Origin of the sequence: Methylococcus capsulatus str. Texas = ATCC 19069 (genome assembly GCF_000424685.1) — a bacterium.
Lineage (GTDB): Bacteria > Pseudomonadota > Gammaproteobacteria > Methylococcales > Methylococcaceae > Methylococcus > Methylococcus capsulatus.
The window spans coordinates 1-57,671 of sequence record NZ_AUKJ01000006.1; the positions used below are offsets into that span (position 1 = coordinate 1).

General features: G+C 64.0%; 44 protein-coding genes, 2 tRNA genes and 1 pseudogene (1 of these 47 running past the window's edge). 14 read left to right on the forward strand and 33 right to left on the reverse strand.

Annotated elements, in window-relative coordinates; genetic code table 11:
* Positions 1–90: 90 nt before the first annotated feature.
* From H156_RS17415 to H156_RS0101215, 3 genes and pseudogenes are all read left to right on the forward strand, one after another.
* Positions 91–1,162, forward strand: a pseudogene (locus tag H156_RS17415) (ISAs1 family transposase); the annotation flags it as partial.
* Positions 1,152–5,942: a protein NO VEIN domain-containing protein gene (locus tag H156_RS0101210; protein ID WP_017364129.1), complete on the forward strand. Its 4,791-nt coding sequence runs from the start codon at positions 1,152–1,154 to the stop codon at positions 5,940–5,942. The pseudogene H156_RS17415 and the gene H156_RS0101210, both read left to right, overlap by 11 nt.
* Entirely contained in the window at positions 5,923–7,647 is a 1,725-nt protein-coding gene (locus H156_RS0101215; RefSeq protein WP_026045775.1) for a DEAD/DEAH box helicase, read from the forward strand. Before H156_RS0101210 ends, H156_RS0101215 begins: the two co-directional genes overlap by 20 nt.
* 78 nt (positions 7,648–7,725) lie before the next feature.
* Here the strand turns inward: H156_RS0101215 and H156_RS16900 are convergent, their stop codons facing one another.
* Entirely contained in the window at positions 7,726–8,052 is a 327-nt protein-coding gene (locus tag H156_RS16900) for an IS30 family transposase (RefSeq protein WP_155897557.1), read from the reverse strand.
* Positions 8,053–8,058: 6 nt separating this feature from the next.
* The gene (locus tag H156_RS0101225; RefSeq protein ID WP_026597557.1) at positions 8,059–8,313 is read right to left on the reverse strand and encodes a transposase; all 255 of its coding nucleotides are present in this window, start codon (positions 8,311–8,313) and stop codon (positions 8,059–8,061) included.
* A gap of 179 nt (positions 8,314–8,492) precedes the next feature.
* On the opposite strand from H156_RS0101225, the gene H156_RS0101230 reads away from it, so the two are divergent.
* Genes H156_RS0101230 through H156_RS0101240 form a run of 3 tightly spaced genes read left to right on the forward strand, consistent with a single transcriptional unit; the run spans position 8,493 to position 11,159 of the window.
* On the forward strand, positions 8,493–9,098 hold the full coding sequence (locus H156_RS0101230) for a TetR/AcrR family transcriptional regulator (RefSeq protein WP_017364872.1): 606 nt from the start codon (positions 8,493–8,495) through the stop codon (positions 9,096–9,098).
* Complete coding sequence (locus H156_RS0101235; protein WP_017364873.1) at positions 9,095–9,577, forward strand: hypothetical protein; 483 nt, start codon at positions 9,095–9,097, stop codon at positions 9,575–9,577. The genes H156_RS0101230 and H156_RS0101235 overlap by 4 nt, the downstream gene beginning before the upstream one ends.
* Positions 9,578–9,605: 28 nt before the next feature.
* Entirely contained in the window at positions 9,606–11,159 is a 1,554-nt protein-coding gene (locus H156_RS0101240) for an FAD-dependent oxidoreductase (protein WP_017364874.1), read from the forward strand.
* 235 nt (positions 11,160–11,394) lie between these two features.
* Here H156_RS0101240 and H156_RS0101245 read toward each other — a convergent pair.
* The 6 genes from H156_RS0101245 to H156_RS0101270 form a co-directional block, all read right to left on the reverse strand.
* Positions 11,395–11,482 (reverse strand) — tRNA-Ser (locus tag H156_RS0101245).
* A gap of 82 nt (positions 11,483–11,564) precedes the next feature.
* Positions 11,565–12,368, reverse strand: coding sequence for a DNA polymerase III subunit epsilon (gene dnaQ, locus H156_RS0101250; protein WP_010960058.1), 804 nt, complete (start codon positions 12,366–12,368; stop codon positions 11,565–11,567).
* 10 nt (positions 12,369–12,378) lie between these two features.
* Positions 12,379–12,846, reverse strand: coding sequence for a ribonuclease HI (gene rnhA / locus H156_RS0101255; RefSeq protein WP_010960057.1), 468 nt, complete (start codon positions 12,844–12,846; stop codon positions 12,379–12,381).
* Complete coding sequence (locus H156_RS0101260; protein ID WP_017364875.1) at positions 12,843–14,267, reverse strand: APC family permease; 1,425 nt, start codon at positions 14,265–14,267, stop codon at positions 12,843–12,845. Before H156_RS0101260 ends, rnhA begins: the two co-directional genes overlap by 4 nt.
* A 57-nt stretch (positions 14,268–14,324) precedes the next feature.
* Entirely contained in the window at positions 14,325–15,131 is an 807-nt protein-coding gene (locus tag H156_RS0101265; protein ID WP_026045881.1) for a DUF2272 domain-containing protein, read from the reverse strand.
* Positions 15,132–15,211: 80 nt separating this feature from the next.
* Positions 15,212–16,999 (reverse strand): hypothetical protein, encoded by a 1,788-nt coding sequence (locus H156_RS0101270; protein WP_017364877.1) that lies wholly within the window; start codon positions 16,997–16,999, stop codon positions 15,212–15,214.
* Between the two features lie 257 nt (positions 17,000–17,256).
* Here H156_RS0101270 and H156_RS0101275 point away from each other — a divergent pair, with 257 nt between their 5' ends.
* Both H156_RS0101275 and H156_RS0101280 read left to right on the forward strand, forming a co-directional pair.
* Positions 17,257–17,652: a bacteriohemerythrin gene (locus H156_RS0101275; protein WP_010960053.1), complete on the forward strand. Its 396-nt coding sequence runs from the start codon at positions 17,257–17,259 to the stop codon at positions 17,650–17,652.
* Between the two features lie 170 nt (positions 17,653–17,822).
* Positions 17,823–18,584, forward strand: coding sequence for a bestrophin-like domain (locus H156_RS0101280; protein WP_017364878.1), 762 nt, complete (start codon positions 17,823–17,825; stop codon positions 18,582–18,584).
* 6 nt (positions 18,585–18,590) lie between these two features.
* Here the strand turns inward: H156_RS0101280 and H156_RS0101285 are convergent, their stop codons facing one another.
* From H156_RS0101285 to groES, 8 genes are all read right to left on the reverse strand, one after another.
* A complete protein-coding gene (locus H156_RS0101285) occupies positions 18,591–18,869 on the reverse strand; it encodes an acylphosphatase (protein WP_017364879.1) in 279 nt (92 codons plus the stop codon).
* Between the two features lie 22 nt (positions 18,870–18,891).
* On the reverse strand, positions 18,892–21,108 hold the full coding sequence (gene rlmKL, locus H156_RS0101290; RefSeq protein ID WP_017364880.1) for a bifunctional 23S rRNA (guanine(2069)-N(7))-methyltransferase RlmK/23S rRNA (guanine(2445)-N(2))-methyltransferase RlmL: 2,217 nt from the start codon (positions 21,106–21,108) through the stop codon (positions 18,892–18,894).
* Between the two features lie 15 nt (positions 21,109–21,123).
* Entirely contained in the window at positions 21,124–22,392 is a 1,269-nt protein-coding gene (locus tag H156_RS0101295; protein WP_017364881.1) for a YhjD/YihY/BrkB family envelope integrity protein, read from the reverse strand.
* A 19-nt stretch (positions 22,393–22,411) separates the two neighbouring features.
* Entirely contained in the window at positions 22,412–22,996 is a 585-nt protein-coding gene (locus H156_RS0101300; protein ID WP_017364882.1) for a transglycosylase SLT domain-containing protein, read from the reverse strand.
* Between the two features lie 33 nt (positions 22,997–23,029).
* Complete coding sequence (locus tag H156_RS0101305; RefSeq protein WP_017364883.1) at positions 23,030–24,559, reverse strand: DUF3131 domain-containing protein; 1,530 nt, start codon at positions 24,557–24,559, stop codon at positions 23,030–23,032.
* Positions 24,556–26,334, reverse strand: a complete 1,779-nt coding sequence (locus tag H156_RS0101310) for a glycosyltransferase (protein WP_238536832.1) — start codon at positions 26,332–26,334, stop codon at positions 24,556–24,558. Before H156_RS0101310 ends, H156_RS0101305 begins: the two co-directional genes overlap by 4 nt.
* Before the next feature lie 205 nt (positions 26,335–26,539).
* A complete protein-coding gene (groL, locus tag H156_RS0101315; protein ID WP_010960045.1) occupies positions 26,540–28,177 on the reverse strand; it encodes a chaperonin GroEL in 1,638 nt (545 codons plus the stop codon).
* 62 nt (positions 28,178–28,239) lie between these two features.
* Positions 28,240–28,530: a co-chaperone GroES gene (gene groES / locus H156_RS0101320; protein WP_010960044.1), complete on the reverse strand. Its 291-nt coding sequence runs from the start codon at positions 28,528–28,530 to the stop codon at positions 28,240–28,242.
* A 215-nt stretch (positions 28,531–28,745) separates the two neighbouring features.
* Here groES and H156_RS0101325 point away from each other — a divergent pair, with 215 nt between their 5' ends.
* Positions 28,746–31,202 carry a heavy metal translocating P-type ATPase gene (locus tag H156_RS0101325; protein ID WP_017364886.1) on the forward strand — a complete coding sequence of 819 codons (2,457 nt, stop codon included), beginning with the start codon at positions 28,746–28,748 and terminating at the stop codon, positions 31,200–31,202.
* 13 nt (positions 31,203–31,215) lie between these two features.
* Entirely contained in the window at positions 31,216–31,692 is a 477-nt protein-coding gene (locus tag H156_RS0101330) for a pyrimidine dimer DNA glycosylase/endonuclease V (protein ID WP_017364887.1), read from the forward strand.
* On the opposite strand, the gene H156_RS0101335 is transcribed toward H156_RS0101330, so the two are convergent.
* The 15 genes from H156_RS0101335 to recC all read right to left on the reverse strand — a co-directional run bounded on the left by H156_RS0101335 (position 31,658) and on the right by recC (position 52,414).
* Entirely contained in the window at positions 31,658–32,806 is a 1,149-nt protein-coding gene (locus tag H156_RS0101335) for an MFS transporter (protein ID WP_017364888.1), read from the reverse strand. The two genes, H156_RS0101330 and H156_RS0101335, sit on opposite strands and share 35 nt — an antisense overlap.
* Before the next feature lie 16 nt (positions 32,807–32,822).
* Complete coding sequence (gene aroC, locus H156_RS0101340; protein ID WP_010960040.1) at positions 32,823–33,923, reverse strand: chorismate synthase; 1,101 nt, start codon at positions 33,921–33,923, stop codon at positions 32,823–32,825.
* 15 nt (positions 33,924–33,938) lie between these two features.
* Positions 33,939–34,904 (reverse strand): 50S ribosomal protein L3 N(5)-glutamine methyltransferase, encoded by a 966-nt coding sequence (gene prmB / locus H156_RS0101345; protein ID WP_017364889.1) that lies wholly within the window; start codon positions 34,902–34,904, stop codon positions 33,939–33,941.
* Positions 34,901–35,947, reverse strand: a complete 1,047-nt coding sequence (gene argC, locus H156_RS0101350) for an N-acetyl-gamma-glutamyl-phosphate reductase (RefSeq protein WP_017364890.1) — start codon at positions 35,945–35,947, stop codon at positions 34,901–34,903. Before argC ends, prmB begins: the two co-directional genes overlap by 4 nt.
* Before the next feature lie 203 nt (positions 35,948–36,150).
* Positions 36,151–36,483 (reverse strand): integration host factor subunit alpha, encoded by a 333-nt coding sequence (locus H156_RS0101355; protein WP_010960037.1) that lies wholly within the window; start codon positions 36,481–36,483, stop codon positions 36,151–36,153.
* A gap of 4 nt (positions 36,484–36,487) precedes the next feature.
* Positions 36,488–38,863, reverse strand: a complete 2,376-nt coding sequence (gene pheT / locus H156_RS0101360) for a phenylalanine--tRNA ligase subunit beta (RefSeq protein WP_017364891.1) — start codon at positions 38,861–38,863, stop codon at positions 36,488–36,490.
* A gap of 27 nt (positions 38,864–38,890) precedes the next feature.
* The gene (gene pheS / locus H156_RS0101365) at positions 38,891–39,916 is read right to left on the reverse strand and encodes a phenylalanine--tRNA ligase subunit alpha (protein WP_010960035.1); all 1,026 of its coding nucleotides are present in this window, start codon (positions 39,914–39,916) and stop codon (positions 38,891–38,893) included.
* 77 nt (positions 39,917–39,993) lie between these two features.
* Positions 39,994–40,341 carry a 50S ribosomal protein L20 gene (gene rplT, locus H156_RS0101370; protein WP_010960034.1) on the reverse strand — a complete coding sequence of 116 codons (348 nt, stop codon included), beginning with the start codon at positions 40,339–40,341 and terminating at the stop codon, positions 39,994–39,996.
* 38 nt (positions 40,342–40,379) lie between these two features.
* On the reverse strand, positions 40,380–40,577 hold the full coding sequence (rpmI, locus tag H156_RS0101375) for a 50S ribosomal protein L35 (protein ID WP_010960033.1): 198 nt from the start codon (positions 40,575–40,577) through the stop codon (positions 40,380–40,382).
* Positions 40,578–40,598: 21 nt separating this feature from the next.
* The gene (gene infC / locus H156_RS0101380; protein ID WP_081423394.1) at positions 40,599–41,129 is read right to left on the reverse strand and encodes a translation initiation factor IF-3; all 531 of its coding nucleotides are present in this window, start codon (positions 41,127–41,129) and stop codon (positions 40,599–40,601) included.
* Between the two features lie 20 nt (positions 41,130–41,149).
* Positions 41,150–43,066: a threonine--tRNA ligase gene (gene thrS / locus H156_RS0101385; protein WP_017364893.1), complete on the reverse strand. Its 1,917-nt coding sequence runs from the start codon at positions 43,064–43,066 to the stop codon at positions 41,150–41,152.
* A gap of 73 nt (positions 43,067–43,139) precedes the next feature.
* A tRNA-Val gene (locus H156_RS0101390) sits at positions 43,140–43,216 on the reverse strand.
* Positions 43,217–43,590: 374 nt separating this feature from the next.
* Positions 43,591–45,402, reverse strand: coding sequence for an exodeoxyribonuclease V subunit alpha (gene recD / locus H156_RS0101395; protein ID WP_017364894.1), 1,812 nt, complete (start codon positions 45,400–45,402; stop codon positions 43,591–43,593).
* On the reverse strand, positions 45,399–49,001 hold the full coding sequence (gene recB, locus H156_RS0101400; protein ID WP_017364895.1) for an exodeoxyribonuclease V subunit beta: 3,603 nt from the start codon (positions 48,999–49,001) through the stop codon (positions 45,399–45,401). The genes recD and recB overlap by 4 nt, the downstream gene beginning before the upstream one ends.
* Complete coding sequence (gene recC / locus H156_RS0101405; protein WP_036245854.1) at positions 48,998–52,414, reverse strand: exodeoxyribonuclease V subunit gamma; 3,417 nt, start codon at positions 52,412–52,414, stop codon at positions 48,998–49,000. The genes recB and recC overlap by 4 nt, the downstream gene beginning before the upstream one ends.
* Before the next feature lie 609 nt (positions 52,415–53,023).
* Here recC and queA point away from each other — a divergent pair.
* The 4 genes from queA (at position 53,024) to H156_RS0101425 (ending at position 55,731) form a co-directional block, all read left to right on the forward strand.
* On the forward strand, positions 53,024–54,067 hold the full coding sequence (queA, locus tag H156_RS0101410; RefSeq protein ID WP_017364897.1) for a tRNA preQ1(34) S-adenosylmethionine ribosyltransferase-isomerase QueA: 1,044 nt from the start codon (positions 53,024–53,026) through the stop codon (positions 54,065–54,067).
* On the forward strand, positions 54,064–54,507 hold the full coding sequence (locus tag H156_RS15630) for an HIT domain-containing protein (protein WP_017364898.1): 444 nt from the start codon (positions 54,064–54,066) through the stop codon (positions 54,505–54,507). Before queA ends, H156_RS15630 begins: the two co-directional genes overlap by 4 nt.
* Positions 54,405–54,788 (forward strand): YkgJ family cysteine cluster protein, encoded by a 384-nt coding sequence (locus H156_RS17715; protein WP_338009785.1) that lies wholly within the window; start codon positions 54,405–54,407, stop codon positions 54,786–54,788. The genes H156_RS15630 and H156_RS17715 overlap by 103 nt, the downstream gene beginning before the upstream one ends.
* 61 nt (positions 54,789–54,849) lie before the next feature.
* Positions 54,850–55,731: a L,D-transpeptidase gene (locus H156_RS0101425; protein ID WP_017364899.1), complete on the forward strand. Its 882-nt coding sequence runs from the start codon at positions 54,850–54,852 to the stop codon at positions 55,729–55,731.
* Between the two features lie 51 nt (positions 55,732–55,782).
* On the opposite strand, the gene secF is transcribed toward H156_RS0101425, so the two are convergent.
* Positions 55,783–56,712 (reverse strand): protein translocase subunit SecF, encoded by a 930-nt coding sequence (gene secF, locus H156_RS0101430; protein ID WP_010960023.1) that lies wholly within the window; start codon positions 56,710–56,712, stop codon positions 55,783–55,785.
* 11 nt (positions 56,713–56,723) lie between these two features.
* Positions 56,724–57,671: the 3' portion of a protein translocase subunit SecD gene (gene secD, locus H156_RS0101435; RefSeq protein ID WP_017364900.1), read on the reverse strand. The gene runs 903 nt beyond the window's last position; only the last 948 of its 1,851 coding nucleotides appear in the window; its start codon lies beyond the right edge, outside the window; the stop codon is at positions 56,724–56,726.

The following is a 57,671-nucleotide window of genomic DNA, read 5'->3' on the forward strand; positions in this document are numbered from 1 at the left end:
CAGGGCTGTTCAATGCTGAAAAATTGATGTAAGAAGTCAAGATTTTCAAAGAGGTTCCCGTTGTCCGCCCTGAAACAGGGCCTGCTGGCCATTCCGGATCATCGCCGTGCCCAGGGGCGGCTGTTCGACCTGCCCCATATGCTGCTGTTCAGCATCTTGGCGATCATGAGCGGCGCGACGTCCTACCGGCGCATTCATCAGTTCCTGCACACCCATCAGGCGGCTTTGAACGCGGCCTTCGGTTGCCGGTGGCGCCGCACGCCGGCTTACAGTTCGATCCGCTATGCCTTGCAGGGCTTGGACGTGCAAGCCCTGGCGCCGCATTTTCGCGCCCATGCCGCGCGCTTGGCCGAAGGGGCGGCGGTGATCGCGCTCGACGGCAAGACCTTGCGCGGCAGCCTGGACCGTTTCGAGGACCGCAAGGCCGCCCAGGTGCTCAGCGCCTTCGCCACCGAAGAGCGGATCGTGCTGGGCCAGACCCTGATCGAGGAGGCGGACAAGGACCATGAAATCCAGGCGGCCCAGCGCCTCATCGAAACCTTGGGGCTGAGCGGGCGGCTCTATACGCTCAATGCCCTCCACCTTCAAAAAAACGGTTGAAACCGTGCTCGCCACCGGCAATCACCTCCTGGTGCAGCTCAAAGGCAATCATCCCAAGCTGCTGGCCGCGGTGCGGACGCTATGCCAGAGCCAACCTCACGCCGAACAGCACTACACCGTCGACCTGGGCCGGCGCAACCGCATCGAACAGCGCACCGTGCGCCTGTGGCCGCTCCCGCCGGGCAGCGGCACCGACCCCTGGCATGACCACTCCCAGACCGTGATCGAGGGGCAGCGCCAGATCGAAGTTTTCAATCCCTACCACCGCCGCTTCGAGCCCCGCCAGGAATCCCCTGCTTATTACTTGGCGACCTGCACCGCCTCGGCGGCCACTTTAGCTCAGGTCATCCGCGGCCATTGGGCCATCGAAAACCGCCTTCATCATGTGCTCGATGTCTCCCTCGGCGAGGACTCCAGCCGCATCCGCCGAAATCCCGGCGTCTTTGCCCTGCTGCGCCACTTCGCCTTGAACCTCTTGCGACATAATGGACAAGCCAACATCCGCTCCGCCCTTTACGACAACGCCATCTGCCTCCACCGGCTCTTGGCCTATGACGGTATTTAGCGTTGAACAACCCTGGGGCTCGTACACTGCCAACCTCCTCGGCAACATCCGAAGCCACTTGGCCGGGCTGCAGGGCTACGACGTGATGGCGCTGGAGCTCATCCAGAATGCGGATGACGCGAAAGCAGAGGAGGTCGTATTCGACATCACGGACGACGGCTTGCTTGTGCGCAACAGCGGCCAGTTCACCTATTGCGGAGATCTGAACAAGCCGTGCGCCTTTCTCTCCAAGGGCAACTACAAGTGCGATTACCACCGCATCACGGATGTCGGCAGCGGCGGAAAATTGTCGCGCGGCGAGAATATCGGCCGCTTTGGCATCGGCTTCGTATCCACCTATCAGGTGACGGACCATCCCGAGATCCGTTCTTCCGGCATCAAGCTGACGCTTTACCCCGAGCGGGGGCAATGGTTCATCGAGGCATTCGAAGAGCCAGATGGGACGACTTTCTTTCTACCCTGGGCGAGTAATCCCAACACTGAGGCGCGGCTCGCGCTTGGAATCTCCCACGTCAGCCCCACCCACATCGATCAGCTAGCCGAGGATTTCCAAACGGTTCTTCGCAAGAGCCTGCTGTTTCTTCGCCACGTTCGGAAGGCTGAGATACGGCGAAATGGCCAACTCCTGCTGGCCTGCGATCTGGACAGAAGCGAAGGCTCGGAACTCATAGTCAGTTTCAGGCCCAGCGGTGCCGTTGAGCAATGGCACATTCTTCGTGCCGACGCAGTGGAGGCGGCCCAGCGCCTTTACGCGATACACCCTCGGCTGGAAACGCTTCATCGAAGCACCAATATCAGCATTGGTCTGCGAATTGATCCCGAACCACTGACAGAGGGGCTGCTCTACGCGTTCTTGCCCACCGAACAGTCCACCGGGCTTCCTCTGCACCTCAACGCGGACTTTTTCCCCGAGTCTGATCGCAAAGCGGTGATCTTCGCCGGACATCAACACGAGCAGGCGTGGAATGAGATGCTCATCGACGCCGCCGCCGCCGAGCTGGCCAGGGACCCCGAAGGACTGCTGCAAATGCTCGGTCCCGTCCAGTTGTGGCAGATCCTCGGTCGGGCCTACGACCTCACCTTCAAGCCGGCGGGACACCCCGCTTGCTTCAAGCGGTTCTGGGAGCGCCTGAAGGTCACTGCGACACAAGCACGGATTGCGGAGGCACAGGACGGCAGCCTTCAGCAACCTAGTGGCGTGTTTATTCCTCGCACTAACCTGAATGAACATCAGGCAAAGGCATTGCTTGAGGTGGGCGGCAGACTCGTTGCCGAGGAACTGCGACCATTTCAAACGGCGATGAACCAGTTAGGCGCGCCGATTCTGACGCTTGAACGGCTCGTTGTGCTGATGGAATCAGCAATGGCAAAACAGGTGGCGGGAGCAACGGAAGTCGACCAGGAAAGACTGGAACATTTTCACCGCCCGCTCTGGAGCATCATCAACGACCTTATTCCAGATGCGGGAGCGAGCAACCCCAGCACGAATCCAGCGGTGCAACGACTGTTGGAGTTGCCCTTTGTCGTCACCGAGGCTCTTTTCGCGGTAACGATCAACCAGTCCCACACGGTACCTAAAGGTCTGGATGCAGGCCGTATTACGGCATTGCTGCCGAAACTCGCGATTGCTTCCAGCCTGCTCGCAGGATTTCCGAAAATCACCCGACTGATAAAGCAACTCAGTCTTGGCGCGGTGGTGTCTCACATCGGTGAGATGTGCAAATCCGAACCGATCGAGGATGTCATACCTGTTACCCCAAAGGAGCTGCGCGATCTCTACTCACTATTTGCTGATCTGGACCACCAAGGCGACGTAGAAAAGACGGTTTATCAGCAACTGCGCGGCCTGCCTATATGGCAATCAAGCCGCGGGCTCGTCGAAGCCACCCAAGCGTTTCTGCCGGGTAACTTCACTGATCCCACCGGCCATGCCGATTTGCTGGACGTCTCTGTCCTGACGGAATCGGCCAGAGATTTCCTGACGAGCAAACTGGGTGTGCAGACGCAGACGATCGAGGCTTTTGTACAGACCGTGTTGCCGACGTTTTTTGATAACGACGGTCCGCTGGATGCAAGCAAGTACACGCGGCTCATCAGCGAGCTCGCCAATCACCCGACGCTCGTAAACGACGATGACATACGTCGGTTGCTGGGATCGCTTCCGATCGTGCCTACGCAGGATGGAGGCTGGTCGCGCCCGGTCAATACGTACCGCCGCACTGACGACCTTGTGAAGGTTCTCGGAGACGCGCTCCACCTCTGGCTGGATGCTAGCCGCATTCCGAATGCGCCATCAGTGCATACGTTCATCGACAGCCTGGGCATCCTACGGTCACCGACTGCCAGACACCTGGTCGATCGGATGCTGTCCATCGCCGAGAAGTATATGCCGACAGAGGACGCAAAGCGTGCGAGCAGCGAGGCGTTCTATGTTCTCTGCGACAACTACGAAGAATGGAAAGAGAAAAAGTCTTTTCAGGATGCCATTGCGGGTCTTCGACAGGCCGCCTGTTTTCCCGCAGATGGCGATTCCGAAGAGTGGCACACAACAGATTCTCTCTATGCGCCTTACCGTGCCGACGCATTCCAATCTCAAGCCAACATCCTTGACTTCCGAAACACGGCACGACTGAAAACCGAGTTGTTGGAGGAGCTTGGTGTTTCCATCAACCCGGAGACCCAGCTCGTCATCGCCCATCTAAAGCACTGCGTCACGACGGGCGTGCAGCCCCACGTCTCGACGTATCAGGTGTTGAACGAGCGCGCTCAACGATCAGACCCGCTCATTGCAACTCTCGCTGGCTCGCGATGCATTTATGTCGAAAGCCAAAAGACATTCGTTCGTCCGAACCAGCTGTACTGGGTGCCACAGCAACTTGGGCGCTATGCGTACACCATTCCGGGCAACTACGAGTCGTTTAAACCGCTTTTTGATGCAATTGGAGTGAAGAGTGCGCCAGACGGTCGGGATTTCGTCGACATCCTGCTTGATATCGTTGGCGAATACTTCGAGCAGTCCAAGCCACTGACAGGTTCAGACCGCGCGGTCTATGAGGTCTGCCTAGCCAATGTTGCTACCGCCCATGAACATGAGGAGCTGACACCATCTGACCTGCAACGACTGCAAGAGGCACCAACCATCTTGAACCTACAGGGCCGGCTCACTCATCCGGACGAGGTCCTGCTCCAGGATAGCGAGTGGCATGCCGGATTCTTCGGCGGAGAACTCGACCAAGCCTTGTGCAAGCCCGTCCCTGAACTTTGGCCATTCGTGGAAGAAGTCGGTGTCAGACGGCTGAGTGAGAGTGCGCAGGTTGCACTTGAATTCGTCGATGGCCCGCAGGTCGACGAAACCCAGCTCGCCGAAAAGCTGATGGACAGGATGGACATCCTCGCCCGTTTGCTTCATGACAAACCAACAACTGTTAGAAAGAAGATTCGGAGCGCTCTTTCGACACTGACAGCCGTCAGCCACGACGTTGTTCGCATTCAAGCGTCTGTCCACGTTGGAGGGGATCAGGCATTCGCGCCTCCAACGCCGGCGCAGGCGTTCTACGACATCGAGAATGGGCGCTTGATTCTCGCCCGCCCGGTGGGCGATCGGAGTTGGGCACACGTCCTCAATGCGTTGTTCCACCAACTGATGCCAGAGGAGTCAGGCAGCGAAATCTCAAAGCTGACGCTAAGCGTTCGTCCTCTCATGGGGATGGCGGTGGAAGAAGCACATCGCGAATTGAGTGATGCCGGTATTCCCTACCTAGATGCAGAGCCTGGGAACGGGAACCCGGAAGACCTGACGTCGCCGGACCTCGATGAGATGGGCGGAACCGCGGAGCCAGACAACCACGAGGAAACCGGGGCAGCATCTACCTCCGTTGATGATTCTGGCGAACAGGCCGACGGCGCTCCTGGGGTCCCTCATGGAAAGCGGCAACGTGATATGTCAGAGCCCTCAACGGGAGGAGAGCCAGCAGAGCAACCTGGGCGTGAGGCGGAATCTGGCGGCCCACGCCGTGGTGTTACCGGCCGCGATGGCTCGGAAACTGGCGGCGGCAGCAACAAGGGCTCCGGTGCAGGCGAGCGACGCGCGAAGAAGCCACGCCCCAAGCACAAGGAACAATGGGACCGACGCCTGCTTTCCTATGTTCGGCAAAGGCAAGAGGAGTCTTCGGACGCTGGCAGTCAGGACGAGCCCTCCGAGCACAACTTGGCGGTCGAGGTTGGGGCTCGCGAGGCGGTATGCGCCTACGAAAAGGAGCGCGGTCGCGTGCCGGAACAGATGGCGCAAACCCACCCTGGATACGACATCATCAGCCGCAATCCCCTTACTGGCGAAGACCGGTTTATCGAAGTGAAGGGCGTCGATGGAGAGTGGAACCAAACCGGTGTCGGTCTATCCCGGCTCCAGTTCAGCAATGCTCAAGACTACGGAGATCGCTACTGGTTGTACGTCGTCGAATTCGTTTCCGACCCCGAGCACATTCGCGTCCATCCCATTCGAAGCCCGGCAACCCAAGTTACTGCCTTCATGTTCGACGGCAACTGGCGGGACGCGGTAACAGAGGAGCGAGCAGACCCTTCCGCACGATTCATCCCCGGCGCACGGATACAGCATCAGGACATGGGGTGTGGAGAAATTCGAGATGTGGTCACTCGTGGCAACACCAAGCTGCTTACGATCCTGTTTGATGGTAAGTCGCAGGCGACCCCCCATGTGACTTTGAACTTGCACCGCATGCGTATTCTGGAAGATCCCGATGACGACAATGATTCCTGAGCTTTCTGAAGCGCAGCTCAATGAGCTGCCATCACAGGCCGAGGCGAAGGTGTATCGGGCTCTGAGGGACAAACTACCGCAGGATTACGTCGTCTTTTTTCAGGTCGGGTGGATACTGCGACGAGAGGAAGAGCAAGCGAGGGATGGGGAAACCGACTTCCTAGTTTGCCATCCCGAACACGGCTATCTCTGCATTGAAGTAAAAGGCGGCGGCGTCGGATTTGATGCGAGCACGGGTAATTGGTTTTCTGTAGACCGCCATCAGCAGAAGCACCCCATCAACAACCCGATTAGCCAGGCGCTAAAGGCAAAGTACTCGATTCGCTCAAAGCTGAACGAGCACCCACGGTGGCGCGACCTTGGTCTCGGGAATGTGCTTCGAGGCCACACAGTCTTCTTTCCCGACGTGGGTGACACTAATGTACTGAGTCGACCGGACATGCCCGGAGCCTTGATTGGCTCTGCCAGGTCTCTTCAAGATCCGAAGTCGTGGATCGATGGGGTCTTTGCCTACTGGGGCAACGACGCCGGAAGCTTTACACCGATAGGACGCCGTGGAATCGACGTAGTCCGCGAAGTGTTTGCGAGATCCTTTGTCGTCGCTCCGCTGGTCGCGTCGCGGCTTGCCGATCAGGAGGCACGCAGACTGGTGCTCACGAAAGACCAGATGCGAGTTCTTGACTTCCTGCGCTCACATCGAAGAGCCGCAGTCAGCGGTGGTGCGGGTACAGGCAAGACCGTTTTGGCGCTTGAAAAGGCCCGCCGCCTCGCCTCAGAGGGTTTCAAGACATTGCTCACTTGCTACAACAGGCAGTTGGCCGATCACTTGTCGAGTACGTGTGCTGGTACGAGCAACCTGGACGTAATGAGCTTCCATCAGCTTTGCTATCGACAGGTCGAAAAGGCCAATCACGTCTCGGGCCGAAATCTTGTTGCAGAGGCGAAGGTGACGTACCCCGGCAAGGATCTCTACGACGTACAGCTGCCCAACGCATTTGCGTATTCTCTGGAGGTCCTTCCCGATCGTTATGACGCAATCGTTTGTGACGAGGGGCAGGATTTCCATGAAGAGTTCTGGGTCCCGCTTGAGCTCCTGCTGTCGGACTATGAAAGCGCGCCGCTATACGTCTTCTACGATGACAACCAGAATATTTACGCGCGCGCTGGCACCTTCCCGATACGCGAAGAGCCGTTCACGCTGACAAACAACTGCAGGAACACCGCGCCGATTCATGTGGCTGCGTACAAGCACTACAAGGGGGTACCGGTCAGCCCTCCTGATATCGAAGGGGACGAAGTGCTGTTCGAAGCGTCGCCCGGGCGTGATGCCCAGGCTGCAAAGATCAATGCGCGGATCGTTGACCTCGTCGCTCGCCAAGGTGTTTCCGCAGGAGATATCACGGTATTGATTGCCGATGCGCTGCGTAAGGCCGATTACTACGCGGCTTTAAGGCGACTGCCCCTACCGAAGCCGGCGACCTGGTTGGAGGAAGGCATCCGCGCCAACGACACCGTCCTGATCGACACGATTCAGCGCTTCAAAGGACTCGAGTCTCCGATTGTGATTCTTTGGGGTCTGGACACCATCGATTTGACGCGTAGCGAGGAGCTGCTCTATGTCGGCATGAGCAGGGCAAAATCGCTCCTGATCGTTGTCGGGACAGCCGCAACTTGCGCGGCCTTCCGAGGAGAACCGGAAAATTGAATACCCATCTTTTTGAGCCGCGGTTTCAAGTTCCAAGTGCAACGGAATTGATGATGGTAGACCAATACGCTTGGAAGTCTAATGAGCCCTCTGGTAGGAATAGCTCGGCGGGGGACTTCCAGGCCAAGGACTTGCGGGGTTTAGCGTTGTGGAAAAAGGCAATGGCATCAAGCTGTTCCTGGGGTAGACACTCAGGTCCATGCCCTTGGGCAAGTCGCGTCGCAGCAACCCATTGGTGTTCTCGTTGATGCCGCGTTCCCGCGGACTGTAGGGATGGGCAAAGAAGACTTTGATGCCGGTGCTCTGGGTCAGCCCCTGGTGGTGCGCCATCCCCTTGCCGTTGTCGTAGGTCATAGTCAAGTCCAATATTTGCTGTAAATCTGCTCCGAGCCGGTTGATGACGATTGGGTTTCAGCCCGGGAGGGCAACGACGTTGTTGCCCTCCCGGGCGGCGGCGCAGGCGGCCGCCCATTCGTGATACTCCTGCATGTCCAGATACTTCGATTCCAGCCAGCTCTCATTCTGTTCGGCCAGCAGGGCACCGATCAGCACGGTGCGCATCAGGACGCGGTCTTCCTGCCGGCTCTGGATGAACAGGGCATCGGCCAGCACGAACGGGTACTCGCTTTCCAGCCGCCGTTCGTTGAAAGAATTGCGGGGGGACACTCTTACGGTGTCCGCTTGACGGGAAGGCTTACAACCGGACCGAAGAATGTCGTCACATTTCAACACGTCTTGACCAATTGTATTTACATGAATAATATCAATTACCGACAGACACACCAAATAGCACAATGTCGACATCCCGACCGTATCAAAGCCCGTTGCGCGAAGCCCAATCGGCCATGACGCGTGAACGCATCCTGATGGCAGCGAAGGATTACCTGAAAAAAAATGACATCGAGAGACTGACTTTGCGACGCGTTGCCGAACTTTCCGGCGTGTCGCCGCCGACGGTCTACGCCCACTTTCCGACCATGGACGACCTGATCGCGGCTTTTTTTCAGTGGCTGAAACCTCGATTGGGGCTGGATCAACCCTTACCCTCCCTCAGAGAACTGGCGACCCTGCCTGACCGCCTATTCCCGCGTTACGAGGAGTACGGCCCTCTCCTGAGAAATCTCATGAACAAGCCTTCCTGGGACCGTCAGCGTCTGGCCGACCGGGACCGCCGACATGGCGGGTGGCTGGGTGCGATCAGTGCTGAGCTCCCCGATCACACGCCCGAACAGCTCCGCAGGGGCGGCCTTGTCGTCGCCGCCTTCTGGACACCCACGCTGTGGCGCTGGCTGAGGGATACCTGCGGTTTCACGCCCGAGGAGACACGCCTGGTCGCCGGGTGGGCGATCCGCGTACTGATAGATGCCTTGAAGAAGGACCCGTCCAGCCTGGACGGGTCGCCCTCGAACACACTTCCATCCCCCGATCCGGACGACGAGTTCAAGCCATGATTCACCATGTCTCCCTCCCCGCGCGCGATCCCCTCCACGTCGCCGGGATTCTGGCCGAAATGCTTGGTGGGCGGGCTTTCCGCTTTCCCGGCCCCTTGGCTGACGCAGCGATGGCCGTCAGCGGCGACCCCCACGGTACGATGATCGAGGTCTATCCCGACACGGTAATCATGATGCCGGGTGAAGGTGACGCGCCCGTCAGCTACGCCCAGAGTCCGGCGGACCGCCAATTCGTGCCGTTTCACGTCATGCTGTCGACGCCTCTTGAGCACGCCGAAATCGAGGCAATCGGCATTCGAGCCGGTTGGCGCACCAAGCTGTTCGGCCGCGCCGCGCCGGGCCTGCCACCGGCATTCAACGTCATCGAAGTCTGGGTCGAAAACCGCACTCTGATCGAGGTCGTTCCCGGCAGTATGATCGGAGTCTATGAAGACTACATGCAGCTCGAGCGCTTGGACGCGCTAGGTCTCGCTCTCTAACCCACTCAAGCCAACGTCGGAGTCAATCATGAACCGCGAGATTTTGGTGGTCGGTGCAGGACCGACCGGGTTGTCGCTTGCCATCACCCTTCGCCGCTATGGCGTCCCCGTGCGCCTTGTCGAGCGCAAACCAGAACCTGCCGGTGTGTCCAAGGCGCTGGCGGTCTGGAGCGCGAGCATGGAAGTACTGGAAGGCATGGGGGTCATGGACGCACTGCTCGCCGAAGGCGCGAGACTGCATTCACTGCGCATCGGCAGCGGTCCCCGCGAACTTGCGGCAATGGCCATCGGCGACGGTATCGATAGCCCCTATCCCTTTCCTCTGTTGCTGTCGCAGGCCCGCACCGAACGGATTCTGGCCGCCAAGCTCGCTGAGCTGGGCGTTGAAATCGAGCGCGGCGTCGAGCTGACACAGCTTTCCCAGGATCAGGAAGGCGTCACCGCCGAGCTAAAACATCCCAATGGCCGGGTGGAAATCCAGCGTACCCCTTATCTTGCGGGCTGCGACGGCGCCCGCAGCACCGTGCGCCAAGCTCTCGGCATCGAGTTCCAGGGCTATACGGAACCTCAGACCTATCTGCTCGGCGACGTCCTGATCGACGGTGCCGGGCTAGACCACAACAGCATCTATCTCTGGTGGCACAACGGCGGCACCGTCGCACTGTTCCCCTTTGAGGAAGCGACCTGGCGTGTTTTCGCCGTGCGAAAGCCTGGAGCGGGCGACGAGGCGACGACGATCGCCGAATTGCAAGAGCACATAGACCGCCATGGCCCGGGTGGCTTGCGCCTGCACGATGCAAGCTGGCTATCGGCGTTCCGCATCAACGAGCGCCTCGCCGAGCGCTATCGCGCCGGACGGTGCTTTCTCGTCGGCGATGCCGCACACATCCACAGTCCCGCCGGCGGGCAGGGCATGAATACGGGCATTCAGGATGCCGTCAATCTCGGCTGGAAACTCGCCTATGCAGCGAATGGCATCGGCAATGCCGATCTTCTGCTTGACAGCTACGAGGCCGAACGCCGGCCGATCGCCCGCAGTGTGGTCAAGGCGGCAGCACGGAAACTTCATCTGGCATTCGGAGGCGGCAGGCTCGACACCATACTCAGAGACGTGGCTGTCACCGTCTTCGGCAACATGTCCGCCGTGCAAAAAATGCTGCAGGTTGAATTGTCGGAAACCGAGATCGTCTATCGCGAAGGCCCGCTGGTCGCCCTAGGATTGCCGCAGCGCAAGCCCAGGCGCACCGGCGTCGGCGCGCGGGCACGAGACGCCGCCCTGGCGGATCCCCCGCGCCGGCTATGGTCACTGCTTTCGGAACCTCATCACAGTCTCTTGCTTTTCGAGGATTCGCGCCATCCGATCCCCGTCGACGGCATCATGGAAGGAACCGGCGATCGGCTAAGGATCGTTCGCCTCGACGAACGATCCGATCCCCGCGGCGCAGCACGCGACCGGTTTCATCTCGATGGTTCTGGATGGGTTCTCGTCCGTCCCGATCAAGTCATCGCCGCGCGAGGGACAGGCAGCCGTCTCGACGGTCTCGAGCCCTACTTCGACCAGGTGTTGCGGAGTCCCCGATAAATCTGTGGCCGTCTCTGTATTCAACACGGTCGTTTTCCAAGCGGCAACATGACAGGCGCGACATCGGCAATGTGACTCGACCGATGGCGCCCCCGACGTCTCGCGGGAGAAGCCGGTGATAGAACCGATGACGTTACTGGCGCCTGGTGTAGCGATCAATGGATTTCTTTGGTCGACAAAAACCCGCCGGGCCATATTGCTCATGGGCGCCCCGGGGCTTCATCAGGAGCTCGATTGGCGGAAGCGGTGAGATTCGAACTCACGAACGGTTTCCCGTTGCCGGTTTTCAAGACCGGTGCCTTCAACCACTCGGCCACGCTTCCGTGAAAGACGAGAATCGGAGTTTGCGGGTCCAGCCGCCAGCCCCATCAGGCGGCGTAGGATACCCGATGCAGGGGCCACATGCTAGCGGGACCACAGGCAGTTGCCGGAGCTCGCCTTGGCGATGGCCTCCAGGCGAGCGGCGTGGGCTTCGGCCTCCTCGGGCGTGCTGCGGATGACCCGCAGCCGCGGGCGGGCGGTGTCGACCGACCGAGGCGCGGCTTGCTCCCGTTCGACGGAATTTGCCCCGAGCGGCCCGGGCTGAGCATGAACGGAGCCAGCAGAGGGGTTCACCACAAACCGTTCGAACCCTCCATCGGACCCGCGAGCCCCCCCGGACTCGGCATCGGCCTCCAGCAGCATGGTGATCTGTCCGCCGGTCATCGCCAGGTAGACGTCGGCGAGGATTTCTGCGTCGAGCAAGGCACCGTGCAGTTCCCGGCGGCTGTTGTCGACATTGTAGCGTTTGCACAGGGCATCCAGGCTGTTGCGCTGGCCCGGGTGGTTCTTGCGCGCCATCGCCAGGGTGTCGCAGATGCCGCAATAGTCCGCGATCCGACCCCGGTTTTCGCCCAGGAGCGAGAGTTCGTGGTCGAGGAAGCCGACGTCGAAAGCTGCGTTATGGATGATGAGTTCGGCGCCGCTGATGAAGTTCAGGAAATCGTCCGCGATGTTCCTGAACACCGGCATACCGGCCAGGAACTCATTGGTCAGGCCGTGTACTTCGATCGCGCCGGCATCGATTTCCCGTTCGGGGTTGATATAGACGTGGAAGCGGTTCTGGGTGATCCGCCGGTCGAGCAGCTCCACGCAGCCGATTTCGATGATACGGTGGCCGGCTTTGGGATCGAGGCCGGTGGTTTCGGTGTCCAGTACGATTTGGCGCATGGTCTACCCTTCAGGCCGGTATTTTGTCGGATTGCAGCAGTTCGTCGATACCGCGGTTGGCGAGGCGGTCCGCCGCTTCGTTTTCGGGATGGCCGGAATGACCCTTGATCCAGCCCCAGCTCACCTGGTGGCGCTGCTCCGCCTGGATCAGACGCTGCCATAGATCGATGTTCTTGACCGGGGAGCGCCCTGCGGTTTTCCAGCCACGCTTCTCCCACTGGGCGACCCATTCGGTGATGCCTTTCTTCACATACTGCGAGTCGGTGACGATTTTAACCTTGCAGGGTCGGCTGAGGGTCTCCAGTGCCCGGATGGCGGCCATCAGTTCCATACGATTGTTGGTGGTCTCGCGCTCGCCGCCGTAAATCTCGCGGGTCTTGCTGCCATAGCGCAGCAGCACGCCCCAGCCGCCGGGTCCGGGATTGCCGCGACAGGCGCCATCGGTATAGGCGTATACGGTCGGTTCGGTTTCGCTCATTCCCCTGGACTCGACTTACGATGAGCCTCGGCCTTGCCGCCGGAGCACCAGTAAAGATAGAAAGGGATGCCCAGCAGCAGGAAAACCAGGCCGATGGCGGTTTCTGAGGGATTCTGGAAGATCATGCCGAGGCAGAACAAACCGGCCACCGCAAAGAAAATCAGCGGGACCCACGGATATCCCGCCACACGGTAAGGCCGAACCACCTCCGGCGAGGTGCGCCTTAGTACGATGACGGCGAGCGCGGTGATGCCATAAAACGCCCAGAGCCCGAACACTGCATAGTTGAACAGCCGGTCGAAACCGGCACGGTCCTGCCCGAACAGCAGAATCAGGAAACTCGCGAACGACGCCTGGACGATCAGGGCATTGACCGGCGTCCGGTGGACCGGATGGAGGCGCGCCAGCGGGCTGAAGAACAGCCCGTCCCGCGCCATCGCGTAAGACACCCGGGCGCCCGACAGGATCGAGCCGTTGAGCGCCGCCAGGGTCGATACGACGGCGGCGGCGGTGATCGCGGCGCCCCCGAAGTCACCGAACACCAGCTGCGCCACGTCCTGCGCCACCCGCTCCGAGCGTTTCAAGGCTTCCGGCGGTAGGGCATAGAAATAGGCCAAATTGGCCAGCAGATAAACCCCCATCACGCCCAGCAAGCCCAACAGGAACACCTTCGGGATGGTGCGATCGGGGTCGCGGATTTCCGAGCCCACCAGGGTCAGGTTGTTCCAGCCGTCGTAGGCCCAAAGCACTGCGGCCAGTGCGGCGGCGAAAGCACCCCAGCCGGTGGTCCATGCAGGGTGTTCCGGAGCCTGCCGGAAATGGTCCCAGGAACCCCTGCCGGCGCCGAGCACCAGCACGGCCAAAGCCACAATGGCCGCGACCTTCAGTACGGTCAGGAAACTCTGCACCGCCCCGCCGCGGCCGACACCGAAACAGTTGATCAGGGAGAACGATGCAACCGCCGTCATCGCGACGAATTGGAGGCCCGTCACGCCACATCCGACTTCGCCCCAGGACAGATGCAGCCATTCCCGCTGCAAGCCGTCGACGAAAAACCCGAGGAACAGGGCGAAGCCGGTCGCGATGGTGGCGATGGAACCGGTCTTGCCGATGACGACCTGCTGCCAGCCGAACAGAAAGCCCCACAACGGGCCATAGGCGCGGCGGAGAAAGGCGTACTCGCCCCCTGCTTCGGGGAAGGCGGCGCCCAATTCGGCGTAGCTGAGCGCCCCGCCCAGCGACAACAAGCCACCCAACACCCAGACGAAAAATGTCCAGCCCACCGAGTCGAGTTCGCGGACGATGGTCGAGGGCACCAGGAATATGGCAGTACCGATCACGGAACCCGCCATGATCGCGCCCGCGCTGGTCCAGCCCAGGACACGCCTGAGCTCCTGCGGCCCTCTGTCTGGCGACGGCATGACTTCTAATTCACCTGAAACGAGCAAGAGAAGAGCCCATGGCGGGGTGCCGGATGGTCACAACCGGTTTTCCAGCACCAGAAACCATGGACGCTGGCGGGTGGGGACGAGCATGCCGTCCTTGTTCAGCGCGACCGTGCTGCGCGAAACCGAGTTACGAACGTTGCCCCCGATCGCTTCCACGCTTCCACTGTTGCGTTGCACCACGATGTCGCAGTGCAGTTTGGTATCTTCCAGCATGTAGGTTTCCAGCGGCCGGGTCACGCTGGGCAGCCCATAGCGCTCCCGGCTGGCGCAGATGAGGTCGCCCGGCCGGGGACTGTATTCCTTGATCGCATGAGGAACGAAGGAGGAATATGGCCCGTCGGACTTGCGGATGATCTGGCTCAGATAGACCCAATGGGCGCTGGCCGGGGGGAACTGGCTTTCCGGCACGCCTGCCATTTCCATCACCCAACTCACGAAGGCGGCCGACCAGGGCTGGGAACAATTGAGCCCGGACAACCCCGGCTTGTTCACCGCCTGCCAGTAGCGGCTGATGCGCTGGATATGGGGTGCGTCTTCGTCCTCCCAGTAGCCCACATGCGGAATGCTTTCCTCCCCGCCGTCGTAGACGACACGCTGGGAACCGAAGAATTCCCACTCGGCGTTGGCAAGCGCCAGTATCCGGCGCTTGATCGCCGACAGGGTCGGTTCCCTCGCGGCGGGCTTTTCGGCCGACGCCACCGGCCCAGCAGCGGGCTCGGGCTGAGTCGGTGCCTTCTTCGCGCCACTGCAACCGGCGAGGGCGATGCACAACGCCAAAACGCCGAGGTCCCACCGCCCGGTACGCCACCGACGATATCCCTGATTCAAGCGATTCATCCCGATGTTACAACAAGGTTTCCCGATGGACCCGCTTTTTCCAGACCGGCCCCTAAGTCACCGCTTCGCGCCGTTTCACCTCAACGCGGCGGGCGCCGGGCCTCCCGGAACCAGACCCGGTACTGCTCCATGCGCGCAGCCTGATCCGCCGGCGCATGCCGGGTGCAGGTGGAGTACTCTTCGGTTCCAGGTTCGGCTCCCCAGCGCACTTCCACGCAGTCGTTCGGATTATACGCAACTTCCAGGGCTTTCCGGCGCGCAAACAGCTCGGCGAGCGAAAGCCGCCAGGGACTGCCGTCGCTGCGGTGGTAGACGATGGACGCATCGCGGAGGCGCTCGGCATCCAACCGCTCCAGTTGCGTCTTGACCTCCGACGGCGACCGACCGCGCAGGACGAACAGTTCCGGATAGCGCACCACCTGATCGGGAAGCTGCGACATGACCTTGAGTGCGATGAGCAGGCGCATGTCGCGCGACGGCGTGGAGTAGTCCTCCCATGGACCGATGGTCTCGAAAACCGCGCCGCCGGCGGGCATGGGGATGACGGCACGGGGATGCTTGCGGAAGTACGCCTCGCCATTTTCCACCGAAGCCACCCGCGTCTCCAGTTGTTCCATCAATGCCTCGAACATGGCCTCGTGGGCCTGCCGCGGATCCAGCCCTTGCGGGTTGATCAGCCGCCCCATGTCGGCATAAAAGTCCTCGGGCGACAGCTCGCCCTGTTGGTCCGAAAACGGCGCGATCAAGGCGGAGTGCGTCAGTTCCGCGTTGCCGGGAATCCGGACGGCCGCACCCGCAGACAGGAGCGGCCGGAAGGCCTTGAAGCCCGGCCCCGCGCCAGCCACATCGTCGGCGAAGAGAAACGTCCCTTCCCAGAACCGCTTGCGGCTGATGGAATTGTCGGGCTGGGCGTCCACGGCGAGCAACATGCCGTTCCGGTCCGCCGACTGCGGGACCCATTGGGCGATCATGAGCACGTGACCGTAGGGGTCGGCGTAGACCGTCCCCGGCCACAGATACTCCCGCTTGAGCGGCACCGGGTAGAAATCCGTGGCACCGTCCCGGAGGCCGGTGCGGGCGCTGCCCGAATGCACCGTATCCATCACCTTGCGAATGACCGCCGTGAACATACCCGCCGACACAGGGCCCCGCGCGAAGCCATCGGCGACGGTGGCCGCACCGCAGCGCGGCGGCTGGCTGGCCGTACCCCGGCTGCAGGCGCGGTAGGCCATGGGCAGACCGGTTTTCCAGGCGAAATAGGCGCGCAGGTAATACGGCAGATCGGCGCAATCGGGATCGGTCGGAATGTGCCGGTCCTCACCCGCGCCGAAATGGTCGTACAGAAAATTGCGGGACGGGTCCGTCAGCACCGGCTTGAGCGAGGGGAGGTTGACGCTGTCCTCGAGCGGATAGTCGAACAGTGTTTCGACCCAGGCGGAAAAAAACGCCTCGGTGGCGCGATCCCACCGGCCCGGGCGGATGGCCGCCGTACCGCCGTCCACGTTCAGGTCCAGGCATGCCACGGTCCCCTCCGCGCCGCGCGCCTCCATCCGATAGTTACCCGGCTCAGCCCGGCCGATCTCTGCCGCCAGGCTCCAGGGCGGACCGCCCCGGCGCTCCGGCTCGAGCGGCAGGCTGGTTCCATCGGGAGCGCGCACCGACAGGTTCTGGATCGGCACATCGGCGGAAACCGCCATTATCTTCAGTGGCTCGCCCGGCACGGGAATGCGCGGCGAAACCCGGATCGAAGCGCCGGAGTCCGTGGACTGACACCGCGGCACACCGGGAACCTCAGCCGCCGGCGCCTCGCCCGGTATTCCAGCGACACTCACCACCACGACCACGAGACACCACAACCTTGAAAACATCGCCCCCCGCCCATTCAAGACACGGCGCCACCGGCCGCGGACCCATCCGCCCCGATCCTGGCAGGGACAGGGCGGCGCAGGGCGGCGCAGGCCGCCGGAAAAGGCAGGCATCACTTGCAGCCAAACCGTTAAAGTTTTGATCTGGATCAAATTTCGCCGCGCCAGAATCCGTATAGTCCTGCTCCGGGTCTCATGCCCCAATCTGGCCCACGAGACCGCGTCCAGTATCACACACTAAAACGAGGAGGAAAAAATCCATGGCATTAATGACGTGGACCGCAGCAGAATTCGGCACCAACGTAGGCTTCGCCGACGACCAGCACAAGACCATCTTCGACATGGTCAACAAGCTGCATGACACCGCCGCTACGGGCAATCGCAGCGAAATCGGTAAGCAACTGGACGCGCTGATCGATTACGTCGTGATGCACTTCAAATCCGAAGAAACCGAGATGCAGAAGAAAGGCTACGCCGACTTCGCCGCGCACAAGGCCGAACACGACAAGCTCGTTGGCGTCTGCGCCGATCTGCAGAAGAAGTTCCACGCCGGGGAGGCCGAGGTGAACCAGGACACCACGCGCTTCGTACGGGACTGGCTGGTCAACCACATCCCCAAAGTCGACAAACTGTACGGCCCCTGCCTGAGCGCATAACGAGAGCGTTCCTCCCGGCCCCGCTCCGGCGGGGCCTCCCTTCTCCCGGAGGCAAGGATGCCTCCAGTCCGGTCTTTCCCGCGGTCTCCTCTACGCTACCGCAGTCGCTCGATGGCAAAATGGCGCGGCCTTGCCCGAGTCCGACACACTCATCGACCGGAACGCCCGCCATGACCATCCTCGGCATCACACTGATCACCCTCGTTACCGGCCTGGCGAGCATGGGCATCCACGGCATGATCCAGCGATGGGTGGACCACCGCAGACTGCGCAACCTCAACGACGTGGCGGCGGCCGTGTATACCAATTTCGGCGTGCTGTTCAGCCTGATCCTGGGAATCCTGATCGGCCAGGGAGAAGAGCGGCGGGGGGACATTTCCTCGGCCGCCGTGCATGAAGCCGCCATCCTCATGGACCTGGTCAATGTGGCGCAAGCCTATGACGACGAGGTTGGGCGCGCCGTGCACACCGCTGCGATCGGCTATGCGAGCGCCGTCATCGATGAAGAATGGCCACTGCTGGCCGAACACCAGGGCGGGCGGATCAAACGCGCGCCGCTGGAACAGTTGTGGCGGATCAGCAAGGCGATCGACCCGAACGGGCCGCGCGGCCAGGCCCTTTACGACACCACGGTGTCGATGCTGGAAAACCTGGCGGAAGCCCGCTACGAGCGGATCTCCGTAGCGAACGACAATCTGAGCGACTTACTCCGGTTCGTGCTATGGGTGGGGGCTGCTTTCACCATCGCTTTCCTCTGGTTCTTCGGTGCCGAAAACCAGAAGGTCCAGCTCCTGCTGACCGGCATCGTGACGAGCATGCTGTCGTTGGTACTGATCCTGGTGTTGTCCATGAACAACCCCCTGGCGGGCGAACTGGGGGTGCGGCCCGAACCGTTCGTCAAGCTGCTGCGGGACTTGTCCTCAGCATCCTGACGGGTCTCAGACGTCGCGCAACACCGCGAACTCGGTGAACTCGCCGGTGACCGCCATTTCCCGGACATCGAGCCCGGTGACTCGCGCCAGGGGCGGACCGCGCCGGCACCAGACCAACAAGGCGTCTACGCTTTCCGCATCGCCCTCGGCGACCAGCTCCACCCGCCCATCCGGCAGGTTGCGCACCCACCCCGTCAGCCCCAGCTCCGAGGCCTTCCGGGCCGCCGATGCTCGGTACCAGACACCTTGCACCCGTCCTGCGACGAGGACATGAACCCGCTTCATCTTTCCACTCGCTCCTGATCTTTCACCGCTGACGGTCCGGCGCGAGGATACGCCAGCATGCATGGATTCTGGGGTTACGCTCGAAATCCTTCGGCAAGGTGAGGCGGCTGACGTCCTCGACCGCGCAGCCCGCCAGCGCCGTCTCGTCGAGTCTGAACCGGCGGCGGTTGGTGGAAAAAATCAGCATACCGCCGGGTTCGAGCAGGGACACGACCTTTTTCAGCAGCGGCCCTTGGTCGCGCTGAATGTCGAAGCTGCCCGTCATCCGCTTGGAATTGGAGAACGTCGGCGGATCGAGGAAAATCAGGCCATAGCGGCGTCTGCGGTCAACCGCCTGCTCCAGCCAGTCCAGGCAATCGGCCTGGATACGCAGGTGATCGCGCTCGCCGAAGCCGTTCAGGGCCAGGTTGCGACCCGCCCAGTCGAGATAGGTATGCGACATGTCGACCGTGGTGGTCGAGGCCGCGCCGCCGCCGGCCGCGTACACCGTCGCCGTCCCGGTATAGGCGAACAGGTTGAGGAAATGGCGATCGCGTGCCACCTGCTGGATCAGACCGCGGGTGATGCGGTGGTCGAGGAACAAGCCGGTGTCCAAGTAGTCCTCGAAGTTGACCCAGAAGCGCCAGCCCCCCTCCTCCACCACATGGAAATGTGCGGTCTGGCCCTGTTTGACGTACTGTGCATCGCCCTTCTGACGCCGCCGCACCTTGAGGAAAATCTGCTCATGCGGCACTTCCAGCACCTCCGGAATCATGGCGACCGCGCCGGCCAAGCGGCTTTGCGCCTTCGCCGGATCGACGCTGGCAGGCGCCTCGTATTCCTGCACATGGACCCAGAGCTTCTCACCCTGGTAGATATCCACCGCCACGGCGAATTCGGGCAGGTCGGCGTCGTACAGCCGGTAGCAACTCACGCCGTTCCTGCGCGCCCAGGTCCCCAGGTTGCGCAGGTTCTTGCGCAGGCGGTTGGCGAACATTTCGGACTGTTCCGCAGGGATGGCGCCGCGCCTGGCTTTTTCCGCGATCTGCCGCAACTTCTTCTGGCCTTCGGTCTCGGGAACGCCGGAGCGCGGGGTGAAGAACCGTTCGGGCGCGATGTCGAACAGGAACAGCCGGCACTCCAGCGCGCCGTTGTAGAGGGTATGGTAGCGCCCCGCCCTTATCCCGATCTGGAACGCCAGTTCAAAGTTGCCGGTCAAGAGGGCGGCGTTCCAACCCCGGAAATGCCGCTGCAGGGTTTCGCCGAATTCGCGGTAGACCGGGATCAGACTCTCAACGTCGCCCAGCCTTTCGCCGTACGGCGGATTGACCACGACCAGCCCCGGCCGTCCTTTCGGGCGTACATCGGCGGCGACCTTGCGTTCGACGTGGATCCTGCCGCGCAGGCCGGCCCGATCGATGTTGTCGAGCGCCAGATGGATGGCGCGGCGGTCCAGGTCGTAGCCGAGGATGGGTGGCAACCGCGCGAGCCCGGCCTCGGCCCGCTCACGGGCCTCGGTCAACAGCTTCCGCCAGAGTTCGAGGTCGTGGCCCTTCCAGGCGAGAAAACCGAAATACTCGCGGAACGAGCCGGGAGCGATGTCTGCCGCGAGCAACGCACCTTCGATCAGCAGGGTGGCCGAACCGCACATGGGATCGATCAGACTGCCGCCCCGGGCCGCGATGTCCGGCCAGCCGGCACGGATCAGGACCGCCGCCGCCAGGTTCTCCTTGAGTGGCGCCGGCCCGGCCTCGGTGCGATAGCCGCGCCGGTGCAAGCTGTCGCCCGAAAGATCCAGACCGATGACCGCCTGATCGGCATCCAGGTGCACATTGATGCGAATGTCCGGCCGTTCGAGCCGGACCGAGGGCCGCCGTCCGCAGTGTTCGAGAAACTGATCGGCGATCGCATCCTTGACCTTCTGGGCACCGAACAAGGTGTGGGTGATAGCCGAACGGCGCGAGGAAAAATCGACGGCGAGCGTGGCACCGGGCCCGAAATGCCGGCCCCAGTCGGTGCGCTGCACGCCGTCGTAGAGCGCCTCCGGCGTCGCGGCGGCGAAGCGGTCCAAGGACATCAGTATCCGGTTGGCCAGCCGTGACCACAGACAGACGCGATAAGCCGTTTCCAGCGTACCGCGGAATTCCACCCCGGCGCGGGTTTCCTTGATGGATTCGGCCCCCAGCCCGTCCAGTTCACGGACGAGCAAAGGTTCCAGGCCCTTGGGAGCCGTAGCGAAGAAATCTCGGGTCATGGGCATGATGAATCGATCGAATTAGCAGGAAGGGGCCGGGCCGGCCCAGTCGCGCAGGCTCACGCCGGCCAGGGCGGCTGACAGGGAAGTCTCCGCAGCGGCCAGCCCCAGGGCGACCGGCTCCGGAACAGGCAGACCGTCTGCCTTTCCGCGCAAGGCTTCGAACACTTCGAGCACAGCGATCGTCCCCGGATCACGGGCGGGGAGGAAACCCGGACGGCCGTGGTCGATGGCAACGATGAGGCCGGTCTGCTGCAGCAGCGACAGCAATTCTCCGGTGAGGACTTCCGGAAGGTTGAGCGATTCGGCCAGATCCGGGAGACCGGGCGGAGATTGTCCGGCCATGAAACGCCGGACGATCAGGTACATGAGCGCCAGCCCTCCGTGCTCCCACAACCGGTTGTCCGCCCTCGTCCTCCCCGTCGACTGGCCGATGCATTGGGGATTCTGGAAGAAAAAACTGCACTGCGCGCCCAGCAGGACGATCAGCCAGCTCACGTACAGCCATACCATGAACAGCACCAGGATGGCGAAGCTGGAATACACCGCGTGATATTGCGACGACCCCGCGACGAACTCCCCGAACACCCAGCCGGCCAATTCCCACATCGCACCCGCGACCACACCGCCGAACAGGGCCGAACGCAGCTTGACCCGAGCGCTGGGAATGACCCAGTAGAACAAGGTGAAGGCCAGGATGATCGCCGCATAGGGCAGCACATGTTCCGCAAGACTCCAGGCCCAGCCGGCCGTACCTCGACCGGAATGGCGACCCAGGAGTCCGGTCATGCTGCCGAAGGCCGACAGCAGCAGCAGCGGGCCGACCAGGGTGAAGCTCAGGTAATCGCCGAGCCGGCGCCAGAGGTTGCGGGAAGTGCGGGTACGCCAGACATGGTTGAAGGACTCCTCGATCTTGTCCAGCATGGTGATGCTGACGTAAAACAAAAACAGGAAGCCCAGAAAACCGAGCACCCCAACCTTCATCCGCTTGACCGAGTCGATGATGGCATCCTTCACCTGCTCCGCGTTGGCTCCCAACGGATCGAGCAGTTCCGACAACAAAGGCTCGAGCCCGGTGTGCGCACCGAACGCCTTGAGCACGGAAAACGCCACGGCGAGCAAAGGAATCAGCGCCAGCAGGCTGGTGTACACCAAACTCATGGCACGGTAATCCAGCCCGCCGGCGCGGATTTCGCCCGCCAGCGCGACCGCGCAGCGCAGAACGAGGGTCAAGCCGCGGCGTACCGGCTCGTACATGTCGCGGACCGGTCGCCGGTAGGGGAGGTTCATTGCAAAAAAGTCGAATGTCTCAATCCGCCGCCGCCTCCCGATCGGGCCGACAGCGGTACAGTTGCCGTTCGTACGTTTGGGCGGTGGCCGCCACTTTTCTGGCGATGTTCATCAGCCAAGGCTTGGACAGATAGCTGCGGCGCTGCCACCCGCCCCAGCCCTCATGGTAGGCGAGATACAGGTTGTAGGCGTCGCGCTTGGAGACGCCCAGCCGGTTCTGCGACTGATGCGCATACCAGCCGAGGAAATCGGCCACATCCGCCAGATCGTCCCGATCGCCGCCGGCGTTGCCGCTCCTTTCGGTATAAAGCTCCCAGGTTCCATCCAACACCTGGCCGTAGCCATAAGCCGAGGTCGGATGCCAAAGCGGTATCCCCAGGAACCGGACCTTCGGCGGCCGCGCGTCTTCCACGAAATCCGACTCATGCCTGATGATCGCCATCTGCACCGGAATGGGCAGCCCCCATTTCAGCTCTGCCTGGCGGACCCCTTCATACCAGTCGTCCTTTTCGGTAAAGATGGCGCAGATGTCGGCGGGATTACGGGGTGGCGCGGCGGCGCAGCCCGCCAGGAGCAGCAAACCCAGCACGAATGTCTTCTTCATGGGATCCGGACCGAAGCCGCCGGGAGCCGCCCGTCAGCGGTGTTTCCCTGCCGATCTGGCGTCCGTTTTCCGGGTCTTCGCGCCGTGCCCGGTGGAAGTCTTGGGGGCGGCGGAGGCGCCCTTCCCTTTCCGTGAGCCGGCCATCCCGGTCCTGGCCCTGAGGACCGGCCCGGATTTGGCCGCCGGCTTGGCCCGGGCCGCCGCCCCGCGGCCATCGGGCGGCTGGGCCGCTTGCGGCCGGGTGGAAGGCGCTGGCTCGGCGAGTTCCAGCGGCGGCTGAACCGCCACCAGTGCGCCGAACTGCCGGAAATGCATGGCCTCCAATACCATGGCATTGGTGCCGGCGCTCATCGCCCGGTTGACTCGGTCCTTGGTCTCATACCAGCCGGCGTACCACCCCCGTTCCGGATCGAACAAGCCCGCGGCCTTTTCCGCCAGTTGCCGGCCATACTCCGTATCGTACAGGACATGCCAGCCGACGGCATCACCGGCGTTAAGGAAACGGAAGTCCGAAACCTCCCTCCCATCCGTCGCCAGCGTCTGCCACGACCGGGTCCCGGCATAAACGGCGTTGTAGACGAAATACGGCGCCTCGTCGACGGGGCCGGAACTGGCCGCCGTCAGCCTGCCGGTCGCCTTGAACCGGTTTTCCTGGGCGCGGAACACCCGCCATGCTTCCTCCCGACCGTCACGGTCCCAGCCGAATTCCAGCCCTTCGATGACATAGGGCTCGCCGACGGTGTAGTTGCGGGTGGAAAATCGTTCTGGCGGCCGCGGATCGAATGGTACCTCAACGCCTTGGACCTTGGCATAGCCATGGGACACAGCGACCGCCGGCGCGGCGATTCCCATCAGCGCAAGGGCCTTCGCCGCGTAGGCCTCATAGGCTCCGCGTCCTTCCTGGGAATACTCGACCTGCCCCTGCGCATCGACGACCGCGCCGGTCAGCACGCCTTCCCGCACCAGCCGGTCGAGCCGCCAACGCCGCACCACGGCGCTCGCCTCGGCGGCATGGGCTGGATAGTTCCAGACGATGACATCGAGCGGTACCAGCACCCGGGCGATATCGACCGCGGACCAGCCGACGCCCCGATCCGAAGGCAGCCCCTCCGCATCCGCCATCCCGAGCGTTTCGGTGAGATAGAACCGGTTGGGGAGTTCGCCCTGGAACAAAGGGATCCTTGCGAGAGCGTTTAGAACCCGGCCCAGGCGCTGGTCGAACTCGCTGCGGTCGATGACGCCAAGGCGGTGGGCGGCAATCATGGCGAGCAGATGGGAACCCGTATCCCACAAGGTGGTGACGGAACGGCCGTCGGCCGCGTCGACCAACCCCGTCTCCTCCTGGGAATTGCGCTGGAAATAGCGCCAGGCAGCCTGGGCCCAACGGGTCTCTTCCTCGGACAGGGCGCCGTGGAGGGCACCGGGTATCTCCCCGGCGGGCAACGGCGGCGGCACGGGACAGGAAGGCATCTCCAACCATGACACCAGTGCGGCCGCGCTCAGGAGCCCGAGGATCACCACCAGATGCTGGCGGGCAGCGAGTAACGCCTTCGGATAGCTCATGCCTGGACCTCTTGCGCAGAAGGGGATTCGACGGGAACGTTCCGCGCCGAGAGACTGACGGTGCCCGACAGCAGAACGACGTTGTAAAGTCCCCACAGACCGTTGACGAGCAGACCAGCCGGATCCGGGTGGCTGCCGAAGGCGAAGCGGGCCACGGCGAAAAACATTCCGCCCAGCGTCAAGGCGGTGGCCGCGATGCGGAATTCGGCCAGCCGGGACAGGTCGCGCGCCCGCTTGCTTTTCACAACCATGGGAAACCGCCGTCCCCGCATCACCGCCCACAAGGCGTGCAGATCCACCGGCAACAGGGCCAGCGAGGCGGCCCGGTGCCGGAAACAAGACACGCCCCAGGTACCCGTCATCATGGCCAGCTCCGCAGTCAGAAGGAACGGCAGGAGATGGATGAAAAACTGCGGCGAATAAGCGGCGACCGGTGCGATACCGGTGTAGAGAAACACGATCGGCGCCAAGAGGAACACCGAGTGCCACAGGCAGCCGAAGCTGGACCACAGCGTCTGGACGTACAGGAGCCGCTGGGGCAGGCTCAACCCGCGGGAAAAAACCGGGTTGTCGCGTAGCGCGATCTCCATGAGACCCAGGGTACGGCGGAAACGCCGGACGACCGCTTCCCGCGGAGTCTGCGGCGATGACATCCTGGACTCGACGCGGGGATGCAGCACCGACCGCCAACGTCGGCCACGGCAACCGTGGAGCACCATGGACGCATAAAAATGTTCGGATTCGCGCAAGTGATACGGCGCCACCCCGGCATCCGCGGCCGCTTGGCGCGTCACCGACTCGACGAAATCGGCGCGGCATTCCTGGTCGCGGATCCCCTTTGCGAACCGGCCAACCGCTTTGCCGACCCGTCTGACGCGCACCAGATCCACGGCCTCCGCGAGCGCGTCACTGCGGTACACCGCGCCCGCTCCGCACGAACAGGCCGCATCGGCCCGGTCGCGCCGTCGCTGGATCACATCGAAAAACAGCGCCGGGTCGCTGCCGTACGGGTCTCTGCCGATCCATACCGGTCCTGCCACGGCTTCGCACACCTTTGCCACGGCCCTGCCCGTGGGGCCGAAACGGTGTCCCAGGACATCGCCCAGCGGGATGCCCTGGGGGACGTCGTCATACCACTGCGGGGTCTGCACCCAGGCCACGGCCGGGTCGCGGAAATACCCCAGGGTATGCTCCAGGAAGGATGGAAACATCCGGGTATCGGCATCGCAGAATACGATGAAATCCCCTCGTGTCTCCTCGACGATGCGGCGCAGATTGTGCGTCCCCAGGCCATCCTGCTCCTCCGGCACGAGGTAGGCGACCTCCAATGAGTCCGCGAGCTGTTTCATGGCCGGGCGGTGGCCGGCATCGTAAAGGTGCAGCCTTATCTCGATCCGATAGGGATAGACCAGCCTCTTCGCACATTCCAAGCTTTGGCGGACCAGCGCCGCCTCCTCGTCACAGGTCACGACACACACGTCCACGGCCAGCGGCCGGTGGGGTGCAGCGAGTTCGGAAACGCACTCGGAGATCCAGTGAGGCGCAGACCGCGAGGGCCGGGCGGCGGTCCGCCACAGATTGTAGGCGAACAAGGCCCAGGCGAGATAAGCGCAGCTTTCGGCGACAACCACCGGCACCGAGAACCACAACGCGTGCTGGTTCAGGGATGCCGTCCAGCGCCAGCCCAGATACCAGGCGCCCAGAACAAGGGCGAGGGTCGCCAGGTATTGGTAGAGCGACTCACGCCACGGCGACAGAGGCAGCGGCTCGGGCACCCCTCTATCATCGAACCTGTCCAAATCGTGACCCATCCTCTTGCCTCGCAGTAAAGATCGGCCCGGCAATGCGGCCCGTCGTGATAGTAAGGCAGAACCGCCGGGGCCGGAAGCTCAATGCCCGTTCCCCAAAAAGGAAAAGGCCCCACCCGGAAGGGGTGGGGCCTTTTCCATCAGCCTTGGAACGAGGGTGGCGGGGCTTGTCCTACATCATGTCGCCCATGCCACCCATGCCGCCCATGCCGCCCGGCATCGGCGCCTCCTCCTTCGGCTCCTCGGCGACCATGGCCTCGGTGGTGATCATCAGGGAGGCGACGGAGGCGGCGTTCTGCAGCGCGGAACGGGTCACCTTGGCCGGGTCGAGAATGCCCATGGCCACCATGTCGCCATACTCCCCAGTCGCGGCGTTGTAACCGAAGTTGCCAGCACCTTCCGCGACCTTGTTCAACACCACCGATGGCTCGTCACCCGCATTGGCGACGATCTGCCGCAGCGGTTCCTCCATCGCGCGGCGGGCGATGCTGATACCGACGTCCTGATCGTGGTTCGCGCCCTTGAGGTCGCGCAGCTTGGCCAGCGCCCGGATCAGGGCCACGCCGCCGCCCGGTACGATGCCTTCTTCGACGGCGGCCCGGGTCGCGTGCAGCGCATCTTCCACGCGCGCCTTCTTTTCCTTCATTTCGACTTCGGTGGCCGCACCGACCTTGATGACCGCGACGCCGCCGGCCAGCTTGGCCAGACGTTCCTGCAGTTTTTCACGGTCATAGTCGGAGGTGGTGTCCTCGATCTGCTTGCGGATCTGCGCCACGCGGCCCTGGATGGCCTCGCTGGAACCCGCGCCGTCGATGATGGTGGTGTTTTCCTTGGTGATCTGGACCTTCTTCGCGGTACCCAGATCGGCCAGGGTCGCCTTCTCCAGGCTGAGGCCGATGTCTTCGGAGATGACGGTGCCGCCGGTCAGTACGGCGATGTCTTCCAGCATGGCTTTACGACGGTCACCGAAGCCCGGCGCTTTCACCGCTGCGACCTTCAGGATGCCGCGCATGTTGTTGACCACCAGGGTGGCCAGGGCCTCGCCTTCGACGTCCTCGGCGACGATCACCAACGGCCGCCCGGCCTTCGCCACCCCTTCCAGCACCGGCAGCAGTTCGCGGATGTTGGAGATCTTCTTCTCGTTGATGAGAATGAAGGGATTCTCCAGCTCGGCACTCATGCTCTGCTGATTGTTGATGAAATAGGGGGACAGGTAGCCGCGGTCGAACTGCATACCCTCGACGATGTCGAGCTGGTTCTCCAGCCCCGATCCATCCTCGACCGTGATGACGCCTTCCTTGCCCACCTTGTCCATCGCCTCGGCGATGATCTTGCCGATGGATTCGTCGGCGTTGGCGGAAATGGTGCCGACCTGGGCGATCGCGTTGCTGTCGGTGCACGGCACGGACATGGCGTGGATTTCGTCGACCGCCGCAGCGACGGCCTTGTCGATGCCGCGCTTGAGGTCCATCGGATTCATGCCGGCGGCGACGGCTTTCAGGCCCTCGGTCAGGATCGACTGCGCCAGCACGGTGGCCGTGGTGGTGCCGTCACCGGCCACGTCAGAAGTCTGCGAAGCGACTTCTTTCACCATCTGCGCCCCCATGTTCTCGAACTTGTCGGACAGCTCGATTTCCTTCGCCACGGACACGCCGTCCTTGGTGACGGTGGGCGCACCGAAGCTCTTTTCCAGCACCACGTTACGGCCTTTCGGACCCAGGGTGACTTTCACCGCGTGCGCCAGAATGTTGACACCGCGCAGCATGCGGGTGCGTGCATCGTCGCTGAACTTTACTTCTTTAGCTGCCATTTGGATTTACCTGCGATTGATGATTGATGAGGGCTTGGGAATGGGCGGGCGGAGCTTTGAGATCAGCTCTCGAGAACGGCCAGGATGTCGTCCTCGCGCATCACCACCACGTCTTCGCCATCGACCTTGACCTCGGTACCGGCATACTTGCCGAACAGGACCTTGTCGCCCACCTTGACCTGCAGCGCGCGCACCTCACCGTTGTCGAGCACCTTGCCGTTGCCAACGGCCAGGATCTCGCCGCGCATGGGCTTTTCCGCCGCGCTGTCGGGAATCACGATTCCGCCTGCGCTGGTGCGTTCCTCTTCCAGACGTTTGATGATGACTCGGTCGTGCAAAGGACGAATTTTCACGGTAATCTCCTGAATTTCCAAATGAAATCGGCTGAAACCCTCAAGGGTGCCCACGACGAGGCTGTTAGCACTCACTTGAAGTGAGTGCCAAATGATAGCGGCGGATGGGAGGGTGTCAAGCGGCGGGGATACCCCCGGCCCTCATGGTGGCGTGGCCGGATTCAGGTATTGCCGGGCTATAATGGTTCCCCTTCCAGCCCTCGGTCCCGCAACGCATGGCCGCCGAACCGAAGACGCCCGAATGCTTCCAGGTCGCCCACCGGACCCGTTCCCGCCTGCGCATCGTGGTCCCCGCGCTGCGCAAGCAGGTCGAGCGGACCCGGATTTTCGGCGTGCTGCTGCAGAAACACCCGGCGGTGAGGCGGGTCCGGGTGGTGCCGGCATTGGGATCGGTGACGGTGCATTTCGATCCCGCGGCGGTGACGACGGCCGATCTCCAGTCCTTTTTCGGCAAGCTGCTGGACAACCTGGGATCGTCGCCGACGCTTCCCTCCGCCGTCCGGTCCGGGACGAATCCTGCGGCGCCGCTGCACGAATTCCATGTTGCGGTCGAAGGCATGACTTGCGTATCGTGCGCGCTGCTGATCGAGATGCTGCTCCGCCGTGACCCGCGAGTGGCTTCGGCCAGCGTCAATTTCGCGACGGAAACCGCCCAGGTGCTGACGTCGATGAGCTGGGACGAACTGTCCGGGACCTTGCGCCGGCGGGGCTACCAGGCCCGGCCGTTGGACAGCGTCGCGCAACGCCGGGTTTGGCTGGCGCGGGAAACGACCCGCATCGGCAAGACCTGGCAGCACTGCTTCTGGTCTCTGGTGTTCAGCCTGCCGACCTTCCTGATCGGCCTGTTCGCACCGCGCTCGCGGCTGATGGGCTGGGTGCAGCTCGCGGTGTCGGCGCCGCTGCTGCTGGGAGGCGGAAGGGGGTTCTTCGACCGGGCCTGGCAAACGGCGAGGCGCCGTTCCGTCAGCACAGACACGCTGGTCGCCGCCGGCGTCGGTGCGGCCTACGCGTACAGCTTTTTCTCCCTGGCGAGCGGACGCGGCGGCTATTACTTCGAAGCCGCGGCGGGTGTGATGTCCTTCGTACTCATGGGCCGCTATCTGGAAGAGAAGGCCCGCAGCCAAGCGGGTCAGGCCATCCGCCAGCTGGCGGAACTGCAACCGCTGACGGCGACGGTGCTGCAGAGCGGGCGGCCGGTGAGCCTCCCCATCGAGGAGATCCGGGTCGGCGACCGGCTGCTGGTGCGACCCGGCGAGCGCATCCCCGCCGACGGCGAAGTCGTTCACGGCCTGTCGGCGGTAGACGAATCGATGGTGACGGGCGAGAGCCTGCCGGTGGTGAAAGAGACCGGCCATCGCGTCACCGGCGGCAGCATCAATGGCGATGGAGCCCTGCAGATCCGGGTCAGCGCGGTGGGCGCGGACACCGTCCTGGCGGGTCTCCTGCACACCCTGGACGAGGCGCAGACCAGCCGGCTGCCCGTTCAGCGCATGGTCGACCGCCTGTCGGCCTTTTTCGTGCCCGCCGTGATGGCGGTATCCGGCGCCACCTTCTTCGGCTGGATGGCGGCAGGCGCGGGATTCGGCACCGCGCTCATCCATGCCGTCACCGTGCTGCTGGTGGCCTGTCCTTGCGCGCTGGGGCTGGCGACACCGGCCGCCGTGATGGTCGGCACCGGGCAAGCGGCGCGGCGCGGCATCTTCATCCGTAACGCCGAGAGCCTGGAAACCGCAGCAGGCCTGACCGTCATCGTGTTCGACAAGACCGGCACCCTCACCGAGGGCAGGCCGAGAATCACCGACATCGCCAACGTCTCGGATCTGGACGATGCCGGACTGCTGCGGCTGGCCGCGTCCGCGGAGTCGCATTCCGAGCACTTCATCGGCAAGGCCATCCTCGCGCACGCCGCCACATTGGGTCTGGCCTGGCCCGAACCGGCCGAGTTCCGGCTCGAACCCGGCCTGGGCATCGCCGCCATCGTCGAGGGTCACGAAGTGCTGATCGGCAACCAGCGCTGGCTCGACAGGCACAAGATCGAGAGCGGCCGGAACCTGGGCGACGCGGCGCGGAAGCTGGGCGCGCAGGGCAAGACGCCGGTATTCGTCGCACTGGACGGGCACGCCGCCGCCGTGCTCGGCGTCGCCGACCCGCCCCGACCCGATACCGCGGAGGCCGTGGCCAGCCTGCACCGGCGGGGCGTGCATACGCTCATGGTGACGGGCGACGTCGCGCCCGCCGCCGAGCACATCGCCGCCCTGGTCGGCATCGACCGGATCGAGGCCGGCGCCCGTCCGGGCCGCAAGCTGGAAATCATCCGCCAGTTGCAGAACCGCGGCGAGCGGGTCGGCATGATCGGCGACGGCATCAACGACGCCCCGGCCCTGGCCGCGGCCGACGTCGGACTGGCGGTCGGTCACGGCACCGACATCGCCAAACAGAGCGCCGATCTGACCTTGCTCACCGGCGACATTTCCAAGGCGGCGGAGGCCATGGAACTCAGTGCCCGCACTCTGCGGGTGATCCGCCAGAACCTGTCCTGGGCCTTCGGTTACAACCTCGTCGCCATTCCGCTGGCCGCCTTCGGCAAGCTGCACCCGATGGCCGCCTCCGCCGCGATGGCGGCAAGCTCGGTCGGCGTGGTGCTGAACGCCCTGCGGCTGCAGCGGGATTGAGACGAGTCCGGTCATGCGGCTTTGGACCCTGCATCCCTGCTACCTGGACGCCAAAGGCCTGGTCGCGCTCTGGCGCGAAGCCCTGCTGGCACAAGCCGTACTGCGAGGGCAGACGCGCGGCTATACCCATCATCCCCAGTTGAGCCGGTTCCGGGAATTGCCCGACCCCGAAGCGGCGATCGCGCACTACCTGCGGGCCGTCCACGCCGAAGCCGAGCGCCGAGGCTACCGCTTCGACGCGGGCAAGATCGCCCCCTGCCCGGTACCGACCCCAATGACGGCCACGGACGGCCAACTCACCTACGAATGGGCGCATCTCAAGGCGAAGCTGCGGATACGCGCACCCGCCTGGCTTGAACCCATGGAGACGCTGAAGCGGCCGGAACCGCACCCGTCGTTCCGCATCGTTCCGGGACCGGTGGCGGATTGGGAAGTACTTCCGCAGCAACCGAACACTAGCGCCGCCGATCCACCAGCCGCCAGGCGATGATCAGGGCGATGAAGGATACGACCGCCGCGCCGGCATAAACCGTCTCGGCGCCGAAATCGGCCCAGGCGTAGCCGCTGGCGAAACTTCCCAGCGCACCGCCCGCACCGTAGCTCAGGCTGGTGAACAGCGCCTGGCCGCGATTGCGGTTGCGTCCCTGGAAATAGCGGTGCACCAGGGCGATCGAGACGGCGTGAAACGCGCCGAAGCTGGCGGCATGCAGCGTCTGGGCGAACACCAGGATTCCCGGCCGATCGGCGTAGCGCCCGATCAGCAGCCAGCGCAAGACCGTCAAAGCGATGCTCGCGAGCAGGATGGGACGCAGTGAAATCCTGGCCTGGATCGCTGGCAGGACCAGGAACAGGACGATCTCCGACAAGACCCCCAAGGCCCAGAACTGGCCGGTGCGGGAGCGGTCGAAGCCGTGGTTCTCCAGATGTACGGAATAGAAGCTGTAATAGGGGCCGTGGGCCATCTGAATCAGCAAACAGGTGAGCAACAGGCCGATGACCTCGGGCCGCCTGACGACCCGCCACAAGGTATCCTGGGCAGGCACGTGTATCACCCGCGCGCCGCCCGGAATGGCGAGACTGGACAGCCCCATCAGCGCGAACAGAAAGGCCAGCACCTGCGGCAGACAGCCGATCGCAAGCCGCGCTTCGAGCGCCGCGCCCACGGCGAGCACGCCCAGGATGAACCCGACCGAACCCCACAGCCGGATCCGGCTGTAGCCCCGGGCATCGCCCCTGAGCAAAGCCAGATTCAGCGACTCCAGGGTGGGCAGGAAGGCATTCCAGAAGAAACCCGACAGCGCCACCGCGACGAACAGCCCCCAGTAGCCCGGCAGCACGAAGATCAGGCCGAATCCAAGGAAAGTGAGCAGACAAGCCAGGCGGATGAGGAACAGGTCGCGCCCGGTATGGTCGGCCAGCCAGCCCCAGCCGTTGGGCGCCACGATGCGGGTAGCCGCCATGACGGCCATGATGACGCCGATGTCCTGCGGGCCGAACCCCCGCGCCTGCAGATAAAGCGGCCAATATGGCAGAAAGGTGCCCAGTGCCGCGAAATACCAGAGGTACAGGCCGGAGAGCCGCCAGTACGGCACGGTGCCGGGCATGGGCGGCTCCGCCCGCCTAGAACGCGCTGGGCGGGATGGGATCAAGCGTGCGCACGACGTCCTGGTTCTGACCCCGGTGGCGCAGATAATGATCCATCAGCACGATGGCCATCATCGCCTCGGCGATCGGCGTGGCCCGGATGCCGACACAGGGATCATGGCGTCCGGTGGTCACGACTTCCACCGATTCCCCGCGGATGTTCACCGACCGGCCCGGGAGACGCAGACTGGAGGTAGGCTTCAGCGCGATGCTGGCAACGATGTCCTGGCCGGTGGATATCCCACCCAGAATACCGCCCGCCGAATTCCCCAGGAAACCTTCCGGACTCATCTCATCGCGGAACACCGAACCCTTGGCTTCGACACAGCCGAAACCGGCGCCGATTTCCACACCCTTGACGGCGTTGATGCTCATCAGCGCATACGCCAGCTCGGCGTCGAGCCGGTCGAAGACCGGCTCGCCCAAGCCCGGCGGCACGCCCCTGGCCACCACGTTGACCCGGGCGCCGCTCGAATCACCTTCCTTGCGCAGGGCATCCATGTAAGCTTCAAGCTCGGGAACCCTGGCGGGATCGGGACAGAAGAAGGGGTTGTCGTCGATGGCGTTCCAGTCCACCGGGTCGATCCGGATCGGCCCGAGCTGGGCCAGGTAGCCGCGGATTTCGACACCCAACCGCTCACGCAGGTATTTCTTGGCGATGCCTCCCGCCGCCACCCGCATCGCGGTTTCACGCGCCGACGAGCGACCGCCGCCACGGTAGTCGCGGAAGCCGTATTTCATGTGGTAGGTGTAGTCGGCATGGCCGGGGCGGAAGCGGTCGGCGATGCTGGCGTAATCCTTGGACCGCTGGTCCTCGTTCTCGATCAGGAGACCGATCGGCGTCCCGGTGGTGAGTCCCTCGAACACCCCGGACAGGATCTTGACGGTGTCCGACTCACGCCGCTGGGTGGTGTGGCGGGACTGGCCCGGCCGGCGGCGATACAGATCGTGCTGCAGATCGGCCTCGGACAACGCAAGTCCCGGCGGGCAGCCGTCGACGATGCAGCCGAGCGCAGGCCCGTGGCTTTCGCCGAAGGTCGTGACGGTAAACAGTTTGCCGATGGTGTTTCCGGACATGGTCTCTCGCTGGGTTTAGGGGGGACTGTGGCCGGCCGCTGCGGTTTCCGGGCCGGGCGAATGCTCGAACAGCTTCCTGTGCCTTTCCACCTGGGCCGCAGTCAACAGGAACACCCCTTCGCCACCGTGCTCGAAATCCAGCCAGAGGAATTCGACCTCCGGAAACGCCGCCGCCAGCGCTTCGGCACTGGAGCCGACTTCGACGACCAGGACACCGCCAGGCTTGAGCCGGTCCGCCGCGCCGGCGAGAATGCGACGGATGCAATCCAGGCCATCTTCCCCCGATTCCAGCCCGAGCCGGGGTTCGGCATGGTATTCCGGAGGCAGTGCGCGCCATTCCTGCAGATTCACGTAAGGCGGATTGCTCACGATCAGGTCGTAGCGGCTGCCGTCGAGCTGCTGATACAGATCCGAATGCACCAGCCGGACGGTCTCTTCGAGCCCGTGGGCGCGGACATTCATCCCCGCGACTTCCAGCGCGCCGCCGGAAATGTCCACGGCATCCACCCGCGCCTGGGGAAAGGCATCGGCGCAGGCGATGGCGATGCAGCCGCTGCCGGTGCACAGATCCAGCACGTCGCCGACCGCATCGGGCACCAGCCAGGGCTGGAACTGGTTTTCGATCAGCTCGGCGATGGGAGAGCGCGGCACCAGCACCCGCTCGTCCACGTAGAACTTGAGACCCGCGAACCATGCCTCGTGGGTCAGATAGGGCAAAGGCACACGCGCCTCGATCCGCCGCTCGACCAAGTGCAGGATGCGCTCGCGCTCCTCGAACGTCAGCACCGCGGAGAAATACCCCGAAGGCATGTCGTGCGGCTGGCGGATCACGTGCATGACCAGCGCGGCCGCCTCATCCAGCGCGGTCCCCGTGCCATGGCCGAAAAACACGCCGGCTTCGGAAAAACGCGTCGCACCCCAGCGGATGTAATCGCGCACCGTGGTCAAGGTCTCGAGGACGGACCGAGGGTTCGTGTTCATGGATACAGGCCGATGGCTTGGAGACCGGTGGTTTCCGCGAAACCGAATCGGAGGTTCATGTTCTGCACCGCCTGGCCGGCAGCACCCTTGACCAGGTTGTCGATCACCGACAGCACCACGATCTGGCCGCTCCTCCGGAGTTCGAACACCGCGATCTGGCAGCGGTTGGAACCGCGCACGTCGCGCGTGTCCGGATGGCTGCCGGGCGGCAGCACGTCGACGAACGGCTCGTCGCAGTAGCGCTCCTCGTAGAGCCGCTGGATGTCGCCGGGCTCATCGACCGGCACGGCGTAGAGGGTTGCATGAATGCCACGGATCATCGGCAGGAGATGCGGCACGAAGGTCAGCCCGACCGGCTCCCCCGCCAATTCCACCAGACCCTGCACGATTTCCGGCCAATGCCGGTGGCCCGCCACCGCATAGGCCTTGAAGCTCTCGCCGGTTTCACTCATCAGCAGTGGAACCTCGGCCTTACGGCCGGCGCCGCTGACGCCCGATTTCACGTCGGCGATGAGCCGGTCCGCCGCCACCAGCCGGTTTTCCAGCAAGGGCAGCAGGCCGAGCTGGACGGCGGTGGGATAACAGCCCGGATTGGCGATCAGCCGTGCCGAACGGATCGCCTCGCGACGGACCTCCGGCAGGCCGTAGACGGCTTCGCTCAGCAGCCCGGGACAGGCATGCTCCTGCCCATACCAATGCGCCCATTCGTCTGCATCCTTGAGGCGGAAATCCGCCGACAGGTCGATGACGACGATGCCTTGTTCGAGCAAGGCCGGCGCCGATTGCATGGCGATGCCATGGGGGGTAGCGAAGAACACCACGTCGCAGCCGCCGAGATTCTCCACCTCGGGCCCGGTGAAAACGACATCCACGTGGCCCCGGAGATTCGGATAGAGATCGGCGACGGCCTTGCCGGCGTCTGCGCGGGAGGTAACGGCGCGGATGCGCACGCCCGGGTGCAGCGCCAGTAGGCGCAGCAATTCCACACCGGTGTAACCGGTCCCGCCTACGATGCCGACTTCGACCGGCTTGCCTGACCTCATGTCTGTTTGTGGATTCGGAAAGTTCAATGACGGTCATTCTATCAGACGGCGAGAGGCGCCCCCGTCCCGCGCGTCGAAATACAGGCTTCGTCAGAACCTCGAGGCCCGGGATCCCGGACCCCGATTTCAGGAATGGCAGTCGGCCGGCGACCCGGTGACCTCCGGAGGAAAACGGGAGCCGGCCGGGAGGCGCGGAACCCGCCTCAAACCTCCCCGGTCCGCTCGGCGTCCAATTTGCCCAGTTCCGGTTCCTGAAGAGCCTCGACCGTGGCTTTGAGTTTCTGGCCCGCTTTGAAGGTCACCACGCGGCGCGCGGTGATCGGGATCTCTTCGCCGGTCTTCGGATTCCGGCCCGGTCGCTGGCGCTTGTCGCGCAGATCGAAATTGCCGAAACCGGAGAGTTTCACCGAACGCCCACTTTCCAGCGAAGCCTTGATGACTTCGAAAAACTGGTCGACCAGTTCCTTGGCATCCCGCTTGTTCAGACCGAGTTCCGAAAACAACCTTTCGACCATGTCCGCTTTGGTTAGCGCCATTGCCTCATTCTCTCAATTTCGCACCAAAATCTGCCGCCAACCGAGCCACGATCCGGCTCATGACCTCGTCCACCCGGTCGTCGGTCAACGTCTCCTCCGCATCCTGCAGGGTGACACCGAGCGCCACGCTCTTCTTGCCGGCCTCCACCCCTGCTCCCGAGTAAACATCGAACAGCACCGTGTCGCGAACCAGGGGCCCGCCGCTCGCGGCGACGGCTTCCAGCAGATCCGCTGCCGGCAGATCCCGGGCCACCACCAGAGCCAGATCGCGCCGCACCAGGGGAAAGCGGGACAAGGGCGCGAACCGCGGCAGATCGCGTTGCAGCAGCGCCCCAGCGTCGAGTTCGAACATAAACACGGGTTGTTCGAAACCAAGCTCGCGCTCGATTTGCGGATGCAGCATGCCCAGCCAGCCGGCGCCGCCATCGCCGATCAGGATTTCGGCGCTCTGGCCGGGATGCAGGGCATGATGGATCGCCGGACGGAAGCGAACCGAGCTCTTGCCAGTCAGGCCCAGTATAGCCTCGACGTCCGATTTCACGTCGAAAAAGTCCACCCGCCGTGACTTCTCCCCCCATTGCTCGTCGAGGATGGAACCCAGGACGAGGCCGGCCAGAGTGTTGCGCTGCTCGAGCGACCCGCCCCGCCTTACGAATTTCAGCCCGGTCTCGAAGATACGCACCCGGTCCTGCTGGCGGCTCAGATTTTTCTGCGCGCAATCCAGCAAGCCCGTCCAGAGACTGATCCGCATCACCGCCAGATCGGCGGAAATCGGATTCAGCAGGGCTTCGGGCTCGGCTTCCGGATCGATCCGCCGCTGCATCTCGGCGGACACGAAACTGTAGGTGATGACTTCCTGGTAACCGCGGTCGGCCAGCAGATCCTTCACCCGATCGAGGCCGAGCACCGTTTCCGACGCCGGCTGCATCGCCGATGCCACGGCGGGGCGGCGCCGGGGAATGGCGTCGTAACCGTAGACGCGGCCGATCTCCTCGATGAGATCGGCCTCCAGCGCGATGTCGAAGCGGAAGCTCGGCGGCGTGACCGTCCAGCCTGGCTCGTCCTCTTCGACGCTCATACCGAGGCGAGCGAGGATATCGGCGACCTCGTCCCGCGGCAGGCTCAGACCGAGCAGTTGCCCGATGCGCTGCTCGCGCAGGCGGACCGGCGCCCTGAGCGGCAAAAGATCCTCACGCACAGCCTCGGTGACGGGGCCGGCTTCGCCGCCGGCGATCTCCAGCAACAGCGCGGTCGCCCGCTCGATCGCCCGCCGCTGCAGCGATGGATCGACGCCCCGCTCGAAGCGGTGGGAGGAATCGGTCGCCAAACCGTACCGGCGCGCCTTGCCCATGATGAGGGCGGGCGCAAAGAACGCACATTCCAGAAAGACGTCGCTCGTGGCGCCCCCCACCGCGCTCTGTTCCCCACCCATGATACCGGCCAGCGCCAAGGCTTTTTCTTCGTCGGCGATGACCAGTACGTCGGAAGACAGGGTGATTTCCTCCCCGTTCAGCAATCTCAAAAGCTCGCCGTCGCGGGCCTGCCGCACGTGGATGTCGCCGGAGAGCCTCTCCAGATCGAAGGCATGCAGGGGCTGGCCCAGCTCGAGCAACACGTAATTGGTGACGTCGACCGCCGGCCCCAAGCTCCGTAGCCCACTGCGGCGCAGCCGCTCCTTCATCCACCGTGGAGTCTGGGCCCGGGCGTCGATGCCGGCGATGACCCGGCCGAGATAGCGCGGACAGGCTTCGGGCGCGTCCAGATGGACGACCAACCGCCGCTGGCTGCCGACGGCAACGGTTCCCGCGTCTACACCCTGGAACGGCAACCGGTTGATGAGCGCCACCTCACGGGCGATGCCCTCCACGCTCAGGCAGTCGGCGCGGTTGGGAGTCAGATCGATTTCCAGAATCCGGTCATCGAGCTGCAGATAATCGCGGATGTCGGCACCGACCGGTGCATCGGCGGGCAGCTCCAGCAAACCGGATGCGTCGTCTTCGAGACCGAGTTCCTTGGCCGAGCACAGCATACCGAAAGATTCAACGCCACGCAGACGGGAACGCTTGATCTTCAGGGGGCCGGGCAATACCGCGCCTTCCATCGCCAAGGGCGCCACCAGGCCGACACGAGCATTGGCTGCACCGCAGACGATCTGCAGCGGCTCGCCGCCGCCGGTATCGACCCGGCAGATCTGCAGGCGGTCGGCTTCGGGATGCGGGGCCGCTTCCAGGATTCGCGCCACCACCACTCCGCTGAAATCGGCCGCCGCGGGTTCGGCGCCGTCGACTTCGAGGCCCGCCATGGTCAGCTGGCGGACCAGCCCGGCCGTGTCGACCATGGGATTGACGTATTGACGTAACCAGGCTTCGCTCAGGCGCATGTCGGTCGTTCGCGGGAACTTTCGGGATCAGAACGGCTTGAACTGCCGCAGGAATCTAAGGTCGTTTTCGAAGAACAGGCGCAGATCGTTGATGCCATAGCGCAGCATGGTCAGGCGCTCGACTCCCAGCCCGAACGCGAAGCCGCTGTAGCGCTCCGGATCGATGCCGACCGCCTCGAACACGCGGGGGTGAATCATGCCGCAGCCCATCACTTCGAGCCAGCCACTATGCTTGCACACCCGGCAGCCACGGCCGTCGCAGATCACGCATTCGATGTCGACCTCGGCGGAAGGTTCGGTGAAAGGGAAATACGACGGACGGAACCGCACCGCGCAGTCTTTCTCGAAAAAACCCGTCAGGAATTCGTACAGCGTGCCCTTGAGATCGGCGAAGCTGACCTGCTCGTCCACCCAGAAACCTTCGACCTGGTGGAACATCGGAGTGTGGGTGAGATCGGAATCGCAGCGGTAGACCCGGCCGGGTGCGATGACCCGCAGCGGCGGCTGCCCCGATTCCATCACCCGGATTTGCACGGGCGAGGTATGGGTGCGCAGCAGCAGGTGCTCGCTGAAATAGAAGGTGTCGTGCATGGCGCGGGCCGGATGATGGGCCGGAATGTTGAGCGCCTCGAAATTGTGGAAATCGTCCTCGATCTCCGGGCCCTCGACCACCGAAAAACCCACACTGCGGAACAACCGGGTGATGCGGCGCAAGGTCAGGGTGACGGGATGCAACCCGCCGAGCCGTTGGCCGCGGCCGGGGAGCGTAACGTCGATGGTTTCGCTGGACAGGCGTCGAGCCAGCGCTTCGGCCTCCAGAGCCGCCTTGCGCCGTTCCAGCAACCGTTGGAACTCATCGCGCGCCTGATTGACGCGCTGCCCGAATTCCTTTCGCTCTTCCGGCGAAAGCGTCCCGAGCGTCTTCATCTGCTCGGTGAACTCGCCCTTCTTGCCCAGATAACGCACCCGGACCTGATCCAGTTCGGCGACGCTCCCGGCCGCGGCCAACAGGCGCGAGGCTTGTTCCAGGGTGGACTCGGGCGAGGAATTCACGATGGACTGATCTTGAATGACGGCATGAAAGAAATCCGGCGAAAGTCCGGGACTTCCGCCGAATACGGCGTGGATGCTCAGCCCTGCGCGATGCGGGCCAGCTCCGCGAAGGCATCCTTGTCGCGGACGGCCAGGTCGGCCAGCACCTTGCGGTCGATCTCGATGGAAGCCTTCTTCAGACCGCTGATGAAACGGCTATAGGACAGGCCGAATTCGCGGGCGCCGGCATTGATGCGGGTGATCCACAGGGCGCGGAACTGACGCTTCCTCTGACGACGGTCTCGGTAGGCATACTGTCCCGCCTTAATGACCGCCTGTTTGGCGACGCGGTAAACCCGGCTGCGGGCGCCGTAATAACCTTTGGCCTGCTTCAGGACCTTCTTGTGACGGGCGCGCGCTATCACTCCGCGCTTGACTCGTGCCATGACTTATTCCTCTTGCGGTGACTCTGTAACGGGACTGGTCAGGTGTACGGCAACATGCGCGCCACTGCACGCACGTCGGACGGATGCACCATGTCGGGGCTGCGCAGCTGGCGCTTGCGCTTGGTGGACTTCTTGGTCAGGATGTGGCGGCGATGCGACTGCACGCACTTGAAGCCACCGGAACCGGTCCGTTTGAAGCGCTTGGCTGCGCCGCGATTGGTCTTGATCTTGGGCATTTCTGTGATTCTCCAGAGTCTCTAAGCCTTTTTCTTTTTGGGGGCCAGCGTCATGCTCATCTGACGCCCCTCCAGTTTCGGGAACTGTTCCACCGACGCGTATTCTTCCAGATCCGTTTCGATCCGCTTCAGGAGATCCATGCCGAGTTCGCGGTGCGCCAGTTCGCGCCCGCGGAACCGCACGGTGATCTTGGCCTTGTCGCCGTCATTCAGGAAGCGAATGAGACTGCGCAGCTTGACCTGGTAGTCGCCTTCGTCCGTACCCGGACGGAATTTGATTTCCTTGATCTGGATCAGCTTCTGCTTCTTCTTGGAAGCCTGAAGCTTCTTGTTCTGTTCGAACCGATACTTGCCGTAGTTCATGATCCGGCACACCGGCGGATCCGAACCGGGCGAGATCTCGACCAGGTCCAGATCGGCATCGTAGGCGATCTGTCTGGCCTCTCGCGAAGAAACTATCCCGAGCTGTTGTCCATCCGCGCCTATCAGTCTGACGGCGGGGGCCGTGATCTCCTCGTTGAGTCGCGGCTCTTTCTTGTCGTTGGCAGTGATAACCCCAGTCCTCCGATGTGTTAATGACTCACGGCGCGCTTCATCGTTTCCTCGGTGAACTTGGCCACCAGATCGCCTATCCCGAAACTGCCGTGATCCTTACCGTCTCGCGTCCGCAAGCTGACGCTTCCCGCTTCGACTTCCTTATCGCCGACGATAAGCAAATAAGGTACCCGCTGCATGGAATGTTCGCGGATTTTAAAGCCGACCTTTTCATTTCTCAAGTCGGCGATGACTCTAAATCCTTTAGAGACAAACTCTTGCGCCACTTCCCGGGCGTAATCGGCCTGCCGGTCGGTGATGTTGAGCACCACCGCCTGCACCGGCGCCAGCCACAAGGGGTACTGTCCGGCGTAGTGTTCTGTCAGGATTCCGACAAACCGCTCCAGGGAACCCAGGATCGCACGGTGCAGCATGACCGGCACATGACGGGCGCCGTCCTCGGCGACGTAGGTCGCTCCGAGCCGGTCCGGCATGGAAAAGTCGACCTGAATGGTGCCGCACTGCCAGACGCGGTCCAGGCAGTCCTTCAGCGAAAACTCGATCTTGGGGCCGTAGAACGCGCCCTCGCCGGGCTGCAGTTCCCAGGCCAGCCCCTTGGCGTTCAGTGCCGTTTCCAGCGCATGCTCGGCCTTGTCCCAGACCTCGTCCGAACCGACCCGCTTTTCCGGCCGGGTGGAAAGCTTGATCTGGACCTCACTGAAACCGAAATCGGCATAGACCTTGAACAACAGGTCGATGAAGCGTGACACCTCGTCCTGGATCTGCTCCTCGGTACAGAAGATGTGCGCGTCGTCCTGGGTGAAACCCCGCACCCGCATGAGGCCATGCAGGGCGCCGGAAAGTTCGTTGCGATGACAGGAACCGAACTCGGCCAGCCGCAGCGGCAGATCGCGATAGCTCTTCAAGCCCTGGTTGTACACCTGCACGTGGCAGGGACAATTCATCGGCTTGATGGCATAGTCGCGCTCTTCCGACGCAGTCGTGAACATCTCGTCCGAGAATTTTTCCCAGTGGCCGGAGCGCTCCCACAAAGTCCGGGCCACCACCAGCGGCGTGCGGATTTCCTGGTAGCCGTTGTCACGGAAGACCCGCCGCATGTACTGCTCGATCTCCTGCCACAGGATCCAGCCCTTGGGATGCCAGAACACCATGCCAGGAGCTTCCTCCTGCATATGGAACAGATCCAGCGCCTTGCCGAGCTTGCGATGGTCCCGCCGCTCGGCTTCTTCCAGCCGCTGCAGGTAGGCGGCGAGGTCTTTCCTGTCACCCCAGGCGGTGCCGTAGATGCGCTGCAGCATTTCGTTGCGCGAGTCGCCGCGCCAGTAGGCGCCGGCGATCTTCATCAGCTTGAAGGCCTTGAGCCGGCCGGTGTCCGGCACGTGCGGGCCGCGGCACAGATCGGTGAAATCACCCTGGGAATACAGCGAAATCACCTCGCCCCTCGGAATCGCCTCGATGATCTCGGCCTTGTAGGCTTCGCCCAGACTCCGGAAATATGCGATGGCTTCCTCGCGGGGCATGGTCCTGCGCTCGACCGGCAGCGCCTGAGCCGCCAGTTCATGCATTTTGGCCTCGATCGCCTCCAGATCCTCCGGCGTGAACGGACGTTCGTAGGAGAAATCGTAATAGAAACCGTCCTGGATGACCGGGCCGATGGTCACCTGGGCCTTGGGATAGAGCGCCTTGACGGCCTGGGCCAGCAGATGGGCGGTGGAATGGCGGATGACTTCGACGCCGTCGGCATCGCGCGCGGTGACCAGCGCGACCTCGGCATCGGCCTCGATGCGATGGGAGAGATCGACGAGCCGCCCATCCACCCGGCCGGCCAGCGCGGCCTTGGCAAGTCCCGGCCCGATGGCCTCGGCCACCTGCAGGAGGGTGACGGGATGATCGAATTCCCGGCGGGAACCGTCGGGCAAGGTAACGACGGGCATGATATGGCGCTCGTGGTCTGACTCGAATCCCCCAAACAAAAAAGCATCGCCTGGCGATGCTTCCTGGGATATCTGGTAGGCGCGATTGGACTCGAACCAACGACCCCCACCATGTCAAGGTGGTGCTCTAACCAACTGAGCTACGCGCCTGTCGTAATTCGACAAGAAGGAAGCATTATAATGAGACATTCGATTCTTGCCAACAGTTTTTTCCTCCCTCTCCGCGGACCTCGCTCATGGCAGACACCGGGCAAATCCCTATGATGGACCTCGTGCACTTCGGATTACGGCGGATTGTCGCGCGTGTACGGCACGGCATGGTGCTCGAACAATCCCGCGGTAAGGACCAGCCCGGCCGGAAACCGGGCAGGCGGCCCGGTTCGTCCCGCCACGGCCAGCCGGCCACGGCGGCACCCTTACCGATTCGGCGGGCGATGATACCGCCAAAGCCACGACCGCCGCGAGAAAGGCGATCCGCCGCCGGACATGCATGCCCCGGCTCATGACACCTCCGCTTTCATCCTTCACCCAATCTCTTCCAGACGGGCGATCAGCCCGGAATGGCGGCGGGTGCGGCGGCGGATGGCCTCCGCCAGCACCGGCGCGGCGCCGACGAGGGACACCGCGCGCCTGGCGCGGGTAATACCGGTGTAAACCAGCTCTCGGGTGAGGACCGGCGAGACACGGTCCGGCAACAGCAGCGCCACCTCGTCGAACTCCGATCCCTGCGATTTGTGCACGGTCAGGGCGAATGCGGTCTCGTGCTCGGGCAGCCTGGCCGGGGGGATGGCGCGGAATCCGCCGCCGGCATCGGGAAAATGCACCCGCAGTTCTCCGGAGGGGTCCGCCAGAACGATGCCGGTGTCGCCGTTGAACAGCTTCAGCACGTAGTCGTTGCGCAGAACCATCACTGGCCGACCGGGATACCATTCGGCCCGTTCGTCCGCTCCCAGACCGAGGCGGCGGCGAAATTCCCGGGCGATCAGCCGGTTGATCGCCTCCACCCCGCGCGGGGATTCGCGCACCGCGCACAGGATGCGGAAACGGTTGTAGGCGGCGAACACGGCTGCCGGCGCAGCCTGGCCGGATCGCATGACGTCCAGGTAATCCGCATAGCCCGCCAGCAGGGTCTCGACCAGGCCGGCGCCGGGCGCGGCGGCCCCGTCCTCCTGCCAGATCACGCCACTCTCCCCGCCGGCCCGCAATTCCGCGATCACTGCATCCGCTTCGCCCGAGTTGACCCGCGCCGCCAGCCGCCCGATACCGGAATCGCTGCGGAAACGGTAGTTGCGGCTGAACCAGACCACACAATCCTCGAGCGGAGTGGAACGGACGGGCGCGGCAGTGACGATGGCCGCCGGATCGGTCTGGGTCAGGGCTGCCAGACGCCCGATGACCGGTGGTGACAGCCGCGGATCGGCGCTGAGTTCGGCGAACACTGCCCCCGCCTCCACGGCGGCGAGCTGGTCCTTGTCGCCCAGCAGGATCAGCCGGCCGTCGACGGGCACCGCTTCGACCAGCCGGGTGGCCAGTCCCAGGTCGAGCATCGACGCCTCGTCGACCACCAGCACGTCGACGGCCAACGGATTCCCAGCATGATGGCGAAAATTTCCGCTGCCCGGAATCACGCCCAGCAGACGGTGAACGGTACTGGCGGCGTCCGGAAGTTTCTCCCTGAGAGACCGGGGCAGATGCGCCGCCCGCTCACGCAACGCATCCAGCATGCGGGCCGCGGCCTTGCCAGTGGGCGCGGCCAGGGCGATGCGGCAGTCCGGATTCTGGACGAGCAGACAGGCCAGCAGGTTCACCACCGTGGTGGTCTTGCCGGTGCCCGGCCCGCCGCTGATGACGGTGAGCCGGCCCAGCAGGGCCAGGGCGGCGGCGAGCTTCTGCCAGTCGGGGCCGCCGGATGCGGGAGGAAACAAAGCGTTCAACTGCTCCCGCACCGCTTCCGACGGTGGCGTCAGACTGTCACGGCCGCGCGCCAGCCGCCGCAAAGCAGATGCCAGGCGACGCTCATAGTCGAAATAGCGGTAAAGATAGAGCCGCCCTTTGTCATCCAGGACCAGCGGGCGGGGTTCGCCCCCCGGCGTGCCGACCACGCCGGAACCAAGCAGCAGCGTCCGCAACAAGTCCGGGCCGTGCTGCGGGAAGTCTTCGGCCAATTCGGCCAGATCGGTGCAGACATGACCGTCGGTGGTGGCGAAACTGGCCAGGAAAGCGGCCCGCTCCAACACCCCGGGCGCCGCCGGGTCCTTCGCCCAGCGCAGACAGCGACGGGCGAAGCCGGCGGCCAGCAGATGCTCGGAAGAGTAGCCGGATTCGCCGGCGCTCATGCGCCTCGCCTCCCGCCGATCAAAGCATCCAGCGCGGCGATGCAGTCCTCAGCAGGCCGTTGGAAATAGACACCGGCCCCCCGCCAGGCCGGCCGCACCCCGCGTACGAACAGGTAATACACGCCGCCAAAGTGGCTCGTGTAAGCATAGCCCGGCAGGCGGCGGGCGAGGTACCGGTCGAGCGCGACCGTATAGAGCAGATATTGCAGGTGATAACCCTCCGCGACCATGGTTTCCGCCAGCGCTGGCGGGCCGTAGTCCTCGCGCGTGTAGCCGAGATGGTTGGATTTCCAGTCCAACAGGTAATAGCGGCCCCGGTGGCGAAACACCAGATCGATGGCGCCCTCCAGATAGCCACTCAGCAACCGGAAATCCAGCTTGCCCATGGCATAGCCATGATCGCGCAGCAACGCATTCAGCCGCACCGGGTCCAGCCCCTCGGCCGGCAGGCGGAAGGCGAGCTCGCTCAGCCGCTGCCCCCGGCCTATGTCGCCCAGCCTCAAGCCGTCGCCCAGATCGGTGGCCAACACGTCGGCCAGGAGGCTCTTCAGCATGGCGGGAGCCGCCGTTTCCGAGCCCTGCGGCCGCAGCGCCAGGGCGCGGCCGATGGCATCGTCCCAGCCGGCGGGATCGGTGAAATCGGCCTGCTCGAACAGATGATGGATGCAGGTGCCGGCCGCAGCGCCGCGCGGAAAACGCAGGATGTCGTTCTCGGGCAGCGCTGCCGGCGGCGGCCCCAGGGCCGGCGCCAGGCTGAGGGCATCGTGGTCGCGCCCCTCCCCCCCGGCCTCCATGGCCCGGACCAAGGAGGTAAAGCTGCCCGTGGACCAGCCCGGAGGAATCCAGGCAGGCGGCGTCTGCGCCGCCAGCCGCTCGAGGCCGGACGAAGGTCCGGCCATCGCCGGTACGACGATGGCCGGCATCGGCGCGACGCCGATCGCGTCCGGCAAAGCGCGCCAGCCGGCCTCGATATGCGCCGGATCGAGGCGGGTCTTGGCGTCCTGCCATTGCTCGGGACTGTGATCCTTCCCGCAGGCGAGCCAGTTGAGCATGCTGCGGGTGCTTTCACCACAAGACGCCGAAGCGTCCCTCTTGGTCCGGTAAACGCCGGCAAATAGATAACAGCGCTGCACCGCGCGGGTCAGGGCCACATAGATCAGGCGTAGGATCTCGGCGTCCTCTTCCTGCCGGCGCTGCCACTTGATCCCGGGATCATTTTTGGCTTCCGGACGAAAATCCAGCACCGGGACACCGGATTCATCATGATATTCGATGCCCTCCTGCTTACCCCGTGCGCCGCGGTTCCCGTCCCACAAATAGGGGCAGAACACCACCGGATACTCCAAGCCCTTGGACTTGTGGATGGTGACGATCTGCACCAGATTCTGGTCGGACTCCAGTCGCAGCTGGGCGTCTTCCTGCGCCGCGCTGTCCCGCCTCCGGCTCTGCAGCCAGCGCAGCAGGGCATCGGGCGAAGTCAGTCCGGCCTGAGCCTGGTGCAGCAGCTCCCCCAGGTGCAACAGATTGGTCAGACGGCGCTCGCCATCGGGCTGGGCCAGCACCCGGCGGGCCACGCCCTCGTCGTGCAGAAGCCGCCGGTACATCGGCCCGAAGCCGCGCAGCTGCCACAGCTCGCGATATTCGCCGAAGCGCAGCATGATTTCCAGCAAACGGTCCTCGTCCGCCGAAATCCCGGCGATCGTCAGCGCATCGCAGCCCATGATCTCCGTCGCCAGCGCGGCCCGCAGCAGGCGGTCTCGGCCGGGCTCGAGCACCGCCAGCAGGATGCGCTCGATTTCCTCCGCCTCGAGCGTGTGGAACACACTGGCCTGCGACAGCTCGACACTGCCCACCCCCAGCCTTGCCAGCGCCTGGCGGATAAGCCGGCCCTGGGCATGACGGCGCACCAGCACCGCGATGTCCGATGCGCGCAGGGCCCGCTCGCCGAGCCGGATACGCCCCGCCATGCCTTCCTGGATCAGGCGGGCGATCTCGGCCGCCGTGGTGTCGGTACAGCGCCGCACGGCCTCCGTCCGCGGCAACCAGCCGCCCGCCTCGTCTCTCGGCAGCAGCCAGACCTGGAACGGCGAGCGCGGCTCGGTGACGTCGGTGAAAACCGGGCGCGGCTTCGCTCCTGGCCTGACCGGGCGGTACTCGAGGCCCTCGAGGAGGAAAGCACGGGGGTTGGCGCTGAACAAGGCGTTGCAGGCATCGATCACTTCCGTCACCGAACGCTGGTTTTCCACCAGGGTGTATTCGCGGTCGGCCTGGTGGCGTGCGCCGAGATAGGTGTAGAGATCGGCGTTGCGGAAGCCGTAGATCGCCTGCTTGGGGTCGCCGACAAAGAACACCGGCCCGGACACCGCGCCTTCGGCCAGGTAGAGCGCCCGGAAGATGGCGAACTGCAGTGGATCGGTGTCCTGGAACTCGTCGATCAGCGCCACCGGATAACGGCTACGCAGGGCAGGAGCCAGCCAGGGATAGCACCCCGAAGTCAGGGCCTCGTGGACGTTCCACAGCATGTCGTCGAAACCGATGACCCGCCGCCGGCGTTTCTCCGCCCGCAGCGCCTCCGCGCCATGTTCGACGAGCTCCCGGAGCAGACCCACACGCGCGACCGCCAGGCGCCCCTGGATGCCATCTTTGAGCGCCAGCAAATTTTCGGCCGCATCGAAAAACGGATGGTAGGGCGTCGTGTTGCCCTTTTTCGTTCCCCCCTTCAGCATCGCTGCCCGGAACAGCTGGACCTTGTCCTCCACGGGCGCCAGCGGATCGTTCGTAGCGAACCACGCATCCCAGCCCTTCCGTGCCGTCTCGAGGGAGGCCGCTTTGTAGGATACGCCGTTGAGCTGATCGATCGCCTCTTCCAACAGCCGGACGATGCCGAACGCATCGGCCTGCCACAGCCGCCGTGCCTCACCGAACGCGGCCAGCAAAGCCTGCTCGTCCCGCTCATCCGGCGGCTCCACCGGCTCGGGCCAACGCCAGTCCGAGAGCGGCTTGGCCAGCGCGTGTCCGAGCAGACTGGCGTATTTCTCCGGATCGTCGCCGGCCTCCAGCAGATGGGCGATCATGGCCCGGCTCAAACCTCCGGCCGCGACCCGCCGGCGCCAGAAATCGTTGGCGACTTCCTGTGCCAGCATCGCGTCGTCCTGCACCAGTTCCAGGGCGAACGGAAGACCGGCGGCGAAAGGGGTACCGGCCAGGGCGCGCTGGCAGAAGCCGTGGATGGTGAAGATCGCCGCCTCGTCGAAAGCCAGCAGCGCCCGCTCCAGCCGCTGCCGCAGCAGCGCCCGGTCGAACCCGCCTTCGAGCGCCGCCACCAGGCCAGTAACGAAAGGATCGGCGGCCCCGCCTCCTCCCCGCAAGTACACGAGGGTCTCGACGATCCGGCTGCGGATACGCTCGCGCAACTCGGCCGTCGCCGCATTGGTGAAGGTCACGACCAGGATGTTCTGGACCTCCCGCTCCTGCTCCAACAGCAGTCGCAGGTACAGACCGCAGATGTTCCAGGTCTTGCCAGTGCCGGCGGAGGCCTCGATCAGGTTGACGCCCGCCAGCGGACAGCGGAATACGTCCAGGGGTCGTACCGCACTCATGCTATGCGCCCGTCTTCCAGATGATCCAGTAGCGGACCGAACACCGTTCGGACCGTGCGGAAGAACGCACCGTCCAGTGGATCGGCCTGCCCCCTCAGCGCCTGGCGGTAGGCGAGGTCTTCGGATTCGCCGCGGCGGTCACCGGAACCCTCCCAGCGCTTCCGCGCCTGCCGCTCGGCAGCCTGGGATCCGCCCTGTTTCAGCCCCAAGGCACAGGCCCAGGCGCTCCTGGGGAAGAAATGCAGCGGCAAGCGGAGTCCCTCCCGGTACAGCGCCACCAGTTCGCGCAATCGTTCCTGGGCTGCGGCCACCGGCCGGAACCGGTATTCGCCGTCCCGTGAGATCCAGGTCGTGGTCGGCTCCACCCCGCGGACCGCCAACGCATTCAGGAACAGATGATCCAGCCAGCCGGACATATAATCCACCGGCCGGGTGTCGTCGTAGCGCCAGCGCACCAGCCCGCGCCGCCACACCTGACCGAGCGTGCCGCTCAAAGTCCAGGTTTCGCCCTCGATCTGGAAAGCCAGCCTACCCGGCAGCGGCTGCAGCGGCTCCTCCTGCGTCTGTCCGGCGATCCGCTCCGCGTACTCCCGTATCCGCGTCAACTCCCCTTTGAGCAACAGTTCACCGAGCTGCCCCTGCGGAAACTCGATCCCCGCCCGCGCCACGGCCTCGACCGCCTCCTCCGTGGCAGCGGACAGCATCAGCGGCAGCAGCCGCTCGGCGACCTCGCTCCGGGCGAAGTAAGCGGGAAGGAACGGCTCGTCGTCGGCCAGCTCCGCCTCGCCCTCGGCCAGGGTCAACCCCAGGCGTTGCTCCAGCAGATAGCGGCAGGGGTTGCGGAAGAAGCGCTTCAAGACGTCCAGGTTCGGCTCACGCCATTCCGGCTCCGGTGCGGCCATTGGGGCGGGGAAGAAAGGGGCATGTTCGAAGTCCGGATCATTCTGCTCCTCCTCGGCGATTGGCCCCGCTGGACCGTGGTCCGCCCGCTCCCTCTCGGCAAGGGTGGCGGAACATTCTTCAGGCTCTCGCGAGAGGGATTCACAAGCCCTCACCCCCTCCCCCGAAGGACGACGGGAACGAGCGGCCCGCAAAGCTTCGCAATATTCCGAATTGAAACTGACCAGTCGCGGATCCTTTGCCACGGCGGCATCGAAATACACGGGCGAGAACGCCTGCAGCGGATGCTCCACCACCAGCCGGCGCCGCGCCTCCTCCGGACTCTCTCCCGCAGCGGCCACCAACGGAAGCAGGTAGTCCAGCAATTCCGACAGCAGTGTCGACGGCGGCAGGGGGGCGTTGTCGCGCACGCTACGGCCGGTATAGCTCAGATACAGCCGCTCGCGGGCCGCCAGCAGCAGGTCGAGAAACAGGTTGCGCTCGTCGTACCGTCGCTGGCGGTCACCGCGACGCGGGGCCTGGGCGATCAAATCGAATTCCGCAGGCCGGTCCGGATGGGGAAACTCGCCGTCATTCAGGCCGATGACACACACCACCCGGTAAGGCAGGCTGCGCAGACTGGCCATGGCGGTAAAGGTCAGCCGACCGGAAGGAGTCCCACCCCGGGCTGGATCGTCCAGCAGCGATTCCAGAGCAACCCGCACCACTTCAGGCTCGATCGTCCCGGTTACGGCGGCCTCGCCCCAATGCCGGCTCAGCGCGGCGATGGCTTCGCGGACCTCCTGGAGATCAGGAACGGTTTCGGGCGTCTCCATCAGGAAGGCCCCGACCACCGCGTTCAGCCGCTCGCCCCAGGTCTGGGCCGTCGCCGGCATGCTCCAGACGCGATGCCAATGAGTCAGCAGATCGACGAAATGGGCGAATCCGCCCAGTGCCAGCGCTTCCGAACCCTCAGGGCTGCCCGCCGGCAGGCGACCATCGAACTGCACCGGAACGTCCCCCAGTGCATAGCCCAGAAACAGCCGGTCGAGGCCGTCGCAGAAGCTATGCCGCTCCACCTCCGGCAGCCCCACCGCCTTCCGGTGCGCGCCATTCAGCCCCCACCGGATTCCTGCCGCCTGGAACCAATCGTGGATGCACTCCAGATCGTCCAGCCCCAGACCGAAGCGGGCATGCACCAACGGGCGCTGCAAAAACTCATACACCGCGCTGGCCTTGCAGCGGGACGCAAACAGTCCGAGCAGGGTCAGCAATGCGGCGGCCGCCGGATTCGCCACCGTCCTGCGCAAACCGGTGATGGCATAAGGAATCCGCCGCGCTGCCGGCGCCGTGCCGAACACCGCGTCGATCAAAGGCGCAGCCTCCTCCAGCCGGGGCATCACGACCAGGATATCCGAGACCTTGGGTGCATCGGGCCGGGCCAGCAGCGCCAGCAACTGGTCGTGCAGCACCTCCAGCTCCCGCACCAGCGAATGGCAGACATGAACCTCGATGCTGCGATCCCCCGCCACAGACGCGCAACAGCCCGGCTCGGGATCGCGCAGATCGAGGATGGCCTCCTGCACCGCCGCCAGCAGGCTGATCCGGGCCGGCGGCTCGAACTGGGCATCATCGATCACCGCCCCTTCCGCCTTGTCGAACAGCAGGTCGATGTGCGCCTGGGTCTGCTGTCCCCAGTTCGCCAGCAGGCGGTTACCGGTCTCGCGGTACAGCGCATCACCCCGAACCTCCAGATAGTTCAGCCGCCTGGGATCGACGATGTCGAACCAATACTCCCGGCAAGGGTTCAGCACGTACAAATGTAGCTCGGTCCAGCGCGCCAGCTTGCCGAGGATGTCCAGATACAACGGGGGGATGGTCGGCAGGCAGAACAGATGAGCCCGCGCCGGCAGCCCGGCCCGCCGTGTCGCCTCCGGCCCCATGGCTTCTACCGCCCGGAAGAATGCCGCCGAGGGGTGTTCACGCCGCACCTCCAGCTCATCTACCAGCGTACGCCAAAGCGCCGCCTGCCATGCCTCGTCTTCCCGGCTCGCCTCCGGCAATCCGGAAGCCGGCCCGCCTTCCAGCCAGGCCGCCAGCCAGTCCGGGCGGTAGGTGAGGTACTGTTCCAGCAAATGCGCCACCCGCTGCGCCAGATCGAAGCGCATCGCCCCGTCGGCCCGCGCCAGATAAGACTTCAGCCGCGGATGCGCCGACACCAGGGCTTCCTCGCCCAACATCCGGAACACCCGCCAAGTCAGGGTGGCCGGCGCGAACGGCGAGGATGCCCCCACCTCGATCACCTGCCCGATCTGCACCCACAGCCAGTGCGCCAGATAGCTGAACTCCACGTTTGCGCACACCCCGAAGCGATCCGCATGATCCAGCTCCAGCCGGCGCCGGACCGCCAGGCTGGGGACGATGACTTGCTCCGCCACGAACGGATCGGCCGGTCCTTGCGCCAGATCGTCGAACAGGCGCTGAGTCAGGATTTCGAAGCGGTTGGAGAAAAAGATGTTGAGGGGGGATGGCAAGGATGGGTCCTCGAAATCCACGAAAACTCGGACTCTGCCAAAAGCAATGCAAAGGATCCTCTGAACAAAGCCGAATCAGCCGGCAAAAACAGATCCCGCAGACAATCGGGCTTTGAAAATGGGTGAAGGATACCGAAAATCCGTGCCTACCGTGGCGAATTCGGTTCGATCACCGCCAGCAGCCCCTACGACGCCGCCGCCTGCGCCCTCTCGGCCCGGAACTTCTCCCGCCGGGTCTACGTCTTCTTCCCGTCGAACACCAAGACGGCGAAGGGGTCTGTTTCACGGCGGCACCGCGTTCGTGGGGGCCGGACAGGATCGGCTCACCCGCACCGCGTTCGTTCAGAGGCTCCCTACCGGGAGGCGTTCCATCGAGCTTATCGCAGAAACGATACAGCAACACTCGACATCGCCATGCTCCGGCAGCCCGGCGTGAATCCCCGGCTTTCGGGGAGACTCGAACGCTCGAGAAGATGAGGCGATGTAAAGAGTCAACGAAGTTCTCGCCCGAAGTCTGCGAACGTGCCGTTCTCGCGGTCGACGAACGCCGGAGTCGAAAGCGACGGCCTGCCCACGTCTGACCCCGGGGAATTCTGCTAACATGGACCGATGTTGAAAAGCGAGTTCCATTACGATCTGCCTCAAAATCTGATCGCCCAGTCGCCGCTGCCGGAGCGCTCCGCCAGCCGTCTGCTTTGTCTCGATGGCGCAACCGGCGCTCTGGAAGACAAATCCTTCCGTGACATCGAGAAGCTCCTGCGCCCGGGCGACCTTCTCGTATTCAACGATACCCGTGTGCTCCCCGCGCGCCTTTTCGGCCGCAAGGAAACCGGCGGTGCCGTGGAGATACTGCTGGAACGGCTCCTCGGGGAACGGCTCATGCTCGCCCATGTGCGGGCCAGCAAAGCGCCCAGGCCAGGAACCTGGCTCGCCTTGGAAGCAGAGCATCGGGTCAGGGTGGTCGAGCGTGATGGCGATCTGTTCCTTCTCGAGCTGGCGGGCGAGGAACCGCTCCAGACCGTGCTCGAACAGATCGGTCACATGCCGCTCCCGCCCTATATCACTCGCCCCGACACCTCCGCCGACCTGGAGCGCTACCAGACGGTGTATGCGACAAGACCGGGGGCAGTGGCCGCCCCTACGGCCGGTCTGCATTTCGATACGGAACTGCTGGAAAGGCTCCGAGGGGCCGGGATAGACATGGCTCGGGTGACTCTCCATGTCGGCGCCGGTACCTTCCAGCCCGTGCGCACCGAAAATCTCGAGGATCACCGCATGCACGCCGAGTATTGCGAAGTCGGGCCCGAGGTGGTGAAAGCCGTGGAGCGCGCCCGCGGCCGAGGCGGACGGGTAGTCGCAGTCGGTACCACCTCGATGCGCAGTCTGGAAACGGCGGCGAGCGGCGGGAGCCTTCGGACCTTTTCCGGCGAGACCCGCCTGTTCATCAAACCGGGGTTCCGGTTCAACTGCGTCGACGCGCTCGTCACCAACTTCCACCTCCCGGAATCGACCCTGCTCGTCCTGGTCTGCGCCTTCGCAGGCCGTCGCGAAACGCTCGCCGCTTACCGCCACGCGATCGCACAGGCATACCGTTTTTTCAGCTACGGCGATGCGATGTTCGTGACGCCGAATGAGCCGGCGGCGAATCGATGAAGCCCGAATCCACACCGGATTTCATCCTGCACCAACGACTGGTCCAGGACTGCTTTCCCCTCGGCCGCTTCCCGCTCTGCCGCCTCTTGCTGATGAATGACAGCAGCCATCCCTGGTTCATCCTGGTGCCAGAGCGCGCCGGAGTCCGGGAAATTCACCAGCTCAGCGCGCCGGACCGTGCCCAACTCTGGGAGGAATCGGCCGGACTGTCCACCCTGCTGGCCGACATTTACCGGGCGGACAAACTCAACGTCGCCGCAATCGGCAATCTGGTTCCGCAGCTGCACCTTCATCACATCGTGCGATACCGGGACGACCGCGCCTGGCCGGGCGTGGTATGGGGCCGTTTCGATCCCGTGCCCTACACCGATCCCTTCGATGGCAGACTGCGGCAACTGCTGGAACGGTTGCCCCGGTTCGAGGCGAATCCGCTGCCGTGAACTGCCGGCCGGGCTGCGGCGCCTGCTGCATCGCCATCTCCATTTCCAGTCCGATACCGGGTATGCCCCGAGGCAAGCCTGCGGGGGTTCCCTGCGTCCAACTCCGCGACGACATGGAATGCGCCATCTTCGGAAGACCGGAACGCCCGGCCTGCTGTTCCGGCCTTCGGCCTTCCGACGAAATGTGTGGCGGAGACCGCTCACACGCGATGACCTGGCTGGCCCGACTCGAACAGGCCACCCTGCCGGCGGCGGAGAACACGCCCCACCGGCCGCCCTGAGCAGCATCTCCGCAGATGAGCTACCATACCCCCTGGAAGTTCCCCGGCCAGGGAGCCAAGCATGAAAACGAGGCCGTTCGGCCCGGCTATACGTCAAGGCGCGGTATCACTCCTGTTGACCTGGGTGGAGCTGGCCTCATCCTCGGGCGTCTGGGCCGGTGCATGGGAAGGCTATGGCCGCAGCGTCCCCCGACCGCGCTATGAACAGGATGAGGGAGCCGACCCGAATCACCGATTCGGTGTGCGGGAAGCCTTCACACCCTACCGCGACCCGGACAGGAGCGAGGCGGAGTCATTGCCCGATCCCCTGCGTGATCCAGCCTTTGCCAGCTACCGGCTGATCGTCATCGTCAACAAAACCGACAGCGCGTTCTGGGGCAAAGGCCAGACCCTGCGGGTCTACCGGCGGGGAGAAGGGCTCCTCTATTACTGGCTGATATCCACGGGGCTTCCCGGATTCGAAACGCCCTCCGGCTATTTCATCCCCCAGGGCTTCTCCTCCCGGCACTGGTCCGGCCCCTACGATGCGCCGATGCTCTGGTCGGTCTTCTTCAACGGCGGTGTTTCCCTGCATTCCTCGCTGGACCGTGATGCGCTCTACAAGCTGGGGCGGGCGGCCGACTCGCACGGCTGCGTCCACATCGAGGACCACCGGGCGGAGGAGCTTTATCACCTGATCGGCCAAAGCGGATACGGCCTGATCGACCAGATCGGGCGTCATACCGGGCGTCCCGTGCGAGCGGGAAAAGCCCCGAAGAAAATCAGTGGCTACCGGACGCTCATCATCGTCGCACCGACGGCGCACTATTCACAGGCCGGCGAAACTTCCGATTCCAGCCAGCCCGGGGAGCCCGCAGAACCCGCCGGCGCCGTGCAGGCGCCGCCCGAAACCGACACGCGGGACACGCCCGAGCCGCCGGCAAACTATCTCGACCTCTTCTGACGCATGAGAGGCCGCGCAAGGCGGCCTCCGGGGAGCGGAACCGCTGCCGACTCAGGGCCGGTTATCGACCAGCCCTTCCTTCTCGGGCAGCAGCAGATCGGCCCGGCTTACGCCCAGCGCCAGCACGACGGGGCAGGCGACCAGCACCGAGGAATAGATGCCGAACACGATGCCGATGGTCAGCGCCAGGGCGAAGTTGTGCAGGGCGTCACCGCCGAAGAAGAACATCGCCAGCACCATCAGCTGCGTCATGGAATGGGTGATTATGGTGCGGGACATGGTGGCGGTGATGGCGTTGTCGATGACGTCCGTCACCGCCGCCTTGCGCATCTTGCGGAAGTTCTCACGCACCCGGTCGAACACCACCACGGACTCGTTCACCGAGTAGCCCAGGATGGCGAGCACGCCGGCGAGCACGCTGAGCGTGAACTCCCACTCGAAGAAGGCGAACATCCCCAGGATGATGACGATGTCGTGCATGTTGGCGATCATCGCCGCGACGGCGAACCGCCAGGCGAACCGCATCGCCAGATAGGCCATGATGCCGGCGGCCACGAGCATGAGCGCCAGTCCACCGCTTTCATACATTTCCTTGCCGACCTGCGGCCCGACGAACTCGACGCGCTTGAGTTCGGCCGTCCCGTCCTGGGCCTTGAGCGCCGAGAAGATCTGGTCGCTCTGCCTGGCGCCGGTATCCTCTCGCAGCGGGAGGCGAATCAGGACGTCGCGGGAAGTGCCGAAATTCTGCACGGCGGCTTCGGCGATCCGTTGCTCCTCCAACGTCTTGCGTATCGCTTCGAGGTCGGCGGGCTGGGCATAACGGACCTCCATCAGGATGCCGCCGGTGAAGTCGATGCCCAGATTGAGGCCCTTGAACCCCAAAGCCAGGATGGCGAGGATGAAGGTCACCAGGGAGATGGTCGTCGTGAGCCTCCCGTAACGCATGAACGGGATGTCACGCTTGATCTTGAAGAATTCCATGGCTGCTATCCTCAGACTGCGATCTTGACCAGCTTGCGCTGCCGGCCATAGGTGAAGTTGACCAGCGCCCTGGACACCAGGACGGCGCTGAACATGGAGGTCAGGATGCCGATGCACAACACCAGCGCGAAGCCCCGTACGGGGCCTGCCCCAAGCAGGAACAGGGCCACGCCGGCGACGAAGGTCGTGACGTTGGAGTCCAGAATCGTAGCGAATGCGCGTTCATAGCCTGCATGGATGGCGGCATGGGGTGTACTGCCCGCCCGCAGTTCCTCGCGGATGCGTTCGTTGATGAGTACGTTGGCGTCGATGGCCATACCCACGGTCAGAGCGATACCCGCCAAACCCGGCAGCGTCAGGGTCGCTTGCAGCAGCGACAGCACGGCAACCAGCAGGAGGACATTCGCCGCCAGCGCCAGGATGGAGAACAGGCCGAACATCCGGTAATAGAGGATCATGAACACCGCGATGGCGATGAAGCCGTAGCCGTTGGACTTGACGCCGCGGTCGATGTTTTCCTTGCCCATGCTGGGGCCGACGGTGCGCTCCTCGACGATGTCCACCGGTGCCGCCAGCGCCCCCGCCCGCAGCAGGAGAGCCAGGTTCCGCGCCTCCTCGGTGCTGTCCAGGCCGGTGATCTGGAAACGTTTGCTGAAACGGTCGCGGATGGTGGCGATGTTGATGACTTCCTCGACCTTTTTCTTGGTCGTCACCTTCTGGCCATTGATCTCCTTGGTCTCGGACTTGTTCTCGATGTAGACCACCGCCATGGCTCGGCCGACGTTTTCGCGGGTGGTGTCGCCCATCTTCTTGGCGCCCACGCTGTTGAGCGTGACGTAGACCGCCGGCTGGCCACTCTGCTGGTCGATGCCGGAAGCCGCGTCGACGACCTGGTCGCCGGTGACGATGATCTTGCGCTCCAACAGAACCGGACGGTTCTGACGGTCGCGGTAGAGATG

What these genes read in the sequence shown, in the direction of transcription:
- H156_RS0101240 (WP_017364874.1), top strand. Translation starts at nt 9,606, where the DNA reads ATGAACCGCGAGATTTTGGTGGTCGGTGCAGGACCGACCGGGTTGTCG.
- H156_RS0101280 (WP_017364878.1), top strand. Translation starts at nt 17,823, where the DNA reads ATGACCATCCTCGGCATCACACTGATCACCCTCGTTACCGGCCTGGCG.
- recD (WP_017364894.1), bottom strand. Translation starts at nt 45,402, where the DNA reads ATGAGCGCCGGCGAATCCGGCTACTCTTCCGAGCATCTGCTGGCCGCC.
- H156_RS0101210 (WP_017364129.1), top strand. Translation starts at nt 1,152, where the DNA reads ATGACGGTATTTAGCGTTGAACAACCCTGGGGCTCGTACACTGCCAAC.
- H156_RS0101285 (WP_017364879.1), bottom strand. Translation starts at nt 18,869, where the DNA reads ATGAAGCGGGTTCATGTCCTCGTCGCAGGACGGGTGCAAGGTGTCTGG.
- H156_RS0101275 (WP_010960053.1), top strand. Translation starts at nt 17,257, where the DNA reads ATGGCATTAATGACGTGGACCGCAGCAGAATTCGGCACCAACGTAGGC.
- H156_RS0101355 (WP_010960037.1), bottom strand. Translation starts at nt 36,483, where the DNA reads ATGGCGCTAACCAAAGCGGACATGGTCGAAAGGTTGTTTTCGGAACTC.
- prmB (WP_017364889.1), bottom strand. Translation starts at nt 34,904, where the DNA reads ATGAACACGAACCCTCGGTCCGTCCTCGAGACCTTGACCACGGTGCGC.
- rlmKL (WP_017364880.1), bottom strand. Translation starts at nt 21,108, where the DNA reads ATGCCCATGACCCGAGATTTCTTCGCTACGGCTCCCAAGGGCCTGGAA.
- rnhA (WP_010960057.1), bottom strand. Translation starts at nt 12,846, where the DNA reads ATGAGCGAAACCGAACCGACCGTATACGCCTATACCGATGGCGCCTGT.
- H156_RS0101325 (WP_017364886.1), top strand. Translation starts at nt 28,746, where the DNA reads ATGGCCGCCGAACCGAAGACGCCCGAATGCTTCCAGGTCGCCCACCGG.
- H156_RS0101235 (WP_017364873.1), top strand. Translation starts at nt 9,095, where the DNA reads ATGATTCACCATGTCTCCCTCCCCGCGCGCGATCCCCTCCACGTCGCC.
- H156_RS0101260 (WP_017364875.1), bottom strand. Translation starts at nt 14,267, where the DNA reads ATGCCGTCGCCAGACAGAGGGCCGCAGGAGCTCAGGCGTGTCCTGGGC.
- rpmI (WP_010960033.1), bottom strand. Translation starts at nt 40,577, where the DNA reads ATGCCCAAGATCAAGACCAATCGCGGCGCAGCCAAGCGCTTCAAACGG.
- thrS (WP_017364893.1), bottom strand. Translation starts at nt 43,066, where the DNA reads ATGCCCGTCGTTACCTTGCCCGACGGTTCCCGCCGGGAATTCGATCAT.
- H156_RS0101215 (WP_026045775.1), top strand. Translation starts at nt 5,923, where the DNA reads ATGACGACAATGATTCCTGAGCTTTCTGAAGCGCAGCTCAATGAGCTG.
- groL (WP_010960045.1), bottom strand. Translation starts at nt 28,177, where the DNA reads ATGGCAGCTAAAGAAGTAAAGTTCAGCGACGATGCACGCACCCGCATG.
- argC (WP_017364890.1), bottom strand. Translation starts at nt 35,947, where the DNA reads ATGAGGTCAGGCAAGCCGGTCGAAGTCGGCATCGTAGGCGGGACCGGT.
- H156_RS0101425 (WP_017364899.1), top strand. Translation starts at nt 54,850, where the DNA reads ATGAAAACGAGGCCGTTCGGCCCGGCTATACGTCAAGGCGCGGTATCA.
- H156_RS17715 (WP_338009785.1), top strand. Translation starts at nt 54,405, where the DNA reads ATGGGGCCGTTTCGATCCCGTGCCCTACACCGATCCCTTCGATGGCAG.
- H156_RS0101270 (WP_017364877.1), bottom strand. Translation starts at nt 16,999, where the DNA reads ATGTTTTCAAGGTTGTGGTGTCTCGTGGTCGTGGTGGTGAGTGTCGCT.
- aroC (WP_010960040.1), bottom strand. Translation starts at nt 33,923, where the DNA reads ATGTCCGGAAACACCATCGGCAAACTGTTTACCGTCACGACCTTCGGC.
- pheT (WP_017364891.1), bottom strand. Translation starts at nt 38,863, where the DNA reads ATGCGCCTGAGCGAAGCCTGGTTACGTCAATACGTCAATCCCATGGTC.
- dnaQ (WP_010960058.1), bottom strand. Translation starts at nt 12,368, where the DNA reads ATGCGCCAAATCGTACTGGACACCGAAACCACCGGCCTCGATCCCAAA.
- recB (WP_017364895.1), bottom strand. Translation starts at nt 49,001, where the DNA reads ATGAGTGCGGTACGACCCCTGGACGTATTCCGCTGTCCGCTGGCGGGC.
- H156_RS0101265 (WP_026045881.1), bottom strand. Translation starts at nt 15,131, where the DNA reads ATGAATCGCTTGAATCAGGGATATCGTCGGTGGCGTACCGGGCGGTGG.
- H156_RS0101330 (WP_017364887.1), top strand. Translation starts at nt 31,216, where the DNA reads ATGCGGCTTTGGACCCTGCATCCCTGCTACCTGGACGCCAAAGGCCTG.
- secF (WP_010960023.1), bottom strand. Translation starts at nt 56,712, where the DNA reads ATGGAATTCTTCAAGATCAAGCGTGACATCCCGTTCATGCGTTACGGG.
- H156_RS0101295 (WP_017364881.1), bottom strand. Translation starts at nt 22,392, where the DNA reads ATGAACCTCCCCTACCGGCGACCGGTCCGCGACATGTACGAGCCGGTA.
- queA (WP_017364897.1), top strand. Translation starts at nt 53,024, where the DNA reads ATGTTGAAAAGCGAGTTCCATTACGATCTGCCTCAAAATCTGATCGCC.
- H156_RS0101305 (WP_017364883.1), bottom strand. Translation starts at nt 24,559, where the DNA reads ATGAGCTATCCGAAGGCGTTACTCGCTGCCCGCCAGCATCTGGTGGTG.
- H156_RS15630 (WP_017364898.1), top strand. Translation starts at nt 54,064, where the DNA reads ATGAAGCCCGAATCCACACCGGATTTCATCCTGCACCAACGACTGGTC.
- H156_RS0101335 (WP_017364888.1), bottom strand. Translation starts at nt 32,806, where the DNA reads ATGCCCGGCACCGTGCCGTACTGGCGGCTCTCCGGCCTGTACCTCTGG.
- rplT (WP_010960034.1), bottom strand. Translation starts at nt 40,341, where the DNA reads ATGGCACGAGTCAAGCGCGGAGTGATAGCGCGCGCCCGTCACAAGAAG.
- H156_RS0101300 (WP_017364882.1), bottom strand. Translation starts at nt 22,996, where the DNA reads ATGAAGAAGACATTCGTGCTGGGTTTGCTGCTCCTGGCGGGCTGCGCC.
- H156_RS0101230 (WP_017364872.1), top strand. Translation starts at nt 8,493, where the DNA reads ATGACGCGTGAACGCATCCTGATGGCAGCGAAGGATTACCTGAAAAAA.